This window comes from Xanthobacter albus, assembly GCF_043194895.2.
In the GTDB taxonomy this organism is placed as follows: Bacteria; Pseudomonadota; Alphaproteobacteria; order Rhizobiales; family Xanthobacteraceae; genus Xanthobacter.
Genome location: NZ_CM195532.1, coordinates 3064738 through 3121028, shown reverse-complemented (window position 1 = coordinate 3121028; position 56291 = coordinate 3064738). Strand labels below are relative to the sequence as shown.

At 68.8% G+C, this 56291-nt stretch carries 51 protein-coding genes, 1 tRNA gene and 1 pseudogene (1 of these 53 running past the window's edge); 15 read left to right on the top strand and 38 right to left on the bottom strand.

Going from position 1 to position 56291, the window contains the following annotated elements; all coding sequences use genetic code 11:
• Window positions 1-6 precede the first annotated feature (6 nt).
• Complete coding sequence (gene trpE, locus V5F75_RS13920; protein ID WP_394037431.1) at window positions 7-1518, bottom strand: anthranilate synthase component I; 1512 nt, start codon at window positions 1516-1518, stop codon at window positions 7-9.
• Window positions 1519-1531: 13 nt separating this feature from the next.
• The gene (locus V5F75_RS13915; protein ID WP_394037433.1) at window positions 1532-3424 is read right to left on the bottom strand and encodes a peptidylprolyl isomerase; all 1893 of its coding nucleotides are present in this window, start codon (window positions 3422-3424) and stop codon (window positions 1532-1534) included.
• 179 nt (window positions 3425-3603) lie between these two features.
• On the opposite strand from V5F75_RS13915, the gene tpiA reads away from it, so the two are divergent.
• Complete coding sequence (tpiA, locus tag V5F75_RS13910; protein WP_394037435.1) at window positions 3604-4359, top strand: triose-phosphate isomerase; 756 nt, start codon at window positions 3604-3606, stop codon at window positions 4357-4359.
• 212 nt (window positions 4360-4571) lie between these two features.
• Here tpiA and V5F75_RS13905 read toward each other — a convergent pair whose 3' ends face one another.
• On the bottom strand, window positions 4572-5087 hold the full coding sequence (locus V5F75_RS13905) for an outer membrane protein assembly factor BamE (protein ID WP_394037437.1): 516 nt from the start codon (window positions 5085-5087) through the stop codon (window positions 4572-4574).
• Between the two features lie 243 nt (window positions 5088-5330).
• On the opposite strand from V5F75_RS13905, the gene V5F75_RS13900 reads away from it, so the two are divergent.
• From V5F75_RS13900 to V5F75_RS13875, 6 genes and pseudogenes are all read left to right on the top strand, one after another.
• The gene (locus V5F75_RS13900; RefSeq protein ID WP_394037439.1) at window positions 5331-5876 is read left to right on the top strand and encodes a ubiquinol-cytochrome C chaperone family protein; all 546 of its coding nucleotides are present in this window, start codon (window positions 5331-5333) and stop codon (window positions 5874-5876) included.
• Between the two features lie 4 nt (window positions 5877-5880).
• Entirely contained in the window at window positions 5881-6414 is a 534-nt protein-coding gene (locus tag V5F75_RS13895; RefSeq protein WP_394037441.1) for a YceD family protein, read from the top strand.
• A 260-nt stretch (window positions 6415-6674) separates the two neighbouring features.
• Complete coding sequence (gene plsX, locus V5F75_RS13890; RefSeq protein ID WP_394037443.1) at window positions 6675-7739, top strand: phosphate acyltransferase PlsX; 1065 nt, start codon at window positions 6675-6677, stop codon at window positions 7737-7739.
• Entirely contained in the window at window positions 7736-8710 is a 975-nt protein-coding gene (locus V5F75_RS13885) for a beta-ketoacyl-ACP synthase III (RefSeq protein WP_394037445.1), read from the top strand. Before plsX ends, V5F75_RS13885 begins: the two co-directional genes overlap by 4 nt.
• Window positions 8711-8940: 230 nt before the next feature.
• Window positions 8941-9258, top strand: coding sequence for an integration host factor subunit alpha (locus tag V5F75_RS13880; RefSeq protein ID WP_394037447.1), 318 nt, complete (start codon window positions 8941-8943; stop codon window positions 9256-9258).
• 133 nt (window positions 9259-9391) lie between these two features.
• A pseudogene (locus tag V5F75_RS13875) lies at window positions 9392-9664 on the top strand (MerR family transcriptional regulator); the annotation flags it as partial.
• A gap of 1926 nt (window positions 9665-11590) precedes the next feature.
• Here the strand turns inward: V5F75_RS13875 and V5F75_RS13870 are convergent.
• Window positions 11591-11944 (bottom strand): septal ring lytic transglycosylase RlpA family protein, encoded by a 354-nt coding sequence (locus tag V5F75_RS13870; protein WP_394034420.1) that lies wholly within the window; start codon window positions 11942-11944, stop codon window positions 11591-11593.
• 237 nt (window positions 11945-12181) lie between these two features.
• Here V5F75_RS13870 and V5F75_RS13865 point away from each other — a divergent pair.
• A tRNA-Pro gene (locus tag V5F75_RS13865) sits at window positions 12182-12259 on the top strand.
• Between the two features lie 245 nt (window positions 12260-12504).
• Window positions 12505-13383 carry an MBL fold metallo-hydrolase gene (locus V5F75_RS13860; protein WP_394034421.1) on the top strand — a complete coding sequence of 293 codons (879 nt, stop codon included), beginning with the start codon at window positions 12505-12507 and terminating at the stop codon, window positions 13381-13383.
• Between the two features lie 349 nt (window positions 13384-13732).
• Here the strand turns inward: V5F75_RS13860 and V5F75_RS13855 are convergent, their stop codons facing one another.
• Complete coding sequence (locus V5F75_RS13855; RefSeq protein ID WP_509212077.1) at window positions 13733-14221, bottom strand: TrmO family methyltransferase domain-containing protein; 489 nt, start codon at window positions 14219-14221, stop codon at window positions 13733-13735.
• A gap of 88 nt (window positions 14222-14309) precedes the next feature.
• Here V5F75_RS13855 and mazG point away from each other — a divergent pair, with 88 nt between their 5' ends.
• On the top strand, window positions 14310-15161 hold the full coding sequence (mazG, locus tag V5F75_RS13850) for a nucleoside triphosphate pyrophosphohydrolase (RefSeq protein WP_394034423.1): 852 nt from the start codon (window positions 14310-14312) through the stop codon (window positions 15159-15161).
• 18 nt (window positions 15162-15179) lie between these two features.
• Here the strand turns inward: mazG and hflX are convergent, their stop codons facing one another.
• The 10 genes from hflX to dusB all read right to left on the bottom strand — a co-directional run bounded on the left by hflX (window position 15180) and on the right by dusB (window position 28535).
• On the bottom strand, window positions 15180-16589 hold the full coding sequence (gene hflX / locus V5F75_RS13845; RefSeq protein ID WP_394034424.1) for a GTPase HflX: 1410 nt from the start codon (window positions 16587-16589) through the stop codon (window positions 15180-15182).
• 61 nt (window positions 16590-16650) lie between these two features.
• A complete protein-coding gene (hfq, locus tag V5F75_RS13840; RefSeq protein WP_393988250.1) occupies window positions 16651-16905 on the bottom strand; it encodes an RNA chaperone Hfq in 255 nt (84 codons plus the stop codon).
• A gap of 149 nt (window positions 16906-17054) precedes the next feature.
• A complete protein-coding gene (locus V5F75_RS13835) occupies window positions 17055-17915 on the bottom strand; it encodes a D-amino-acid transaminase (protein ID WP_394034425.1) in 861 nt (286 codons plus the stop codon).
• A gap of 51 nt (window positions 17916-17966) precedes the next feature.
• Window positions 17967-19379, bottom strand: a complete 1413-nt coding sequence (locus tag V5F75_RS13830; RefSeq protein WP_394034426.1) for a hypothetical protein — start codon at window positions 19377-19379, stop codon at window positions 17967-17969.
• A 13-nt stretch (window positions 19380-19392) separates the two neighbouring features.
• Window positions 19393-20769, bottom strand: coding sequence for a Trk system potassium transporter TrkA (trkA, locus tag V5F75_RS13825; protein ID WP_394034427.1), 1377 nt, complete (start codon window positions 20767-20769; stop codon window positions 19393-19395).
• Window positions 20770-20937: 168 nt separating this feature from the next.
• Window positions 20938-22305 (bottom strand): nitrogen assimilation response regulator NtrX, encoded by a 1368-nt coding sequence (ntrX, locus tag V5F75_RS13820; protein WP_394034428.1) that lies wholly within the window; start codon window positions 22303-22305, stop codon window positions 20938-20940.
• Between the two features lie 3 nt (window positions 22306-22308).
• Complete coding sequence (locus V5F75_RS13815; protein WP_394034429.1) at window positions 22309-24489, bottom strand: sensor histidine kinase NtrY-like; 2181 nt, start codon at window positions 24487-24489, stop codon at window positions 22309-22311.
• A gap of 452 nt (window positions 24490-24941) precedes the next feature.
• Window positions 24942-26384 carry a nitrogen regulation protein NR(I) gene (ntrC, locus tag V5F75_RS13810; RefSeq protein ID WP_393988256.1) on the bottom strand — a complete coding sequence of 481 codons (1443 nt, stop codon included), beginning with the start codon at window positions 26382-26384 and terminating at the stop codon, window positions 24942-24944.
• Window positions 26385-26391: 7 nt separating this feature from the next.
• On the bottom strand, window positions 26392-27519 hold the full coding sequence (locus V5F75_RS13805; RefSeq protein WP_394034700.1) for a two-component system sensor histidine kinase NtrB: 1128 nt from the start codon (window positions 27517-27519) through the stop codon (window positions 26392-26394).
• Window positions 27520-27536: 17 nt separating this feature from the next.
• Window positions 27537-28535, bottom strand: coding sequence for a tRNA dihydrouridine synthase DusB (gene dusB, locus V5F75_RS13800; RefSeq protein ID WP_394034430.1), 999 nt, complete (start codon window positions 28533-28535; stop codon window positions 27537-27539).
• A 256-nt stretch (window positions 28536-28791) separates the two neighbouring features.
• Here dusB and V5F75_RS13795 point away from each other — a divergent pair, with 256 nt between their 5' ends.
• The 3 genes from V5F75_RS13795 (at window position 28792) to V5F75_RS13785 (ending at window position 30979) form a co-directional block, all read left to right on the top strand.
• Window positions 28792-29997 (top strand): bifunctional 2-C-methyl-D-erythritol 4-phosphate cytidylyltransferase/2-C-methyl-D-erythritol 2,4-cyclodiphosphate synthase, encoded by a 1206-nt coding sequence (locus tag V5F75_RS13795; RefSeq protein WP_394034431.1) that lies wholly within the window; start codon window positions 28792-28794, stop codon window positions 29995-29997.
• Window positions 29994-30485, top strand: a complete 492-nt coding sequence (locus V5F75_RS13790; RefSeq protein WP_394034432.1) for a CinA family protein — start codon at window positions 29994-29996, stop codon at window positions 30483-30485. The genes V5F75_RS13795 and V5F75_RS13790 overlap by 4 nt, the downstream gene beginning before the upstream one ends.
• A 98-nt stretch (window positions 30486-30583) precedes the next feature.
• The gene (locus V5F75_RS13785; protein ID WP_394034433.1) at window positions 30584-30979 is read left to right on the top strand and encodes a rhodanese-like domain-containing protein; all 396 of its coding nucleotides are present in this window, start codon (window positions 30584-30586) and stop codon (window positions 30977-30979) included.
• Between the two features lie 3 nt (window positions 30980-30982).
• Here the strand turns inward: V5F75_RS13785 and V5F75_RS13780 are convergent, their stop codons facing one another.
• From V5F75_RS13780 to V5F75_RS13735, 10 genes are all read right to left on the bottom strand, one after another.
• Window positions 30983-31438 (bottom strand): type II toxin-antitoxin system RatA family toxin, encoded by a 456-nt coding sequence (locus V5F75_RS13780; protein ID WP_394034434.1) that lies wholly within the window; start codon window positions 31436-31438, stop codon window positions 30983-30985.
• Window positions 31439-31444: 6 nt separating this feature from the next.
• Window positions 31445-32398, bottom strand: a complete 954-nt coding sequence (lipA, locus tag V5F75_RS13775) for a lipoyl synthase (RefSeq protein ID WP_394034701.1) — start codon at window positions 32396-32398, stop codon at window positions 31445-31447.
• A 126-nt stretch (window positions 32399-32524) separates the two neighbouring features.
• On the bottom strand, window positions 32525-32803 hold the full coding sequence (locus V5F75_RS13770; RefSeq protein WP_394034435.1) for a GlsB/YeaQ/YmgE family stress response membrane protein: 279 nt from the start codon (window positions 32801-32803) through the stop codon (window positions 32525-32527).
• 115 nt (window positions 32804-32918) lie between these two features.
• On the bottom strand, window positions 32919-34334 hold the full coding sequence (gene lpdA / locus V5F75_RS13765; protein ID WP_394034436.1) for a dihydrolipoyl dehydrogenase: 1416 nt from the start codon (window positions 34332-34334) through the stop codon (window positions 32919-32921).
• A gap of 53 nt (window positions 34335-34387) precedes the next feature.
• Complete coding sequence (locus tag V5F75_RS13760; RefSeq protein WP_394034437.1) at window positions 34388-34987, bottom strand: nucleoside 2-deoxyribosyltransferase; 600 nt, start codon at window positions 34985-34987, stop codon at window positions 34388-34390.
• 194 nt (window positions 34988-35181) lie between these two features.
• A complete protein-coding gene (locus V5F75_RS13755; RefSeq protein ID WP_394034438.1) occupies window positions 35182-35418 on the bottom strand; it encodes an HP1242/YdcH family protein in 237 nt (78 codons plus the stop codon).
• A 175-nt stretch (window positions 35419-35593) separates the two neighbouring features.
• Window positions 35594-36943, bottom strand: coding sequence for a pyruvate dehydrogenase complex dihydrolipoamide acetyltransferase (locus tag V5F75_RS13750; protein ID WP_394034439.1), 1350 nt, complete (start codon window positions 36941-36943; stop codon window positions 35594-35596).
• 11 nt (window positions 36944-36954) lie between these two features.
• Complete coding sequence (locus tag V5F75_RS13745; RefSeq protein ID WP_394034440.1) at window positions 36955-38322, bottom strand: pyruvate dehydrogenase complex E1 component subunit beta; 1368 nt, start codon at window positions 38320-38322, stop codon at window positions 36955-36957.
• Window positions 38323-38548: 226 nt separating this feature from the next.
• On the bottom strand, window positions 38549-39562 hold the full coding sequence (pdhA, locus tag V5F75_RS13740) for a pyruvate dehydrogenase (acetyl-transferring) E1 component subunit alpha (RefSeq protein WP_394034441.1): 1014 nt from the start codon (window positions 39560-39562) through the stop codon (window positions 38549-38551).
• Between the two features lie 162 nt (window positions 39563-39724).
• Window positions 39725-40039 carry an FtsB family cell division protein gene (locus V5F75_RS13735; protein ID WP_394034442.1) on the bottom strand — a complete coding sequence of 105 codons (315 nt, stop codon included), beginning with the start codon at window positions 40037-40039 and terminating at the stop codon, window positions 39725-39727.
• 155 nt (window positions 40040-40194) lie between these two features.
• Between V5F75_RS13735 and V5F75_RS13730 the strand changes: the two genes are divergently transcribed.
• Entirely contained in the window at window positions 40195-40773 is a 579-nt protein-coding gene (locus tag V5F75_RS13730; protein ID WP_394034443.1) for a flavodoxin family protein, read from the top strand.
• A 173-nt stretch (window positions 40774-40946) separates the two neighbouring features.
• Here V5F75_RS13730 and V5F75_RS13725 read toward each other — a convergent pair whose 3' ends face one another.
• From V5F75_RS13725 to V5F75_RS13670, 12 genes are all read right to left on the bottom strand, one after another.
• The gene (locus V5F75_RS13725; RefSeq protein WP_394034444.1) at window positions 40947-42743 is read right to left on the bottom strand and encodes a chloride channel protein; all 1797 of its coding nucleotides are present in this window, start codon (window positions 42741-42743) and stop codon (window positions 40947-40949) included.
• A gap of 13 nt (window positions 42744-42756) precedes the next feature.
• On the bottom strand, window positions 42757-45003 hold the full coding sequence (parC, locus tag V5F75_RS13720; RefSeq protein WP_394034445.1) for a DNA topoisomerase IV subunit A: 2247 nt from the start codon (window positions 45001-45003) through the stop codon (window positions 42757-42759).
• Window positions 45004-45526: 523 nt separating this feature from the next.
• Window positions 45527-46270 carry a DNA repair protein RecO gene (gene recO / locus V5F75_RS13715; RefSeq protein WP_394034446.1) on the bottom strand — a complete coding sequence of 248 codons (744 nt, stop codon included), beginning with the start codon at window positions 46268-46270 and terminating at the stop codon, window positions 45527-45529.
• 20 nt (window positions 46271-46290) lie between these two features.
• On the bottom strand, window positions 46291-47403 hold the full coding sequence (era, locus tag V5F75_RS13710) for a GTPase Era (protein WP_394034447.1): 1113 nt from the start codon (window positions 47401-47403) through the stop codon (window positions 46291-46293).
• Window positions 47400-48107, bottom strand: a complete 708-nt coding sequence (rnc, locus tag V5F75_RS13705; protein WP_394034448.1) for a ribonuclease III — start codon at window positions 48105-48107, stop codon at window positions 47400-47402. The genes era and rnc overlap by 4 nt, the downstream gene beginning before the upstream one ends.
• Before the next feature lie 5 nt (window positions 48108-48112).
• Window positions 48113-48865 (bottom strand): signal peptidase I, encoded by a 753-nt coding sequence (gene lepB / locus V5F75_RS13700; protein ID WP_393988275.1) that lies wholly within the window; start codon window positions 48863-48865, stop codon window positions 48113-48115.
• Between the two features lie 174 nt (window positions 48866-49039).
• Entirely contained in the window at window positions 49040-49417 is a 378-nt protein-coding gene (locus V5F75_RS13695; protein WP_394034449.1) for a DUF1622 domain-containing protein, read from the bottom strand.
• Window positions 49418-49444: 27 nt separating this feature from the next.
• Window positions 49445-49846: a holo-ACP synthase gene (gene acpS, locus V5F75_RS13690; RefSeq protein ID WP_394034702.1), complete on the bottom strand. Its 402-nt coding sequence runs from the start codon at window positions 49844-49846 to the stop codon at window positions 49445-49447.
• A complete protein-coding gene (locus V5F75_RS13685) occupies window positions 49846-50619 on the bottom strand; it encodes a pyridoxine 5'-phosphate synthase (protein ID WP_394034450.1) in 774 nt (257 codons plus the stop codon). The genes acpS and V5F75_RS13685 overlap by 1 nt, the downstream gene beginning before the upstream one ends.
• Before the next feature lie 30 nt (window positions 50620-50649).
• A complete protein-coding gene (locus tag V5F75_RS13680; RefSeq protein WP_394034451.1) occupies window positions 50650-52863 on the bottom strand; it encodes a RelA/SpoT family protein in 2214 nt (737 codons plus the stop codon).
• Window positions 52864-53042: 179 nt separating this feature from the next.
• Window positions 53043-54017, bottom strand: coding sequence for a quinone oxidoreductase family protein (locus V5F75_RS13675; protein WP_394034452.1), 975 nt, complete (start codon window positions 54015-54017; stop codon window positions 53043-53045).
• A gap of 87 nt (window positions 54018-54104) precedes the next feature.
• The gene (locus V5F75_RS13670; protein WP_394034453.1) at window positions 54105-54848 is read right to left on the bottom strand and encodes a TerC family protein; all 744 of its coding nucleotides are present in this window, start codon (window positions 54846-54848) and stop codon (window positions 54105-54107) included.
• Between the two features lie 191 nt (window positions 54849-55039).
• On the opposite strand from V5F75_RS13670, the gene V5F75_RS13665 reads away from it, so the two are divergent.
• A complete protein-coding gene (locus tag V5F75_RS13665) occupies window positions 55040-56257 on the top strand; it encodes a UbiH/UbiF family hydroxylase (protein ID WP_394034454.1) in 1218 nt (405 codons plus the stop codon).
• A 4-nt stretch (window positions 56258-56261) separates the two neighbouring features.
• Here the strand turns inward: V5F75_RS13665 and V5F75_RS13660 are convergent, their stop codons facing one another.
• Window positions 56262-56291, bottom strand: partial view of an AEC family transporter gene (locus V5F75_RS13660; protein ID WP_394034455.1) — the 3' end only. 954 nt of this gene lie beyond the right edge of the window; 30 of the gene's 984 nt are visible here — the last part of the coding sequence; its start codon lies off the right edge, out of view; the stop codon is at window positions 56262-56264.

Genomic DNA, 56291 nt, shown 5'->3' with positions numbered 1-56291 from the left:
CCGGCATCACTGGCCCTTGCTTGCGGTGGCCGCGAAGCGCACGGCCTCCTCGCCCGCGCGGAACAGGGCCTTGGCCTTGTTCACGCACTCCTGCTGCTCATTCTCCGGCACCGAATCGTAGACGATGCCTGCACCCGCCTGCACATACATGCGGCCGTCCTTCACCACCGCGGTGCGCAGGACGATGCAGGTATCCATCTCGCCGTTGGCGCCGAAATAGCCGATAGCGCCGGCGTAAATGCCCCGGCTGTCGCGCTCCAGCTCGTCGATGATCTGCATGGCCCGCACCTTCGGCGCGCCGGAGACGGTGCCCGCCGGGAAGCCTGCCGCGAGGGCGTCCAGCGCATCGCAACCGGGGGCAAGCTCGCCTTCCACGTTGGAGACGATGTGCATCACCTGGCTGTAGCGCTCGATGAAGAAGCTGTCGGTGACGCTGACGGTGCCGACCTTCGAGACGCGGCCCACGTCGTTGCGTCCGAGGTCGAGGAGCATGAGGTGCTCGGAGCGCTCCTTGGGATCGTCCAGCAACTCGCGCGCCAGTGCTTCGTCCTCGCCCGGCGTGGCGCCGCGGCGGCGGGTGCCGGCAATGGGGCGAATGGTCACCTTGCCCGCGCGCAGCCGCACCAGGATCTCGGGGCTGGAACAGACCAGCGAAAAGCCGGCGAAATTGAAATACACGAGGAAAGGCGCGGGATTGACCCGCCGCAGGGCCCGGTAGAGCGAAAAAGGCGGCAGGGTGAAGGGGCTCTCGAAGCGCTGGGAGAGCACCACCTGGAAGATGTCGCCCGCGCGGATATATTCCTTCGCCTTCTCCACCATGGCGCGATATTCCGCCGGGGTGGTGTTGGAGGAGGCTTCCACGGCGCCGTGGAAGGGCTCCGGCGCCGGATGGGCCACGGCGCCTTCGAGCGCCCGCACCACGGCATCGATCCGGTCGAGCGCCGCTTCATAGGCGGCCCGGGGCGAAACGCCGGCGTTGGGGCGAACGGGAGTGACGGCGGTCAGCTCGTCCTTCACCGAATCGAACACCACCATGATGGTGGGGCGGATCAGCAGGGCATCCGGCACGCCCATGACGCTGGGCTTGGCGGCGGGCAGCCGCTCCATCTGGCGCACCATGTCGTAGCCGAGGTAGCCGAACACGCCGGCGGCCATGGGCGGGGCGCCTTCCGGCAGGTCGATGGCGGATTCGGCCAGCAGCGCGCGCAGCGCCTTCAGCGGCGCCTCGGCGCACGGCGCAAACGCCTCCTCGTCCGCCTCTGGCGCGCGGTTGATCTCGGCGAGATCGCCGCGCACGCGGAAGAGAAGGTCGGGCTTCAGCCCGATCATGGAGTAGCGGCCGCGGGCCTGGCCGCCTTCCACCGATTCCAGCAGGAAGGCGTTCGGCAGCTCGCCGGCGAGCTTCAGGAAAGCGGAAACAGGTGTCTCCAGATCCGCCACCAGGGTGGTGGAAACCACCTGCGCCTCGCCCTTGAGGTAGCGGGCAGCGAAAAGCTCGAAGTCGGAGGGTGCGTTCATCTCTCCCTCCGCCTCAGTTGGCCTGCGCGCCGACGGACTGGGCATAGGCGCGCTGGTTGATCCGCACGCCGATCTGCTTTTGCAGCCCGCCGAGATACTGCATCAGCACGTCATTCTGGATCTGCCGGGTAAGATCCTGCGCCATGCGCGCATCCACCTCGGTGGGCGGCGGCACCATGACCTTGGTGACCTGGAACACGATGCGCTCCGGCGCCTTGGAGGCAGCCGCCTCGCCGAAGCCGCCATCCTTGGCGTCGAACACCGTATCAAGGCTCTCGGCCGAGAAGCTGCCGTCCGCGCGGCCGCGGCGCAGCCCGTCGGCCATCTGGATCGGCAGGTCGGCCTCGCCGGCCACCTGGGCGAGGGGCGTTCCGGCCTCGGCCTTGGCGAGCAGGGCCTTGGCCTTGGCCGCTACCGCCTTGGCGGTTTCATCCTCGGTCCAGCGGGCGGTCACCGCCGCCTTGGCCTCCTCGAAGGTGCGATCGCGGGAGGGGGTGATGGCATTGGTCTCATACCAGATGAAGCCGCCGTTCTGCGGAAGCTGCACCGTGTCGGTCTCCACGCCCGGCGCGGACGCGAAGGCGCCGGCGATGACCTCCTGGCCGCCGGGCACGTCCACGGGATTGCCCTGCGCATCGCGGCCGGAACGGTCCACGGCGTCGAACACCTGGAGCTTGAGGCCGAGCTTCTGCGCGGTCTCCGCGAGGGTGGCACCGGAGGCGCGCTCGTCCTCCACCGCGTCGTGCTTGTCGAGCAGTTCGCGCCGCGCCTTGGCCAGCGCCAGCTCCTGCGTCAGCTCGCCCTTCACCTCGTCGAAGGGGCGGGTAGTGCCCGGCTCGATCCTGGCGACATGCACCAGGGCCGCGCCGAATCGGCCCGCGACCGGCTCGCTGGTTGCCCCGTCGGCCAGGGCGAAGGCCGCGTCGGCGATCTTGGGATCGATGATGCCGGACTTGGCCACGAGGCCGAGATCCGTGTCCTTCGCGGTGAGTCCCTCGGCGGCGGCGATCTCAGCGAAGCTCGCGCCGGCCTTGATCTTCGCAACCGCTGCGGCCGCGTCCTCGGGCTTGGTGAAGACGATCTGCTGCACCTCGCGCCGCTCGGGCGTGCCGAAACGGGCGATGTCGCGGTCATAGGCGGCGCGCGCCTCCGCATCGGTGACGGTGAGGGCGCCCGCCAGAGCCTGGGGCGTCAGCGCCAGCACCGAGACCTTGCGGTATTCCGGCGCGCGGAAAGCCACCTTGTGGGCACCGAAAAAGGCCTGGAGCGCGGCATCCGTGGGGGCGGGCAGGTCGCCGGCCGCCGCCGGCGTCACCAGGATGTAGGAGACGTTCCGCAGCTCGCCCTCGTAGCGGTGCAGGGCGTCGAGCAGCACCTTCGGCGCAGCGATTCCGTCGCCGAGCCCATCGATGACCTGCTCGCGCAGGGCGCGTTTCTTCTCGCTGGCCACGAAGCGCTGCTCGGTGAGGCCGTTGGCCCGCAGCAGCTGGTCGAAATAGGCCGGGTCGAAGCTATCGGCGCCGGGGCGGCGGTAGTTGGGATTGTCCTGAATGGCCTTGGCGATCTGCGCGTCGCCCACCGCAAGGCCCAGGCGCCGGGCCTCCTCGTCGAGGGTGGCGTCGGCGATCATCTGGTTCAGCACCTGCCGGTCGAGGCCGAACGCGCGCGCCTGCTCGGTGGTCAGGCCCTTGCCCGTGCTGCGGCCGATGCGCTGCACCTGCTCCATGAACGCGTTGCGGTAATCGGCCGCGGGAATGTCCGTGCCCCCGACGGTGGCCACGGTGCTGGCACCGAAGCCGCGAAACACGTCGGCGATGCCCCAGACCACGAAGCTGAGCGTGAGCAGGATAAGGAAGATCTTGGCGATCCAGCCGGAAGCACCCTTGCGGAGAGTCTGAAGTACCATCGTCCATTCGTTCGATAGGCGCGGGCGGGGCCGGCGCGGAAGCGGCGCATCATAGGGAGGGGCAGGGGGCCCCGCAACGGCGCTTCACCACGCAATTGCGCCCGTTTGCGGGCTCTTGCGCGCTCTGCTACGTGACGGGCGGACGACAACGACCCAACGACACGCCCTCGGAGATGCCCATGCCCGCCGCCCGCCGTATCCTCATCGCCGGCAATTGGAAGATGAACGGATTGCGCGCCGCCAAGAGCGAGCTGCGGGGCATCGTGGCGGGGCTCGATGCCGCCCTTCAGGCCAAGGCCGACATTCTGGTGTGCCTGCCGGCCACCCTGCTGGCGGGCTTCGCCGCCGATGTCGCCGGCAGCCCGATCATGCTGGGCGGGCAGGATTGCCACTTCAACGCCGCCGGTGCCCACACCGGCGACATCTCCGCCGAGATGCTGAAGGACGCGGGCGCCGTGGCCGTCATCGTCGGCCATTCCGAGCGGCGCGCGGACCATGGCGAGGGCGATGCCATCGTCAATGCCAAGGTGAAGGCGGCGTGGCGCGCCGGCCTGCTGCCGGTGGTGTGCGTGGGCGAGACGCTGGCGGAGCGCGAGGCCGGGGAGGCCGCCGCCGTGGTGACGCGGCAGGTGCGCCAGTCGATTCCCGAGGGCGCGGGCGCTGCGAATCTCGTGGTCGCCTATGAGCCCATCTGGGCCATCGGCTCCGGCCGCACGCCCACGCCCGCGGATGTGGCCGAGGTGCATGCGACCATCCGCAGGGTGCTCACTGAGCGATTCGGTGCCGAGGCCGCCGGCGTCCGCATCCTCTACGGCGGCTCGGTGAAGCCGGACAATGCCGCGACCCTGCTGGCGGTGCCCGATGTGGATGGCGCCCTGGTGGGCGGGGCGAGCCTGAAGGCGGCCGATTTCCTCTCCATCGCGCGGGCGATCTGAGGCGCGCGCCGGAGGCGTTTCAAGACTCCGGCGCCGCATTCCGGCGAAGCTGCGCCTCCGCATGGACAGAGCTATGTCAAATCATCAGGTAAAGAGTCCGGCCGCGATCGCGCCGCGGCCGTGATTTCGCTCCTGCGGAGCGAATGCACCGGAAACCCATCCTTGAAGACCGTGCGCGGAGCCAGCCCGAGAGCGGACTCCGCGCAGGCGCGTCAGAAGCTGACGAGGCCGATGAGCTGCTGCACCAGGCTCAGGTCTTCGCCACTCGTGGGCGTGGTCTGCGACACGAAGTCGAACACCTTGCCGTCCTTCAGCCCGTACTGGGCGATGCGGCTCACGCGGTTGTTCTTGTCGAAATAGATGGCGAGCACCTTCTGCTCGGTGATCTCCGGCTTCAGGAAGGCCACCTTCTGGGCGGTCTGGGAGATGTAGTAGAAGACCTGCCCGTTCACGGTGGCGACCGTGGAGGGCGTGCCAAGCACGAGCAGCACCTGTTCCTGGCTCGATCCCACCGGCACCTGGTCCAGCGCGCCCTCGCTCAGCACGTAGCCGCGCTGGTAGGTGCGGGTGACGCCGGAGAGCGAGGTGCCGCTGCCGCCGACGATGTTGGCGCAGGCGGAGAGGGTGGTGGCGGCCAGGAGCAGGGCGAGCGCCGCGCCCGCCCGCCCGACGCGCCGGTCACGGATCGCCTCGGCTTCACCTTGCGCTGCCTGCCGCGAATGTCCCATGTGCCGTGTCACCACACGCATCCCCATCTTTTGATGTCCCCAGCCTGTGGCCGGAGGCCCCGCCCGGTTGACATACCACACGAGCGACGGCGCCCGTGCTATGCTTCCTCGACTGTTCGGCCGATGACCGCGACGCGGAGTCTTGCGCCACGGCCGGCGCCGCGCTACCCCGCTCGCGACACTTCCCTCGCCCGAGCACCGGATCGCGCTTTGGCGCATTCCGGCCGATCCTTCAAGGATGCGATGTTCAAACTGTTCCGCCCCTCAAAGAGCCGCGAGACCATTGAGCGCCTGTATGGCGCGATCGTGGCGCTCTCGCGGCGAGAGGCGTTCTATACCGACTTCGGCGTGCCGGACACGCTGGAGGGCCGCTTCGAGATGGTGCTTCTGCACACGATTCTCGTCTGCCATCGCCTGAAGGGCGGAAGCGAAGGGGAGCGCGCGCTCTCGCAGGAGCTGTTCGACACCTTCGCCTCCGACATGGACGGCACCCTGCGCGAAATGGGGGTGGGTGACCTCTCGGTGCCCAAGAAGATGAAGAAGATCGGCGCCGCCTTCTACGGCCGCGCCGCGGCCTATGACGCCGCGCTGGCCGCGCAGGAGAACACGCTGCTCGAGACCGCCCTCGCGCGCAACATCCTGGAGGCGGACACCGGCGCCGCCGCCGATCATTCCCGCGCGCTCGCCGCCTATGTCCGCGCTGCCGTGCGCGCCTTGGCCGCGGCGCCCTTCGAGACCCTGGCGCGCGGCGCGCTCGACCTGCCGGCGCCCGAGGCGATGCGAGGCTGAAGCCATGACCCAACCGCCCCTCACCGATCTTCCGCTCCGCCACGTTCTCAGTGTCGCGGAGGTGCCGCCGCACGGCGTCGACGTGCGCATAGAGACCAGCGAGGCTGAACGCGCCAGCCTCGCGCGGCACATGGGCGTCATCGCCGTGCCCGCGTTCGCCGCCATGCTCCACGTGGCGCCGGAGGGGGCTGACGGCCTGCGTGTGACAGGCCGGCTCGAGGCTGCGGTGGTGCAGGCCTGCGGCGTCACGCTGGAGCCGTTCGAGGCGCCGGTGCGGGAGGAGATCGAGGTGCACTTCGTGCCGGCCGGCACCGCTGTGCCGCCCGGGGCCGAGGAAGACGAAAGCTACGATCCCCCCGATGAGATCGAGAACGGCGCCATCGACCTCGGAGCCCTCGCGAGCGAATTCCTCGCGCTGGGGATAGATCCTTATCCGCGCAAGCCGGGCGTCGTGTTCGAGGCACCGGCGGAGGACGCCGCGGCGATCTCGCCATTTTCCGCCCTTTCGCGGCTGAAGGGCCCGAACGACAGGGATTGACGCGAGGGCCCTGCGCGCGCGGCCGTGGGGGCAAAGCGCCCTTGCCATGCGCCCGTGAGCCGCTATTGTCCGCCCGCCTTGACGCGGCGGCGCGTCGCGGCATCCCGGACCTCGCCACGACCGTCGTCATCCGCCCTGCATAAAGGTATGAAGGTGCTGAGACTCGGACCGAACCGCTCCGGTGCACCGCTTCGGCGGCTGTCGTCCGGTCCGGCCCCCGGCCACCCGGCATGTGTGAAACAATGGGACTCGCTTTCTAAATGACCGCAGCCGTCCGCATCGCTCTCGACGCCATGGGAGGAGACCATGGTCCGGAGACGGTTCTTTCCGGTGCGGAGATCGCCCTCGGCCGCCATCCCGACGCGACCTTCATCCTCTATGGGGACGAGGCCCGGCTGAAGGGCCTGCTGGCGGCGCACCCCAAGCTCGCGGCCGCCTCCCGCGTCGTCCACACCGAGGTGGTGGTGGGCATGGACGACAAGCCCAGCCAGGCGCTGCGGCGCGGGCGCTACAAATCCTCCATGTGGCGGGCCATCGATGCCGTGAAGCTACGGGAGGCCGATGCCGCCGTCTCCGCCGGCAACACCGGCGCGCTCATGGCCATGGCCAATTTCAACCTGCGCACCATGCCGGGCATCAGCCGACCGGCCATCGCGGGCATCTGGCCCACGCTGCGCGGCGAGAGCGTGGTGCTCGACGTGGGCGCCTCCATCGGCGCCACCTCCAAGAGCCTCGTGGAAATGGCGGTGATGGGCTCCGCCATGGCGCGCGTGCTGTTCGACATCGAGAATCCCTCCGTCGGCCTGCTCAATGTCGGCGTCGAGGAGATCAAGGGCGTCGAGGAGGTGAAGGAAGCCGCGCGCATCCTGCGCGAAGAGAACTGGGGCGTGAACTACCACGGCTTCGTGGAGGGCAACGACATCGGCGCCGGCACCGTGGACGTGGTGGTGACCGAGGGATTCGCCGGCAACATCGCGCTCAAGACCGCCGAGGGAACAGCCAAGCAGCTCGCCTCCTACCTGCGCGCCGCCATGGGGCGCTCGCTGCGGGCGCGCATCGGCTATCTGTTCGCACGTGACGCCTTCCAGGCGCTCCGCGAAAAGATGGACCCGCGCCGGTCCAACGGCGGCGTGTTCCTCGGCCTCAACGGCATCGTCATCAAGAGCCACGGCGGCACCGATGCGGAAGGCTTCGCCTCCGCGGTGGATGTCGCCTACGACATGGTGCGCTACGAGATTCTGGCGCGCATCGAAAAAAGTCTCGTCGGTCATGCGGCATCGGTGGCGCCGGTGGCCCAGCCTGTTGGGGTGGAAGGTCAATCGTGAGCGGGATCAGGTCTGTCGCGCGGGGCATCGGCTCCTATCTCCCCGAGCGGGTCGTCACCAACGCCGAGCTGTCGGAGCGCCTCGACACCTCCGACGAGTGGATCGTGCAGCGCACGGGCATCCGCCAGCGGCACATCGCGGCAGAGGGCGAGTGCACCTCCGCCCTCGCCCTGGTGGCCGCCCGCCGCGCTCTGACCGATGCGGGCCTGGAGCCCGGCGATATCGATCTGATCGTGCTCGCCACCGCCACGCCCGACCAGACCTTTCCGGCTACGGCCGTGACCGTGCAGGCAGAGCTCGGCATCACCCATGGCGCGGCCTTCGATGTCCAGGCGGTTTGCTCCGGCTTCGTCTTCGCGCTCGCCACCGCCGATGCGCACCTGAAGACGGGCGCCTTCAAGCGCGCGCTGGTGATCGGCGCGGAGACCTTCTCCCGCATCCTCGACTGGGAGGACAGGGGCACCTGCGTTCTGTTCGGAGACGGCGCCGGCGCCATGGTCCTGGAGGCCCAGCCGCAGGAGAGCGCGGGGGCCACGGGGCTGCTCACCACGCACCTGCGCTCCGACGGGCGCCATCGCAACAAGCTCTATGTGGACGGCGGCCCGTCCTCCACCGGCACGGTCGGCCATCTGCGGATGGAAGGGCGCGAGGTGTTCAAGCACGCGGTGGGCATGATCACCGACGTGATCACCGATGCCTTCGCCGCCACGGGCGAGAGCGCGGATAGTATCGACTGGTTCGTGCCGCACCAGGCGAACCGCCGGATCATCGATGCCAGCGCGCAGAAGCTGGCTATCGCGCCGGAGAAGGTGGTGACCACCGTCGATCTCCATGGTAATACCTCCGCCGCTTCCATTCCCCTGGCGCTGGACGTCGCTTGGCGGGACGGGCGCGTGCGGCGGGGCCATCTCGTGCTGCTCGAGGCCATGGGCGGCGGCTTCACCTGGGGGTCGGCGCTGCTGCGCTGGTAGGATTTCCAGGCTTTTGGCCCTTGCCGCATTGGTGAATTGCGTTGACCGGGCCGATGGCCGGCGGCTAGGCTTCTTTTCGCAGCCGCGCTCCCTCCTTGAGCGGAGCGATGGACGGTGCACCGTCATCATGGTGAAGCCTTACCGGGTTGAAATCGTGAGGATTGAGAGCCGGAGCTGTCGAGCATCGCCCCTGGCTTCCGCGGCGGGCTCTCTAGGGGTCGGGGAAACAAATGGCTGGTCGGACTGTGACGCGGGCGGATCTGTGTGAGGCCGTCTATCAGCAGGTGGGGCTCTCGCGCACCGAATCCGCCGCTCTGGTGGAGCAGGTGCTGAAGGAGATCGCCGATTGCCTCGCGCGGGGCGAGACGGTGAAGCTCTCCTCGTTCGGCTCCTTCGTGGTCCGCGAGAAGGGCGAGCGCATCGGCCGCAATCCCAAGACCGGTCAGGAAGTTCCCATCGAGCCGCGCCGTGTGATGGTGTTCAAGCCGTCCAGCATCCTCAAGCACCGCATCAACGGCACCCTGCCCGACGGTGCGGATGAGGATTGATAACGTTACATTTTACCTTACCTTTTCGCGCTATGCCAATGCCGGTATGATTCCTGTGTTCCGTATTCGGAATGGCACGATTCGGCGGAATCGTCGCCGCTGAGCGGGCCGGGCAGGCAGAGGACGAGGCAAGGTGGGCGACGCGCGCGAGACCGAAAAGGATCCGGACGCCTTCCGGACCATCAGCGAGGTCGCCGAAGACCTCAATCTGCCGCAACACGTGCTGCGCTTCTGGGAAACGCGCTTTCCCCAGATTAAGCCGGTGAAGCGCGCCGGCGGCCGGCGCTTCTATCGTCCCGAGGACGTGGACCTGCTGCGCGGTATCCAGCAGCTCCTCTACCGTGAAGGCTACACCATAAAAGGCGTGCAGAAGATCCTGAAGGAACAGGGGATTCGGCACGTCCAGGATGTCGGCGTCGAACGTGATGTCGCTGTCATGCGCTCGGCCCCAGCCGAGCGCCCGGCCAGCGCGCAGGATGGCGACATTCTCGGCGGGCTGCTCGGCCTGCTGCCCCGCCGCCGCGGCAAGGGCAATGACGATCCCGCGCTCGACCCCCTGCCGCGCGATGTGGAACTGCCGCTTCCGTTTCCGGATGCCGACGCCGATCGTGACCTCGCCGCCGACCGTGGTGAGCCGGTGGCGCCGCTGCCGCCGCGCACGCGTGAACGCCGCCTGGCGGAACGCCGCTATGACGATGGGGTTTTCGAGGAGCGCATCTACGAGGAGCGCGACTATGTGGCCGAGCCCCGGCATCGCGAGCCGCGCCTGACCGATGCGCCGCGCGCGCGCCGTGCCCCTGTCGATGACGTCGAGGAGCTTGAGGACGAGCCGACGGCCTTCGCGCCGCGTGTGGAGAGCCGCGCTCCGGAGGCCGGTCGCCGTCGCGCCGTCGCCCCCGAGGATCCGGCGCCGGACGACAGGGTGGCTGCGAATGCGGCTCCCTCCTTCGCGCCGCCGCGGGTGGCGCATCCCGCGCCCGTCGTGCAGCGCCGCCCCACGCGGGGGCCGGCGGCGCGGGTGGCGACGGCGCCAGTTGACGAGGAGTTTTCCGATCCGCTCCTGCCCTTCATGGAGCCCGAGGCGCCCGCTGCGCCCGCGCCACTGGAGGAACGTATCCGGCGGTTGAAAGAGCGCGAGGCCGGGCCGCCGGAAGAGTATCTTCCCCCGAAGCTGCGACGCCGTCACGCCGATGCGCCGGCCGAAGAGCCGCCCGCCCCTGTGATGACCCGGCATGAGCCGCCGCTTCCGCGTGCCTCGACCACGGCATGGCCGGAACTCGCGCGGGCGTCCGCCGCCGTCGAGCACGATCTTGCGGTTTGGCATGAGCACCTCAGCCCCGCCGACGAGGCCCGCGCCGCGCCGGAGGCCAATGCCTCTGGTGCCTGGGGGGACGAGGAGGACATTTCGGCTGACGATGCCGAGAGCGGCTATGCGGCCGAGGAGGAGAGCGCGGGCTGGTACGATGATGATGGCGCCGCCCTCGACAACGCGAGCGATGACGAATCCGCGCCCTGGTCGGAGGACGACGCTGGCACCTGGGAGGATGAGCCGCCCAGGGAGGCGCCTGCGCATCGTTTCCAGCCGCAGGCGGCTGCCGCGCCGTTCCAGGTCAAGGCGCCCGTCTCCGCCCGTCTCGGAATGGGGACGCTGGCCGGCGCATCGAGCTTCGCGAGCGCCGTGCGCCTGCCTCCTTCGATGGATCACGAGGACATCATGCCCGCACCGCTCGCTGCCGCCCGCAAGGCACCCGCGATGACCGAAGAGGCCGCCACCAGGCCGGCACCCGCCGCGCAGCAGCGGCCGGCGCCGGCCGCTGCTGCGCGGGTTGCGGGGCCGGTTGCCCCGGAAGCCCCCGTGCGGCGCGTCGGGCCGCTGACGGGCCCCTTGGAGGATGATTTTCCTGCCGATCCGCCGGCACCATTCGCCGGCCCGGCAAATCCGCCACCGCACGCTCCTGTTGCGGGCATGGGGCCGTGGAGCCGTCCTGCGCCGCAGGCGAGCCGGGAGCATCATGCTCAGCAGCCGGCCGGTGCGTTCTGGCAGGGCCGCGAGCCGTTCGAGGCACCCGTGGCGCAGGGCGCGCCCATTGATCCTTACCTGCCGCCGCACCTGCGCGCGGAGCCGCAACGGCCAGTGGGGCAGGGCGGTGTGCAGCCCGTTCTCTCGCGGGACGATGTGCACCGCCTGCAGGCGACCCTCTACGAATTGGGGGAATGCCGTCGATTGCTGCGGGACGTGACGGAGCCGCAAGCCGAATCCGGGCAGGTGTGAAAAGGTCGGGAAGGGACTTTTCCCTTCCCGACCCTTGTAGAACGCTTGACGACGCCTATTTCAGTTCGTGACGGCGAGGCTGACACGGGTGACCCCGTGTCCGGTAAAGCCGAGATGGCTTGCCGCGGCCCGGGAGACGTCGATGATGCGTCCCCGGATGTATGGCCCACGGTCGTTGATACGCACGACGACGCTTTTGCCATTCCGCAGGTTAGTGACGCGCACCTTCGTTCCGAAGGGGAGGGAGCGGTGGGCGGCTGTCATCTCGCCCGGGTTGAACCGTTCTCCGCTCGCAGTGCGCTGGCCTTGCCAATAGTAAGAGGCGATGCCGGTGGAGGTGTCTGCCCGACTCGATCCAGGCGCGAACGCCATCAGGCTCAGAGCCGCACAGGACAGGACCACGCGTTTCTTCATGCGTCCGTTCTTCCTGTTGTTGAGGACAGTCCCAATTGCCGGCGAAATGTGTTCACAATGTCCCGATCAGGGGTCCCGGATGGGGCAGGGCGTCACATTTCAGACGTAATTGACGAGCCTCGCTCTGAGTCCATCCAAGATATCAACAGGTTGAGGTCATGATTGGGGATGGCCGAGGCGTCATTCGGAAATGGGCTTGTCGAGGGCGGAGGGATGGTCTAAGCACTCGCCTCAAGTCGGAGCGTAGCGCAGCCCGGTTAGCGCACTAGTCTGGGGGACTAGGGGTCGGAGGTTCAAATCCTCTCGCTCCGACCATTTATCAGCCTTCTTCCTTCATTGCCGGTTCCAGCCTCCTTCCATTCCCGCGATGTCCCGCATTGTGGATGCTGGGGCAGGAGAATGTGCGAACTGGCCTAACGCCGCGCCAAGGCGGTGACGAGGGGAGGGCGGGGCACCTATGGATTTGAGCGGGCGACCGAAGGCGGGTTAGATGCCGATCCGGCAGAATCCTCCGCTGAGCTCGCTCTCAGCCGCCTGCCGCTTCGCCAGCGAGGTTGTCCATGCCCCACCCGACGTCGCCCCACCACGCATCCCTTCATGTCACGATCCTGGGATGCGGTTCGTCGGGCGGTGTGCCACGCGTGGGGCAGGGCTGGGGCGCCTGCGATCCTGACGAGCCCCGCAACCGGCGTCGGCGCTGCTCCATCCTGGTGGCCCGGCGAGGGCCTCACGGCACCACCCAGGTACTGGTGGACACCTCTCCCGATCTGCGCGAGCAGCTTCTGGGTGCCGATGTGCGCACCCTAGACGCGGTTCTGTTTACCCACGCCCATGCCGACCATACCCATGGCATCGACGATCTGCGGCCGCTCGCCATCGAGCATCGTCGCCGGATCGACATTCATGCCGATGACGACACGCTACGGGCTCTGCGCAAGCGCTTCGGCTATTGCTTCGAAACCCCGCCCGGCAGCGCATATCCACCCATCCTCAACGCGCATCGCTTCCAGGATGGGGATGAGATCGTCATCGAGGGGCCGGGAGGGCCTATCGTGGCGCTGGCCTTCCGTCAGCACCACGGGGATATCGATTCCTTCGGTTTCCGCTTTGGCGGCATGGCCTATTCCAGCGACGTGAATGGCATTCCCGCAGGCTCTCTGGCGCGCCTGCACGGCCTCGACACATGGATTGTCGACGCGCTGAGGGAGGCGCCGCATCCATCCCACTTCACGGTCTCGGACGCGCTCGATCACATCGCCGTCCTGAGGCCGCGCCGCGCCATCCTGACCGACCTTCACACCGATCTCGACTATGCGACATTGAAGCGCCGGTTGCCGCCCACTGTGGAGCCAGCGTTCGATGGCCTGTCGTTCACCGTGCCAACGGAGGCGGTGGGCGAGGCATGGCAGCCGGCTCATAAATCGCCGTTTACCATATGAGAGCGGCGCAGCCGGCAGGCAGTCCGCTTGCCGCGCCACTTGCGGTGTCCGACCCATCACATTGTTTATTAATAACTTTATTGTAAATCTCAAGCATCGATGCGATGGCGCGCACGGCGCCATAGAGCTCGCCACCATAAATGACAGCATGCTGTCATACTATCGCGAAACAGCGCGTCGTAGTTCCATAATATCTCTTCTGCGAATCATTTTGGCGACGCCTAAATGGTATCTAGATGCCGCCATCTAAATGGCTTTGGTCGGGCAGGTAGGCATCCCGGCGCTCATGTTTCGGACGCGCTGGCCACCGGGATGCCTCGTCTGCTCCGCGGTGGCCTGCCCTGCCCCTTCAGGCCGGCGTTTGCGGGGCATGCTCCGGCTTCAGGTCGACCAGCGCCGTGCCGTCGATGCAGTCCAGGCCCCGAACGGAAATGGTCAGGCCGTCGACCCCGAGCAGAGTGACGATGGAGGATGCGATAGGATTGGGCCGCGCCGGTGAGCGCAGGGCAAAGGTGCCCGCAGGCTGCTGTCCGCGCGGGATCTGGAGCACCAGGTCGCGCCGGGCCTGATCCATCCAGTACAGCACCTGGAGCCGTGCATGACCGGCTATTCCGGTGAGCGCCTCGGCCCAACGCGGCTCGATCTCCAGAGTGCAGACGGGACCGGAAATCGCGTCGCCCTGCCTGGGGCATTCCGCCCGGATGCGCCACGGCGTGCGCACCCGCCCGATGAAATAGATATGAGCATCATAACGGTCCGGCAGGTCGATCCCGTGCTCGCCGGGGCGCACGCCTCCGGTCATGGCGGGGTCGGATCGGGGATCGTTCTCTGGTGTCATGGAGAGGCCGGCCTCAGGGAGGGAAACCACATCGCTTCCGCGTCGCGGGGGGCGTAGAGTGCGGCGTTCCAGCCGAAAGGAGAAGCCCATGGAAGCCTCCCGCGACATCGCGCGCCTCATCGAGATCATGGCCGCGCTGCGCGCACCGGATACGGGCTGCCCCTGGGATCTGGAGCAATCCTTCGCCACCGTCGCCCCCTACACGATCGAGGAGGCCTACGAGGTGGTGGACGCCATCGCGCGCGAGGATCTGGGCGACCTTCGGGAGGAACTGGGCGACCTGCTGCTGCAGGTGGTCTTTCACGCCCAAATGGCGCAGGAGCGTGGAGTGTTCGATTTCGGCGGCGTGGTGGAGGCCATAACCACCAAGCTCATCCGTCGCCATCCGCACGTGTTCGGCGATGCGCGCGCCCTCGAGCCGGACCGCGTGAAGGCGCTTTGGGCTGAGATCAAGGCCGAGGAGAAGGCGGAAAAGGCGGCGCGACGGGCGACGGCAGGGCAGGCGCCGGAGGACGACGGGGGCGTGCTCGGCGGCGTGCCCCTGCCCCTCCCTGCCCTCACCCGGGCCTTGAAGCTGCAGGAGAAAGCCGCGCGCGTGGGCTTCGACTGGGACGACGCCCGGCAAGTCCTGGCCAAGATCCGGGAAGAGGCGGACGAGGTCGAGGAAGCGCTGAATCACCAGGGTATCGCCGCGGTCCGGGACGAGATCGGCGATCTCCTGTTCGCCGTGGCGAACCTCGCCCGTCATGCCGGTGTCGATCCGGAGGCGGCGCTGCGGGGAACGAATGACAAGTTCGTTCGCCGTTTCGGGCATATCGAGCGCAGCCTTGCGCAGGAAGGCACGCCCCCACACGCGGCCGGGCTCGCCCGCATGGAGGCGCTCTGGGAAGAGGCGAAGCGGGCGGAAAAGGCGCCCATCCCCGAGAAAGGCGCGGCCTGAACAAAGGGTGGGCGTCCCTCAGGTGCCGTGGACCCTGCGCGTGCCGAAGCGGCGCTTCACCAGCGCAGCCTTTTCGGGCGCCACGCGGATCGTCACCTGCATGGCGCCATCCGGCTCCAGGGTTCGTTCCAGCACCTCGCCATGGCGGTAGAGCCAGCCCATGCCCTCGCCATCCTCGGCCGCCAGGGTGACGGCAAGGGTGGAGCGCCCGGCCGTGATGCGCCGCTCCACCACATCCAGCAGATCGGCGCTCCCCTCCCCGGTCAGCGCGGAAACGACCACCGGCGCCTGCGCCCCCGCCACGCGGCGGGCGCTGTTGAGCACCGCTTCCCGTGCCTCATCCGCAAGGCGGTCGATCTTGTTCCAGACCTCCACCACGCGCCCGCCCGGCTCCACCTCCACGCCCAGTTCCGCGAGCACATCCGCCACGTCGGCGGCCTGGGCTTCGGTATCCGGGTGGGAAATGTCGCGAACATGGAGGATGAGGTCCGCCTCCAGCACCTCTTCCAGCGTGGCGCGGAAGGCGGCCACGAGCTGGGTCGGCAGGTCGGAGATGAAGCCCACCGTGTCGGACAGGATGATGCGCGTGCCATGGGGCAGGTCCACGGCGCGCAGGGTTGGGTCGAGGGTGGCGAACAGGAGATCCTGCGCGGTCACGTCCGCCTGGGTCAGCCTGTTGAACAGAGTGGATTTTCCGGCGTTGGTATAGCCCACCAGTGCCACCACCGGATAGGGCACGCGCTTGCGGCTGGCGCGGTGGAGGCCGCGCGTGCGCTTGACCTGCTGCAGTTCCTTCTCGATCCGCACGATGCGTTCGCCGATGAGCCGGCGATCCGCCTCGATCTGCGTTTCGCCGGGGCCGCCGAGGAAGCCGAAGCCGCCGCGCTGGCGCTCGAGATGGGTCCAGGAGCGCACAAGGCGCGAGCGCTGGTAGTTCAGGTGGGCAAGCTCCACCTGCAGCGCGCCCTCCTTGGTGCGGGCGCGCTGGCCGAAGATTTCGAGAATCAGCGCGGTCCGGTCCACCACCTTGGTGGACCATGCCTTTTCCAGGTTGCGCTGCTGCACCGGGCTCAGGGCCGAATCGAAGAAGACGAGGTCCACCGCCTCGGCCGTCACCACCCCGGCGATCTCCTCCACCTTTCCCGCGCCCAGGTAGGTCGCCGGACGGATGTCGGAAAGCGGCACGAGGCCGGAATAGACCACGTCGAGATTGTCGATGGCGGCGGCGAGGCCCACGGCCTCATCCAGCCGCGCCTGGGGCTCACGCCGCTCGGTGGCACCGCGCAGGGCCCGCTTGGTGAGATAGGGCGTGATGACCGCGCACCGCGTCGGCGGCGCGCGGCGATCGACGCCGGCTCCGGAGGAGCTCTCCCGCGAAGCAGAGGCGGGAAGGCCGCCCCGCTTCTTCTGCTCATGAACGCCCGTCATGAACGCCTTTCACGAAAATGCCCATCGCGGGCACCCGCGGCTGAAGCCATCATAACGCCGATCAGGCCTTTTCCGTTCCTTCGTCGGTCGGATCGAACAACTGCACCGGGTGGCCGGGCATGATGGTGGAAATGGCGTGCTTGTAGACGAGCTGAGAATGGCCATCGCGCCGCAGCAGCACGCAGAAATTATCAAACCAGGTAACGACGCCCTGCAATTTCACCCCGTTCACCAGGAAAATCGTGAGGGGAGTCTTATTCTTGCGGACGTGATTGAGAAAAGTGTCTTGAAGATTCTGTGTCCGTTCCGCCGCCATTTTCGTGTCCATTTGTTTCGGCGTTGAACCCATGGTCGATGCAATTATGCGTCGCTCGATGCTCCATGGGAGTTATGGGCTTACAATGGCATACGTGAACGGCAGTGCAATATCATTTTGCCATGCCGGACCGGCGCATGCCGCCACGATCAATCGGAAAACTCCGTGAAATCATGGAATTTCCGCCGCAGTGCGGTCGCCACCGGCCCGGGCCTGCCCTCGCCTACCGGTTGGCCGTCGATGGCCACCACCGGCATCACCAGCGTGGAGGCCGCGGTGATGAAGGCTTCCGCCGCGCCGTGCGCCTCCGCCAGGGTGAAGGGCCGCTCCGCGACGCTGTAACCCAGCGCGTGCGCCTCTTCGAGCACCACCGTGCGGGTGATGCCCCGCAGGATCCCCTCCTCCGCCGGCCGGGTCACGATGGTTCGGTCTGGGGTGACGATCCAGGCGTTGGTGGAGGCACCCTCGGTGACATGGCCGTGCGCATCCACGAACCATGCCTCGCGCGCGCCGGCCTCCTTGGCGGCCTGCTTGGCCAGCACGTTGGGCAGAAGGCCCACGGTCTTGATGTCCACCCGCGGCCAGCGATTCTCCGGGACGCTGATGACCTTGACGCCGGCAGCGGCGGCCGCCTCCTGCGCCGCGACATCGGAGCGGCGGGCGGTGACCACCACGCTCGGCGGCGTCTCCGGCGGCGGAAAGGGATGGTCGCGGCGGGCGACGCCGCGTGTCACCTGCACATAGACCATGCCGTTCATCACCCGGTTCCGCGCCACGGTCTCGCGCAGCACCAGGGTGAGGGCGGCGCGGCTCATGGGCGCCGCGATCCTCAGCTCGCGCAGGGAGCGATCCAGCCGGTCGAGATGGCGCCGCACGTCCACGAGGCGGCCGCCGCGCACCTCGCACACCTCATAGACGCCATCGGCAAATTGATAGCCGCGGTCCTCCACGTGGATGGAGGCGTCGCGGTGCGGCACGTAGCTGCCGTTCACATAGGCAATGCGGGACATGGAGATACCCGGACGATCATTTCGCGCGCCTTATAGCGGATTCCCCCGCCTTCAGGTGCGCCACATGGCGAGGTGAAGCATGACGAAAAAGCCGATCACCTCCAGCCGTCCGGCGATCATGCCGAAGCCGGCGGCCAGCACGGAGGCGACAGGCAGGCTGCCCAGGGCCGGCCAGGCGCCGCCCGCGTCATAGACAGGCCCGGTATTGCTGATGACGGCGGCACTGGCCGCGAGCGCCGCGTCGAAGCTCGGGAGACCCGGCGCGAGGGCCACGATGAGCGCGCCGAACACCGCGAAGAGCGTTGCCGCTCCCACCCACACGCCGCGCATGGCGGAGCCCACGCCCCCCTCCCCCAGCGATGCCGGCTGCACGAGATGGGGATAGACGAGCCGCAGCAGGTCACCCCGCATCCGCAGCAGCATGGCCCTGAGCCGCAGCATCTTGAGGCCCCCCGCCACAGAGAGCGCCCCGCCGCCGAGCAGCACCACCGCGATCACCAACCCGAGCGGCAGGTTGGCATAGGTGCCGTCGTGCGGGCCGATGCCGCTGGTGGAGATGAGCGAGGCAGCAGTGAACAGGCCATCCCGCAGCGCCGCCAGGGGTGGCACGTCCGAACCGCGGAACAGAAACGCCCCCAGCACCACACCGAGCACCGCCCAATAGGCGAGGATGACGAGGCTCTCCTTCTGCTCGGGCGCCGCATGGGTGCGCCGTGTCACCAGCGCGCGGTGCCAGCGGACGGAGGTGGCGCTCCACAGCAGAAAGGGCAGGAGCAGCCACTTCGGGCTCTCCTCCAGCGCCAGCGCAAGCTGCGCCTCGGGCGGCAGGTGGGCGCCGGCCGAGGCGACCGCCGTGGCGAGGGTGAAGGAGACATAGAGGCTGTGCCCGCCCAGCATCAGCACCAGCAGCGCCAGCAGCGTGAGCGCCAGATAGATCGGCGTCGTATCGAGGGCGACCCCCTTGAGGTCCACAGCATCGAGGGCGACGCCGCCCTTCGGCGTGCGATCCGGCAGGCCACCGAGGCCGGCCGGGGCGAGCACCGCCACCACGGACACCACCGTGAGGAGCCCGCCGCACCATTGCAGCAACGCGAGCCACACATAGAGGCTCGCCGGCGCGTGGCGCAGCGAGGTGATTCCGGTTGTGGTGAGCGCTGAGACCGCTTCGAGCCAGGAGGCGAGCGGCGACAGGCCGGAGGTGAGCGCCACCGCCGGGGTCGCGGCCAGCGGCAGCACCAGCCACAGCACCGTCAGCCCGGCGAGGCCGTGCGCCCGGCGGAAATGCAGGCCGCTGCCGTCGGTGATGAAGCGCACCATGAGCGCCAGGAACAGGCAGCAGCCGCTGGTGGCGAGGTAGACGGCCAGGAAGGGGCCGCCCTCGTGGGCTTCCACCACGGCCGGAATGAGCACCAGGAGGCCGAGGGCCGCCAGGGCCGCGGCGAGCGGGCGGGCCGCGTTGATCATGGCGCCCGCTCCCTCAGAAGAATTCGAGCGCGACGCGGAACAGCTGCTCCACGCGCTTGATCCGGTCCGCGAGGGCGAACAGCACCACCCGGTCGTGGGCGCGCACCACGAAATCGCCGCGCGGCTGCATCACCTGCCCGCCCCGCACGATGGCCCCGATGCGCAGGCCGTCCAGAAGGTCGAGGTCGCGCAGCGTCTTGCCCACCAGCGGCGAGGTCTCCAGCGCCTCGGCCTCGATCATCTCGCCGGTGCCGTCGAGCAGGGCGTGAACACCGCGGATGCGGCCGCGCCGCACATGCTGAAGCACCTTGGAGACGGTGATCTGGCGCGGGTTCACGTGGGCGTCGATGCCGAGCCCGCGGGCGAAGGTGGCATAGCCCTGCTCGTTCAGCAGCGCCAGGATGCGCTTGGCGCCGATCTGCTTGGAGAGCAGGCAGGAGAGGATGTTGATGCGGTCGTCATTGGTGAGGGCGATCATGGTGTCGGCCTCGCCGACCCCCGCCTCATCCAGTATGGCGCGCTCCAGGGCATCGCCATTGAGCACGACCGTGCGCGACAGCAGCTCGGCGATGGCCTGCGCGCGGTCCTTGCTGCGCTCGATGACCTTGATGCGGGCGGCGGGATTTCGCCGCTCGAGCTCGCTCGCCACGTAGAAGCCGATATTGCCGCCGCCGGCCACCACGATGCGCTGGCCCGGCACCTCGTCATGGCCGAACAGCGCCAGCGCCCGCTGCACCTGGTCCGCCTTGGCGACGAAATAGGCGACGTCGCCCACCTCGATCCGGTCCGTGGAGCGCGGCACCATCGTGCGGCCCTTGCGCCCCAGGGCGACGATGGTCGCCTGCACGTCGGGGAACAGCTGGGTGAGCTGGCTGAGCGGCGTGTCCAGGATGGGACACTCCTCGCCGCACAGCACGCCGACCGCCACGATGGCCCCGTCCGCGAAGGAGACCGTATCCATGGCGCCGGGCAGGGAGAGGCGCCGCAGCACCATCTCGCCCACCTCGATCTCGGGCGAGATGACCACGTCGATGGGCAGGTGATCGCGCGAGAGAAGGTCGCGCCATTCGGGCTGGAGATAGGTCTGCGCGCGGATGCGGGCGACCTTGGTGGGCACGTTGAACAGCGCGTGGCCCACCTGGCAGGCCACCATGTTCACCTCGTCGTGCAGGGTGACCGCGATGAGCATGTCCGCCTGCTCGACGCCGGCGCGGGCCAGGATGTCCGGGTGCGAGCCCCAGCCCACCACCCCGCGCACGTCGAGCTGCTCTGTGACGGCCTGGATGCGGCGGGCGTCGGAATCGATGATCGACACATCGTTCTGCTCACCGGCGAGGCGCTCGGCGATGCCGAAACCCACCTGCCCCGCCCCGCAGATCACGACCCTCATGGAGCCCCCCTTGCCTGCCGGAACCCGCCGGTTCCGGCTCCCCCGCGTCCCGTCCGCCGCGCATGTCCGGCCATCCGCCGGCAAAGCCCCCGCGCGGCGGCCCGATTCCGCCCGAAGCTAGGCGCTTCGGAAGCCGATGACGAGTCCGCTCGCGGACCGTCATCCCCCTTAGCCCACGCCGAGCGCCTTCAGCTTGCGGTGCAGGGCCGAGCGCTCCATGCCCACGAACTCGGCCGTGCGCGAGATGTTGCCGCCGAAGCGGTTGATCTGCGCCGCGAGATATTCACGCTCGAACACCTCGCGCGCCTCGCGCAGCGGCAGGCCCATGAGGTGCTCGCCGCCGTTGCCGTTGGGCAGGCTCGGCACCAGGGCGCCCACGTCCTGCGGCAGCATGGCGGCGGTGATGGTGGCTTCGGGATCGCCGCCGGCCAGAATCAGCAGCCGCTCCACATTGTTGCGGAGCTGGCGCACGTTGCCCGGCCAGTCGTGGCTCTGCAGCACCGCCATGGCGTCGTCGCCGATGGGGCGGCGCGGCATGCCGGTGGTCTGGGAGATGGTGTCCATGAAGAATTCCACGAGGTCGGGAATGTCCTCGCGCCGCTCGGCCAGGGGCGGCACGCGGATCGGCACCACCGAGAGGCGGTGGTAGAGATCCTCGCGGAAGAGCCCCCTGGCGATCTCGTCTTCCAGGTTGCGGGCGGTGGACGAGATGATGCGCACATCCACGCTCACCTTCTCGCTGGAGCCGATGCGCGTGAAGATCTGCTCCACCAGCACCCGCAGCACGCGGTTCTGGGTCTCGCGCGACATGTCGGCGATCTCGTCCAGGAACAGGGTGCCGCCATGCGCCTCTTCCAGCGCGCCGCGCTTGGCCTCGCGGCCGTCGCCGTCGGCGACGCCGAACAGCTCGTATTCCAGCCGCTCCGGGGTGATGGCCGCGGAATTGAGCACCACGAACGGCCCCTGGGCGCGGCCGGATGCGGCGTGGATCATCCGCGCGGCGAGCTCCTTGCCGGAACCGGAGGGGCCGACGATGAGAATGCGGCTGTTGGTGGGCCCCACCCGCTCGATGGTGGACTTCAGCTGCTGGATAGCACTGGAGCGGCCGATCAGCGCCCGGGCATGGGGCGCGAGCTGCTTCAGCTCCTTCAGCTCGCGCTTGAGGCGGAGGGTCTCAAGGGCGCGCTCGGCCACCATCACCAGCCGATCGGCGTTGAAGGGCTTCTCGATGAAGTCATAAGCGCCGCGCTTGATGGCGGCGACCGCGGTCTCGATGTTGCCGTGGCCGGAGATCATCACCACCGGAACATCCGGATACTGTGCCTTGATCTCGTTCAGCAATTCCAGGCCGTCCAGCCGGCTGCCCTGCAGCCAGATGTCCAGGAAGATGAGGTTGGGCCGGCGCGCGGCGATGGAGGCAAGCGCGCCGTCGGCGTCGCGCGCGGTGCGGGCGGAATAGCCCTCGTCCTCCAATATGCCGGCCACCAGTTCGCCGATATCGGCCTCGTCGTCGACGATGAGGATGTCCATGGCCATGTCTCAGGCTCTCCCGGAGGCAGGTGCGGAAGGCGGCGTCTGTGCCGCCGGGGCGCTGCCGCCCGGCTGGCCGTCGACCCGCAGGCGCAGGCGGATCCATGCGCCGCGCCCTTCCGGTGAATCGTTGAGTTCGATGGAGCCGCCGTGCTCCTCCATGATCTTGCCCACGATGGCGAGGCCGAGGCCGGTGCCCTTCTCGCGGGTGGTCACGTAGGGCTCCAGCAGCCGGTTGCGCTTGTCCTGGGGCAGGCCCATGCCGTTGTCGATCACGTCGACGACAAGGTCCTCGCCCACCTGCTCCGCCTTCACCTTGATGCGCGGCGCGGCGCGCTCGTTTTCTGGAACACCATCAATGGCTTCTGCGGCATTCTTGAGAATGTTGGTGAGCGCCTGCGAGACCAATCTGCGGTCGTAGCGGGCCGGCAGGGCGGTGGGAAGCTCGGTCTCGAAGGTGATGGCGGGATGCCCCACCCGCATCAGGAACACCGTCTGGCGGATGGTCTCGGCGAGGTCCTGCGCATCCACCACGGGCTTCGGCATGCGGGCGAACGACGAGAATTCGTCCACCATGCGGCCGATGTCTCCCACTTGGCGGATGATGGTATCCGTGCACTGGTCAAACACGTCGCGATCCTGGGTGATGTGACGCCCGTACTTGCGCTTCAGCCGCTCGGCGGAAAGCTGGATGGGCGTGAGCGGATTCTTGATCTCGTGGGCGATGCGCCGCGCCACGTCGGCCCAGGCCGAGGTGCGCTGGGCGGTGATGAGGGCGGTGATGTCATCGAGGGTGACCACCCAGCCGTGGTCTGCCTCGGAAGACTGCTCGGTGGTGACGCGCATGGCGAACACCCGCTCGCGCCCCTCGCGCTGGAGGGTGATGTTGCCCTGCACGATCCGTTGGCCGGCATGCTCGGCTTCCGCGATCAGGGCCGCTGTCTCGGGCACCACCTCCGCGAGCTTGCGGCCAAGGGCCTCCGCCTCGCTGAGGCCGAGCAGGCGCTCGGCGGAGCGGTTGAGGATGGTCACGCGCTCTTCGGCGTCGAGGCCGATGACCCCCGCGCCGACACCGGCCAGCACCGCCTCCGTGAAGCGGCGGCGGCTGTCCATCTGGTCGCGCGCGCGCACGATGTCGTTGCGCTGGGTCTTCAGCTCCGAGGTCATGGTGTTGAAGGTTTCCGCGAGGCTCGCGAGGTCGCCCTCCGATTTATGGACTGGCACCTGCACGTCGAGATTGCCGCCGGCCACGCGCTCCGCCGCCCACATCAGCCGCCGGATGGGCGCCACCAGCCACCGGGCGAAGTTGATGGCCAGCCACACCGCCGACAGCAGCACGATGAGCGTGACGAGCGCATACATCAGCCCGAAGGCGAGCTGCACGTTGAAGCGCCGCTCCTCCAGCGCCCGGTAGTCCATCAGCGTCTCGTGGGTGACCTTCAGGTAGCCGATGACGCGCGGATCGATGGGGCGGGCCACATAGAGGAACATGTCGTCGAAATTGCCGAGCGGCACCACCGCGCCCACGAAGTCCGCATCCGAGGGCAGGTAGATGATGGGCTGCTCGGAATTGGCATCGTTGACGGCGATGTTCTCGGGCACCAGATACTCGCGCTCGGTGCGCAGGTTGGCCCGCTCCACCGTGGTCAGGTCGCGCCGGATGATCTGCGCGCCGGGCACGTTCCGCAGCGCCGCCTGGGCGGTGAAAATCTGCAGGAACTTCTCCTTGTCGCTGTCATAGAGCGGCCGCAGGCGGGAGATGTCATTGGCCATGGCCAGGACATCGCCGCGGATGGAAAGCGCATGCTCGCGCAGATAGTTCTGCGCCACGGAGCCTGCGGTGGCGACGATGTTCTGGGTGCGCGTGGAGAAGTAGCGGTCGAGGGTACGGTCGAGCGTGAGGCTCGCCACGATGGCCACCATCACCGCGGGCACCGTGGCGATGACCGCAAACAGCCCGACGATGCGGATCAGCAGCCGCGCCGCCGCCCGCCCGCGCGCCCGCTCCCGGAAGATGCCCCACAGCTCGCGGCCGATGATGGCGAGCAGTGCCAGCCCGGCGACGCCGCACCCGGTCAGCACTCCCACCACCACCTGCGGCGAGGGCACGATCCGCGTCAGGCCCATGAGAATAAGGAAGGCCGCGATCGCCAGCGCCAGGGAGAGGGTGACCACGGCGGGAGCGAACATGCGCGCCAACATCCTGCGGCGGGGCCTGAGCAACCCCTTGGCGTCGTCGGCCGGCGCTTCGATCATGTGTCGGTCGTCCCTCGGATTCGGTTTGGCCCCACGCCACGCGACTCATCGCCCCGGCATGACATGCAGCCGGTGATGCAGTGGAACGACACTGGTGCAAAAATGTGACATTCGCCAGCGACGCGGCAACTTGTACCCAGCCGCACAGAAAGCGAACGGTAGCCGGCGGCATCGCATGGGTGTTGCACGCCGGTGACGCCAACGTGTCGGCGAAGACCGGACCCGCGCTCCATCAAGGCTTGGCGCGATGCATCACAGGCGACACACCTCAGGCCAGCCGCGCTTGGGACGCGGCCAGATTTCGGCACCCGGGCGGGGTCGTCTCGATCACAGGTGAGGAAAAGCGCAGAGGCCGGCCGGGCGCCCTCGCGGCGCCCGGCAGCTTTTCACCGGCTGGTGCGGATGACCTGGATGTCGAGGTCGCGGATCTTCTTGCGCAGGGTGTTGCGATTGAGCCCGAGCAGCTCCGCCGCCTTGATCTGGTTGCCTCGCGTAGCCGCCAGCGCCGCGGAAAGAAGGGGATATTCCACGTCCTTCAGGATGCGGTGGTAGAGGCCGGGCGGCGGCAGATCCTCTCCAAAGCCGGCAAAATAATTATTCAGGTGCCGCTCCACGGAAGCTGAGAGGGTGGCGTCCACCGGCCCCTCCTCCGTCAGCGCGCTGGGCATCGGCTCGGAAAGCTCCGCGTCGATGATGGCGGTGGTGATGACCTCCTGCGGGTACAGCGCCGCCAGGCGCCGCACCAGGTTTTCCAGCTCGCGCACGTTGCCCGGCCAACGGTAGCGCTTCAGCCGGTCGAGCGCGGCGGCATCGATCTGCTTCGCCGGCAAACCTTCACGTTCCGCCTGCAGGAAGAAGTGGCGCACGAGGTCGGGCACGTCCTCCGAGCGTTCGCGCAGTGGTGGAAGACGCAGCGGCACCACATTGAGGCGGAAGAACAAATCCTCGCGGAACAGCCCCTGCTGGATGAGCGTGCGCAGATCCTTGTTGGTCGCGGCGATGATGCGTACGTCGGTCTTGATGGGCGTGCGCCCGCCCACCGTCGTGTATTCGCCCTGCTGGAGCACGCGCAGGAGGCGGGTCTGTGCCTCCATGGGCATGTCGCCGATCTCGTCGAGGAACAGGGTGCCCCCCTCGGCCTGCTCGAACCGGCCGGGATTGCGGGTGGTGGCGCCCGTGAACGAGCCCTTCTCGTGGCCGAACAGCTCCGATTCGATGAGATCGCGCGGAATGGCGGCCATGTTGATGGCCACGAACGGACCGGTGCGCCGCTTGCCGTAATCGTGGAGCGCGCGGGCCACCAGTTCCTTGCCGGTGCCGCTCTCGCCCACGATCATCACGGTCAGGTCGGTCTGCATCAGCCGCGCGAGCAGCCGGTAGATCTCCTGCATGGCCGGCGAGCGGCCCACCAGCGGAATGTTGTCCTGCTCCTCCGGCAGGAGCACGGCGCTGTCGCCCTTCTTCGGCTCCGCGAGGGCGCGGCCGACGATGGAGATGAGCTCCTTCAGGTCGAACGGCTTGGGCAGATACTCATAGGCCCCGCGCTCGGACGCGCGAATGGCGGTCATGAAGGTGTTCTGCGCGCTCATGACGATGACCGGCAGGTCCGGCCGCGCCTTCTTGATGCGCGGCAGCAGGTCGAAGGCGTTCTCGTCGGGCATCACCACGTCGGTGATGACGAGGTCGCCGTCGCCCTGGCTCACCCATCGCCAGAGGGTCGCAGCGTTGCCGCAGGAGCGCACTTCATATCCGGCCCGCGACAGGGCCTGATTGAGCACGGTGCGGATCGCGGCGTCGTCATCGGCGACCAGGATGCTTCCGGTGGGCATGGACACCTCAGTTGGCCTCTCGGGCGGCGCTCTTGCCGCGATACATGGGCAGGAGCACGCGGAATGTGGTGCGGCGCGGCTGGCTCTCGCATTCGACGATGCCGCCGTGGTCGCCGATGATCTTCGCGACCAAAGCAAGTCCGAGGCCACTGCCGGTAGGCTTGGTGGTCACGAACGGATCGAACAGGTGGGGCACGAGATCCTCCGGCACGCCCTTGCCGTTGTCGCGCACGCAGAACTCGAGCGGCAGGCTCACCCTGGAGGAGGCGCCGGGGACGGTGAGCCGCACGCCGGGCCGGAAGGCCGTGGTGAGCTGGATCTCGCCGTCCGGATCGCCGTCGATGGCCTCCGCCGCGTTCTTCACCAGATTGAGGAAGACCTGGATCAGCTGGTCGCGGTTGGCGAACACCGGCGGCAGGGAGGGGTCGTATTCCTCCACGAAGCGGATGTTGCGGCCGAAGCCGCTCATGGCCAGCGTGCGCACATGCTCCAGCACCGCATGGATGTTCACCGGCTCGCGCTCCACCGGGCGCTCGTCGGAGAACACCTCCATGCGGTCCACCAGCTTCACGATGCGGTCGGCCTCGTCGCAGATGAGACGGGTCAGCGCCCGGTCCTCGTCGCCGGCGGACTGCTCCAGGAGCTGGGCGGCGCCTCGGATGCCTGAAAGCGGGTTCTTGATCTCGTGCGCCAGCATGGAGGCCAGCGCGCTCACCGAGCGGGCGGCGCCGCGATGGGTGAGCTGGCGGTCCATCTTGTCGGCGATGGTGCGCTCCTGGAGCATCACCACCACATGGTCCGGCCGCTCCGAGACGGGCGCCACATGGATGTCCACGATGCGCTCGCCGCCGTTGCGGGGGGTGCCGAGGTCCACGCGATACTCGTTCACCGGCGCGCCGCGCTGGCGCACCTGCTCGATGAGGCCGAGCAGCGGCGTGCCGAACGGCACGAACTCCGTGAACGGGCGGCGCCGCAGCAGCGGCGCGCTCACCTCGAAGAAGGCTTCCGCCGCCGTGTTGGCATCCACCACGTGGCCGGTGTCGGAAATAGTGAACAGCGGATGGGGCACGGCATCCAGGATGGCCCGTGTCAGGCACGATTCCTGGTCCTGCTGCGACTTGTTCTTGTTGGTCATCTTCCTGGCTTCGGCCGTCATGCCGCAGCCCTCCACATGAGTTCGTCATAGGCGGCGGCGATGCCCGCCCTTACGGCAACCGGATCTTCGGACGTGAGCAGCCGCCCGCGCCAGCGCCGGGTCCACTCCGCGCCCTGCCCGCCGGCGTCATCGAGCGCCCAGCCCACATGCTTGCGCGCCTGGCGCAGGCCGAGGCCGACGCCGTAGAGCGCGAGCCACGCCTCGTAGAGTTCCAGCAGGATATCGCGCTGCACGGCGAGCGGCGGGTCCTGCGGGACATGCCCATCCGTGAGCGCGCGGACCACCTGGCCGGGAAACCACGGGCGCCCCTGCGCGCCACGGCCGATCATCACCCCGTCGGCGCCAGAGGCGGCAAGCATGGGCGCGGCATCCTCCGCGCGCGCCAGATCGCCGTTGGCGATCACCGGGATGCTCACCGCCGCCTTCACCGCGCGGATGGCCGCCCAATCGGCCCGGCCGGTATAGAACTGGCAACGGGTGCGCCCATGCACCGTCACCATGGCGAGGCCGGCCGCTTCGGCCATGCGGGCGAGGGCCACGGCGGTGGGGCCCGCCTCGTCCCAGCCAAGACGGGTCTTGACCGTTACAGGCACGCTCACCGCCGCGCGCACCGCATCGAGAATGCGGCTGGCGAGCGGCAGGTCCCGCAGCAGAGCGGCGCCGGCCGCGCCGGTGGTGACGCGCTTCGCCGGGCAGCCCATGTTGATGTCGATGAGGGCGGCACCGGCGGCCTCGGCCATGCGCGCCGCCTCGCCCATCCAGTAGGGGTCATTGCCGGCGATCTGCACGGCATGCAGCGCCACGCCCTCCCCTTCGGCGCGCAGCACCATCTCGGGGTGGCCCTCCAGCAGGGCATTGCTCGCCACCATCTCGGAAACCGCGAGCCCCGCGCCAAGGCGCAGCGCCATGCGCCGCACGGGCGCATCGGTGATGCCCGCCATGGGGGCGAGGATGACCGCATTCGGCAGGACGTGCGGACCGATCCGCAGCGTCATGCACGGCGATATCATGGGTGAAGAGGTGTCGTTTTGATGCACAGAAAATGGGCCGGATGAGTGTTGCCTATATCTTAGACATTTGTAGCGACCGTGCAAGTGCACTGTGCGCAGATGTGCGGCGCGGCACGAAATGCGGCCACCGGGCGCATGCTTTCCGCCCGCCCTTGCGCACGCGCGGCGGGCGCGCTTGAAAGGCGCCGGGACGACGCGGCGCAAGACGCCTCGACGCACAGACCGCCGGAAAGACACGCCCATGAACAATTCCAGGCGCTGCATCGCCATCGTGGTCGCGGCCGGGCGCGGCACCCGCGCCGGCGGGCCCCTGCCCAAGCAATACCGCATGCTGGGCGGCGAATCCGTCCTGCGGCGCACGCTGCGGCGGTTCGCGGAGCATCCGGACGTCACCGCGGTGCTCGCGGTCATTCATAAGGATGATTCGGACCTCTTTGCGGAAGCCGCGCGGGATTTGCCCAAGATGCTGGCACCCGTGGCGGGCGGCGCCACCCGCCAGGATTCGGTGCGTGCGGGGCTCCGGGCCATCGCCGCCCAATCCCCGTGCAGCGTCCTCGTGCATGATGCCGCCCGCCCCTTCGTCTCACCGGCGCTGATCTCGCGTGCCATCGCGGCCGCCGGGCGATATGATGCCTCCATTCCCGTGCTGGCCGTGACCGACACCATCAAGGCGGTGGGCGACACGGGCCTCGTCGCCGCCACGCTGGACCGGGCCGCGCTGCGCACGGTGCAGACGCCGCAGGCGTTCGATCTCGACGCCCTGTCCATCGCCCACGAGGCAGCGGCGGCCGCGGGCATCACCCACCTCACCGACGACGCGGCGGTGATGGAATGGGCCGGCCACTCGGTGGCGACCTTCGAGGGGGAGAGCGCAAACGTGAAGCTCACATCCGCGGAAGACCTCGCACAAGCCGGGCGCGCGGCCCTCGCCGGTTCCCTCGCGGACCTGCCGGACGTGCGCATGGGCACCGGATTCGACGTGCATGCCTTCGCCCCCGGCGACCACGTGATGCTGGGCGGCGTCGCCATTCCCCACGGCTTCGCCCTTGCCGGCCACTCGGACGCGGACGTGGGCCTCCACGCCCTCACCGATGCGATTCTGGGCGCCCTGGGCGATGGCGACATCGGCTCCCATTTTCCCCCTTCCGATCCGCAATGGAAGGGCGCCTCCTCCGACCGCTTCCTCGCTCATGCGGCTGGCCTGGTGGCGGCGCGCGGCGGGCGCATCGCGCATCTCGACCTCACCATCATCTGCGAGGCGCCGAAGGTGGGCCCGCACCGCGAGGCCATCCGCGCGGCGGTGGCGCGCATCGCCGGCGTGCCCGCGGGCCGGGTGAGCGTGAAGGCCACCACTACCGAGAAGCTCGGCTTCACCGGCCGGCGGGAAGGCATCGCCGCCATGGCCGGCGCCACCGTCCGCCTGCCCTTCACGGAGGACGACGCATGATCGATGCCGAGACCTACGCCGCAGCCGAGGCGGTGCTGGATGCGTTTCGCGAGAGGGGCTGGACGATCGCGACCGCCGAATCGTGCACCGGGGGCCTCGTGGCCGGCGCGCTCACCGCCGTTCCGGGCTCCTCCGACGTGGTGGACCGGGGCTTCGTGACCTATTCCAACGCGGCCAAGACGGCCATGCTGGGCGTGCGGGAGACGATACTCGCCGCCCATGGCGCGGTGAGCCGCGAAACCGCCTGCGCCATGGCGGAAGGCGCCCGCGCCGCGGCGGGCGTGAGCGCCTCCGTTTCCACCACCGGGGTCGCGGGGCCAGGTGGGGGCTCCGCGGAGAAGCCGGTGGGGCTGGTGCATTTCGCCTGCGTCCGCCCCGATGGCACGATCCGCCATTGCGAGATGCGCTTCGGCGAACTCGGCCGCGCCGAGATCCGCCGCCGCGCGGTGCTGGTGGCGCTGAGCCTGCTGGCTGAGGCAGCCCGGTAAGCGTACGGCCCCGGCGCGTTCTGGCGCGCCCGGCACCTTGACAGCGCCGAGGGCGCGGCTTCTCCTCGCCGCAAATCACAGAACAAGGGAGGAGAATCATGCCCCAGACCATCACCCGTGGCTACAAGGCGCTGCTGGCCGAGGCGAATGCTCGTGTCGAGGCGCTGAAGCCCCAGGAGGCGGCGCAGCTCATGGCCGAGGGCGAAAGCGTGCTGGTGGATGTGCGCGACCCGCGGGAATTGGAGCGCGAGGGGCGCATTCCCGGTGCCTTCCACTGCCCGCGCGGCATGCTGGAATTCTGGATCGACCCGGAAAGCCCCTATTTCAAGCCCGTGTTCGCCGAGGACAAGACCTTCATCTTCCTGTGCGCGGGCGGCTGGCGTTCGGCGCTGAGCGCCGCCACCGCCATGGACATGGGGCTGAAGCCGGTGAAGCACGTGGAAGGCGGCTTCAAGGCGTGGAGGGAAGCCGGGGCGCCGGTGGAGCCGAAATAGCTTTCAAGCCTTCCCGAACACCTCGTCCGCCCGCGCCTCGAACGCATCGGCGAAGCGGCGGAAGGCGGCATCGAACATGGCGCCCATGAGCAGGCCCAGCGCGCGGGAGCGGAATTCGTAGGAGATGAAGAACTTCACCTCGGATTCCCTCTCGCCGCGCGGCAGGAACTCCCAGCGGTTGTCGAGCCGGCTGAAGGGGCCGTCGAGATATTCCACATGGATGGCGAGGCGCGGGCGGTCGAGCATGACCCGTGACGCGAAGGTCTCGCGGATCATCTTGTAGGCGACCGTCATATCCGCCACCAGGATCTCCACCCCGTCCTCGGAGCGGGTGCGCCGCTTCACGCGCAGCGCGGCGCACAGGGGCACGAACTCGGGGTAGTGCTCCACGTCGGCCACGAGGTCGAACATGTCGGTGGCGGCGTGCTTCACACGCCGCGCATTGGAAAAGGAAGGCACGGTCGCTCAGGCCCGCCGCAGCTTGGCGGCGCGGGCCTCGCGCAGCTTGGCGAAATCCTCGCCCGCATGGTGGGACGAACGGGTGAGCGGGCTCGACGACACCATCAGGAAGCCCTTGGCGAAGGCCACCGTCTCATAGGCCTTGAACTCGTCCGGCGTCACGAACTTCTCGACCTTGTGGTGCTGGCGCGTGGGCTGGAGATACTGGCCGATGGTGATGAAATCCACCTCCGCCGAGCGCAGGTCGTCCATGAGCTGGAGCACCTCGTTCCGCTCCTCGCCCAGGCCCACCATGATGCCGGACTTGGTGAAGATGGAGGGGTCGAGCTCCTTCACCTTCTGCAGCAGGCGCAGGGAGTGGAAGTAACGCGCGCCCGGCCGCACCGTCAGATACTTAGAGGGCACGGTTTCCAGATTGTGGTTGAACACGTCCGGCCTGGCCGCCACCACCACCTCCAGCGCCCCGTCCTTGCGCAGGAAGTCTGGGGTGAGGATCTCGATGGTGGTCTTCGGGCTCGCGACGCGGATGGCGGCGATGGTGCGGGCGAAATGCTCGGCCCCGCCATCCGCCAGGTCGTCCCGGTCCACGGAGGTGATGACCACGTGGGACAGCCCCAGGCGCCCCACCGCATCGGCCACCTTTTCGGGCTCATCCTGGTCGAGCGGGCCCGGCAGGCCGGTGCGCACGTTGCAGAAGGCGCAGGCGCGGGTGCACGTGTCGCCCATGATCATCATGGTCGCGTGCTTCTTTTCCCAGCATTCGCCGATGTTGGGGCAGCCGGCCTCCTCGCACACGGTGTGCAGGCCGTTCGCGCGCACGATGCCGGCCGTCTCCGACCAGCCGGCCGAGCCGGGCGCCTTCACGCGGATCCATTCCGGCTTGCGCTGCACCTCGGTCAGGGGCCGGTGGGCCTTCTCCGGGTGGCGGGGACGGTTCAGCGTGTTGATCACATTGACCATGGCGTTGTCCAACTTCATGCGGTTGCCGCCGCGCGGACAACCGATCTCCCGGCATGTGGGGGAAGCTTTTCCATATAGGCGAGCGCCCTCCCCCGCGCCACCCGCCTGTTCGGCCCAAGCCTCCCGCTAGCGGGAGCGGATGGCGCGCCAGCCCCAGAGCAGGATGATCGCGCCCACGATGGCCGCCACCAGCGTGCGGAAGAAGCCGAACACCGGAATGGCGAGCTGGGCCGCCAGCCACCCGCCGAAGAACGCCCCCAGGATGCCCACCACCAGATTGGTGAGAAGCCCGTGGTTGCTCTCCGTCACCCGCTCTGCCACCCAGCCGGCGATGACGCCGATGAGCAGCATGGAGAAAAAGCCGACGCCCGGCTGGTTCAGGAATGCGTAGGTTTCGGTGTCCATCCTCGCCCCCGCGTCACCAATTGCCGCCCCACATGGCGCGACCTTACCTTCTTATCCGAAAATCCGCGCGGGTGCAGCGGCGGGCGGAAGCCTAGCCGCCATGCCCGTCCGGACGTCAGATGTGGATGGCGCGCCCGTATGCGGCCATGACGCTCTCGTGCATCATCTCCGACAGGGTCGGGTGCGGGAACACCGTGTGGATCAGCTCCTCCTCGGTGGTCTCCAGGTTCATCGCCACCACGAAGCCCTGGATCAGCTCGGTCACCTCCGCCCCCACCATGTGGGCGCCCAGGAGCTCGCCGGTCTTGGCGTCGAAGATGGTCTTGACCAGCCCGTCCGGCTCCCCGAGCGCGATGGCCTTGCCGTTGCCGATGAAGGGGAAGCGACCCACCTTGATCTGCCGGCCGGCCTCCTTCGCCTTCTTCTCGGTGAGGCCCACGGAGGCGATCTGCGGCATGCAATAGGTGCAGCCGGGGATCTTGCCCTTGTCCATGGGGTGGGTGTGGAGGCCCTTGATGGTTTCCACGCAGATGACGCCCTCGTGCTCCGCCTTGTGGGCCAGCATGGGGGCGCCGGCGATATCGCCGATGGCGTAGACGCCGGGCACGTTGGTGCGGCCATAGCCATCGGTGGCGATGATGCCGCGCTCGTGCTGCACGCCGATGGCTTCCAGCCCCAGGCCCTCGACGTTGCCCACCACACCCACGGCGGAGATCATGCGCTCCACGGTGATGTCGTGCCTGGCGCCCTTCTCATCCACCACATGGACGGTGAGGCTGTCCGCCTGCTTGGTGACGCCGGCGACCTTGGCGCCGGACATGATCTTCATGCCCTGCTTCTCGAAGCGCTTTCGGGCGATGGCGGCGATTTCCTCGTCCTCCACCGGCAGGATCTGCGGCAGCACCTCCACCACCGTTACCTCCGCGCCCATGGTGCGGTAGAAGGAAGCGAACTCGATGCCGATGGCGCCGGAGCCCATCACCAGCAGACTCTTGGGGGTCTTCTCCGGCACCAGGGCGTCGAAATAGGTCCAGATCAGCTTCTTGTCCGGCTCCAGGCCCGGCAGGGCGCGGGGGCGGGCGCCGGTGGCGACGATGATGTGCTTCGCCTCATAGTCGCCGCCGCCCTTGGCGCCCTTGGGCGGGTTGGCGGCGGCCTCCACCTTCAGCTTGCCGGGGGCGGCGAAGGTGGCCTTGCCCCAGATCACGTCCACCTTGTTCTTGTTCAGCAGGAAGCCGACGCCGGTGGCGAGCTGGGAGGAAACCCCGCGCGAGCGCTTCACCACGGCCGCGATATCGAAGGAGGGTTTCTCCACCGACAGCCCGTAATCCTTCGCATGCTCCATGTAGTGGTAGATCTCGGCCGAGCGCAGCAGCGCCTTGGTGGGGATGCAGCCCCAGTTGAGGCAGATGCCGCCCAGATGGCTCTTTTCCACCACGGCGGTCTTGAAGCCGAGCTGCGCGGCGCGGATGGCGGCCACATAGCCGCCGGGCCCGCCGCCGATGACGATGATGTCGTAGGTGTCCGCCATGGAAGCCTCCTCGCAATGCCGCCGCGCCGCGCGCCTTCGGCAGGGTCAGGGATCTAGGGTGCAGGGATCTGGGGTGAAGACGTGGAAAGCCGGCCCGCCGCGCGGGCCTCGGCCAAGGCGGCGAGCGCCCGCTCGAACAGGGTGAGATCGCGGAACGGCTCCGCGGCCGGGGTTTCGGCCTGGATCACCGGCAGGCGGCTCGCCTCGAGCGCCTCGGCCAGCATGAGATTGTCGAAATGGCCGAAGTCCTCCACATGGAGCCCGTCGGCCAGAAAGGTATGCGCCCCGCCCTCCTCCGCGCGCCCGACCGCCGCATGAGCGCGGTGCAGAAGCTCCCCTGGCGCGTTGCTGTAGGCGGCCACCGGCTTGCCCAGGGCGAAGGCGAAGCCCACCTCGAACGCGGTGCCGGGATCGGCGCTGATACCCCGAAACGGCGTGAGATTGGCGAGCACCGCATCGGCGGCGCGCATCAGGGAGAGATTGTTGGCGAAGATGGTGCGGGAGAGCGTGCCCCCCTCGTCCACCAGCAGCGGCTCGCCGTCGATGGGAAAGAGGCCGGTGAAGCCGAATCGGGCACACAGCTCCAGCTTGCGCCGGCCGATCTCGCGCGCATCATCGAGGAAGACTTCGGGGCCGGCGAGATAGAGCTTCATCAAGGTCGCCCTTCAAGGTCGCCCTGCTGCCGGCGCCTTCGTTTGCGCAGGGCCTCGGGCCCGCGCCGCCGTCCCTTTCGGGGGTAGGCGGCAGCAGCGAAAGTGGAGGCGGGCGACGCCCGCCTCACGGTAACACGCGGCGCTCACCACAACCCGGCGCGCGCGAAGCTCACGCGGGGAGACTCAGGAGAGACTCACTTGGAGAGGATGGCGTAGAGCTCGTCCTTGAGCTGCATGCGCGCGCGGCGCATGGCCTCCACCTCATCGTCGCCGGTGGGCTCCACGTCGGTCTCGGCGCGGTGCACCTTGCCGTTCACCTCGTGATAGGCGTCATAGAGCTTGGCGAAATGCGCGTTGCTCGCCTTCAGGGACTGGATCTTCTCGGCATATTCCGGGAAGTCGGAGGCGAGTTCGTGGGGCGTGTTGCTCATTTTCGTTCACCTGTTGTCTTGGGCGCCACCCACGGGTTGGCGGCACCGGTCCTCGCGAAGCGCCTGATGGGCACGCGGCACGCGGGGAGCGCGCCGCGCCTGCCTTATATTATCAGCCCGGCGAGGGCGAGATCCGCCCCACCTCGCCCCTCAGGCGCGCACTCACGCCGCATCGTCACACCAGCATGGACATGGGCTTTTCGATGAAGCCCTTGAACGCCGCCAGCAGCTCGGCGCCCAGGGCACCGTCCATCACGCGGTGGTCGCAGGTCATGGTGACGGTCATCTGCGTCACCACCTTCATCTCCCCGCCGCGCGCCACCACACGCTGCTCGGAGGCGCCGATGGCGAAGATGGACGCCTGCGGCGCATTGATGATGGCCGTGAAATTGCGGATGCCCATCATCCCCAGGTTCGACACCGAGGACGAGCCGCCGGAATATTCCTCCGGCTTCAGCTTCTTGGCGCGGGCGCGGGTGGCGAGATCGCGCATCTCGTTGGAGATGACGGAGATGGTCTTCTGCTCCGCCTTCTTCACCACCGGTGCATAGAGGCCGCCATCGATGGCCACCGCCACGCCGACGTCCGAGTGCTTCATGCGCAGGATGCGGTCTTCGGCCCACACCGCGTTGCAGGCCGGCACCTTCTGGAGCCCGAGGGCCAGCGCCTTGATGATGAAGTCGTTCACCGAGACGCGGTAGGCGGGCTTGCCGTCCTTGTCCTTGGGGGCATTGGCGTTCACCTGCTCGCGCAGGGCCGTGAGGTCGTCGAGGTCGCAATCCACCGTGAGGAAGAAGGTGGGGGTCACCTGCTCGCTCTCCACCAGGCGGCGGGCGATGGTCTTGCGCATGCCGTCGAGCTGGACTTCCTCATAGGAGCCGGGCTCGAACATGGCCTTGACCTGCTCCACGCCCGGCGCAGCGGCAAGGGCCGCCTTGGGCGCGGCCGGCGCCTGGGCGGCAGGAGCCGGAGCGGCGGCTGGCGCGGGGGCCGCCTTGGCGCCCGGCTGGGCCGCCTCGATATCGCGGGCGATGATGCGCCCGTGGGGCCCGGAGCCAGCGACCGCCGCGAGATCGACGCCCTTGTCCTTCGCGAGGCGGCGCGCCAGCGGCGAGGCGAACACGCGCCCGGTCGCGGGGGAGGCCGCAGGCACGGCGACAGGCGCCGGAGCCGCCGCGGGAGCGCTCGGAGCCGGAACGCTCGGGGCGGAGGGGGCGGGCGCCGCGGGGGCGGTGGGCGCCCCGCCCTGCCCCGCCGAGGCCGCGACCGCCTTCGGGTCCTCCCCCTCGGCCGCCAGCACCGCGATGAGCTGATTCACCGGCACATCCTGCGCGCCTTCCGGCACCAGAATCTTAGCCAGCACGCCCTCGTCCACGGCCTCCACTTCCATGGTGGCCTTGTCGGTCTCGATCTCGGCGATCACGTCGCCGGACTTCACCGTATCGCCTTCCTTCTTGACCCACTTGGCGAGGTTGCCCTTCTCCATGGTGGGGGAAAGGGCGGGCATCAGGATATCGATGGGCATCGCAAAACCCCTCAGCGATAGGTCACGGCGCGGACGGCCTCGATCACCTCGGCGACCGACGGCAGGGCGAGCTTCTCGAGATTGGCGGCGTAGGGCATGGGCACATCCTTGCCCGTCACGCGCAGCACCGGGGCGTCGAGATAATCGAACGCCTTGTCCATGAGCTGGGCGGCGATCTCGGCGCCGATGCCGGACTGCGGCCAGCCCTCCTCCACGGTGACGCAGCGGCCGGTCTTCTTCACCGACGCCACGATGGTCTCGACATCCATGGGGCGGATGGTGCGCAGGTCCACCACTTCCACCTCGATGCCCTGCTTGGCCAGCTCGTCGGCCGCCTTCAGCGCATAGGTCATGCCGATGGAGAAGGAAACGAGGGTGGCATCCTTGCCCGCCCGCGCGATGCGCGCCTTGCCGATGGGCAGCACGAAGTCATCCAGCTTCGGCACCTCGAAGGAGTGGCCGTAGAGGATCTCGTTCTCCAGGAAGATTACCGGGTTGGGATCGCGGATGGCGGCCTTCAGCAGGCCCTTGGCGTCGGCCGCCGAATAGGGGGCGATCACCTTGAGGCCCGGCACGTTGGAATACCAGGCGGTGTAATCCTGGCTGTGCTGGGCGGCGACGCGGGCGGCCGCGCCGTTGGGGCCGCGGAACACGATGGAGGAACTGACCTGCCCGCCAGACATGTAGTGGGTCTTGGCCGCCGAGTTGATGATCTGGTCGATGGCCTGCATGGCGAAGTTGAAGGTCATGAACTCCACGATGGGCTTCAGCCCCGCGAACGCCGCGCCCACGCCCACGCCGGCAAAGCCGTGCTCGGTGATGGGCGTGTCGATGACGCGCCGCTCGCCGAACTCTTGCAGCAGCCCCTGGGTGATCTTGTAGGCGCCCTGGTATTCGGCGACTTCTTCGCCCATCACGAACACATCGCCGTCGCGGCGCATCTCCTCGGCCATGGCATCGCGCAGGGCCTCGCGCACGGTCATGGTGACGTATTCGGTGCCGGCCGGCACCTCCGGGTCGCTCGCCGCCACGGCCACCGGTTCGGCCACAGCAGCAGCGACGGCGGGCGCAGCCACCGGCGCGGGAGCCTGCGCCACGGCGGCAGGGTTGACCACGGGCGCGGCGCTCACGTCCTCGCCCTCGGCGGCGATGATGGCGATGGGCGTGTTCACCGCCACGTCCTGCGTGCCCTCCGGCACCAGGATCCTGGCCAGCACGCCCTCGTCCACGGCCTCCACCTCCATGGTGGCCTTGTCGGTCTCGATCTCGGCGAGCACGTCGCCGGATTTCACCGTTTCGCCTTCCTTCTTCACCCACTTGGTCAGGTTGCCCTTCTCCATGGTGGGAGACAGGGCCGGCATGAGGACGTCGATGGCCATGGCTGTCAGCTCTTGCTCGGCGGCGCTCCGGGCACGGGGGCCTCGCCCCCCGCGGACGCGCGCGAATGTTTCGGAAGAAAGGCTGGGACCGTCGCGGCATCCGCCGCAGGCGGCCAAAGGAAAGCGCGGTGCGGGCCGCGGGCCCGGCCGCCCACCTTCACCGCGACATGCCCTGCAGCCAAGGCGGCGCGCGGGGGGAGCGGGAAGGCGGCGGCCACGGGCGCGCTCAGCGCATCACGTCGGTGTAGAGCTCGGCGGGGTCGGGCTCCGGATCGTGAGTCGCGAAGTCGGCGGAGGCGGCGACGATGTCGCGCACTTCGGCGTCGATCTTCTTCAGCTCGTCCTCGGTGGCACCGTGCTCGTTCAGCAGGCGGGCGCGCACCTGCTCGATGGGATCGTGCTCGGTCCGCATCTTCTGCACCTCCTCCTTCGACCGGTACTTGGCCGGATCGGACATGGAGTGGCCGCGATAGCGGTAGGTCTGCATCTCCAGGATGTAGGGGCCGTTACCCTCGCGGGCGAAGGCCAGCGCCCGCTCGCCGGCGGCGTGCACGGCACGCACGTCCATGCCGTCCACCTGCTCGCCGGGAATGTTGAAGGAGACGCCGCGCTTGGAGAAGTCCGGCTGGGCGGAGGAGCGGGTCACGGAGGTGCCCATGGCGTACTTGTTGTTCTCGATCACGTACACGACGGGCAGCTTCCAAAGCTCCGCCATGTTGAAGCTCTCGTAGACCTGCCCCTGGTTGGCCGCGCCGTCACCGAAATAGGTGACGGAAACCGCGCCATTGCCCTTGTAGCGGTCGGCGAAGGCGAGGCCGGTGCCGAGCGAGACCTGCGCGCCCACGATGCCGTGGCCGCCGAAGAACTGCTTCTCGATGCTGAACATGTGCATCGAGCCGCCCTTGCCCTTGGAATAGCCGCCGCGACGGCCGGTGAGCTCGGCCATCACGCCGTTGGGGCTCATGCCTGCGGCCAGCATGTGGCCATGGTCGCGGTAGCCGGTAATGACCTGGTCGCCATCCTTCATGGCCATCTGCATGCCCACCACCACGGCCTCCTGGCCGATGTAGAGGTGGCAGAAGCCGCCGATGAGGCCCATGCCATACATCTGGCCCGCCTTCTCCTCGAAGCGGCGGATCAGCAGCATCTCGCGGTAGGCGGAGAGCTCGTCTTCCCTCGTGAAGGTTGCAGTCCCGCCCGCGGCTGTGGCGGCGCGTGCGGCGGATTTCCTGGGAGCCATCGGCGACCTCTGGATGCGCTGAAATCGCCGCACTCTCTAGCGCACCTTCCACCACCCGCAAAGCGCGAATTGTGGTTATTGCACCGCAACACGTTGTAAACTCTTGATTTTGAACGATTGAACCAAATTGTGGTTCAACTGTGTAATAAACTCAAACTCAGTTCATTTGCTGCGCAGCAGCACCAGATCCTTGGGGTGAATGAAGTTGAGCTGGCGCCGCCCTTCCTCATCCAGCATGTCCGGATCGAGCCGGGTCGCGGCGAGCAGCGACACCTTGTTCTCGATCGCCTGGCGCTGCGCCTTCAGCGTGGCGAGCTCCGCCTCCAGGTGCTGCGCCTCCTGCTCGTAGTTGCGCTGCGCGACGATGCCATGGTCGCCCGTGTAGGCGTTGTAGGCAAAGTAGGCGATGAGCGCCGCCGCCCCGATGTGCAGGGCCAGGGTCGCGAGCGCGGATTGGAGGCGGGAGCGGCTTTGCATGGCGCCATCATCGCCGCTGCCGGTTTCCATGCCCTTAAGGATGACGCGACGAACGCGAGCATTGCATCAGCGCATACACTGATTGCGCATTAGCGTCTGGAAAGCGTCAGATTTGCACGGCAGAAAGGGGCCACCGAATTTCAGGGGAGACTCAGATGTCCAAGCCCGTTGTCGCCATCGTCTATCATTCCGGCTACGGCCACACGAAGGTCCAGGCCGAAGCCGTGCTCGCCGGCATCAAGGACGTGGAGGCCGTGGACGGCGTCCTCATCTCCGTCGACGAGGTGGATTCCAAGTGGGAGGTGCTGGACGGCGCCGCCGCCATCATCTTCGGCTCGCCCATCTACATGGGCAACGTTTCCGCCGGCTTCCAGGCGTTCGCCGAGAAGAGCTCCAAGCGCTGGATGTCCCTGGCGTGGAAGGACAAGCTCGCCGCCGGCTTCGTGAACTCCGGCAGCCAGAGCGGCGACAAGGCGCAGGGCCTGAATGCCCTCATCACCCTGTCCCAGCAGCACGGCATGGTCTGGGTGGGCCTGGGCCTGCACCCCGGCAACAACTCCTCCACCGCCTCCATCAACGACCTGAACCGCCTCGGCGGCTTCGGCGGCGCCTTCGCCCAGTCGAACGTGGACCAGGGCGCCGACGTGGTGCCCCCGGAGGCCGACCGCAAGACCGCCGCCCACCTCGGCAAGCGCGTGGCCGAGGCCGCCGTGCGCTGGACCCGCGGCGCCTGAACGACATTCTCGCAACCGTCGTGTTGTGATGCCGAAGCCCGGGCTCTGCCCGGGCTTTTGCGTTTTCGCGTCCCCCCATCGGCCCCGGCCTTCGCGCGGAACCGTTCAGGTCCACTCAAACGCCGCCCGTGTTGAACCAACATCCAGGGTATCGAGCACGAGGGCCATTGGTCTCAGTCTTCCGCGCCCAGGCCACGGCGGGCCATGTCGAGGCGCTCCGCATAGCTGCGCAGCACATGGGACTCGCTGAGCAGGCCCACCAGCCGGCGCGAGCCAGGGTCGCCCACCACCGGCAGCTCCTCGGCGCCAGCCCTCTCGAAGGCGAGCGCGGCCTCCTTCACGTTCATGCCCGGCAGCAGCATGGCATCGCCATGGCGGGCCACCTCCCGCGCCGGCGCATCCGGGACGAAACGGGGGGCGTGGGCCTCCGAGAGGCGGACGATGCCGGCGTATCCGCCCGCCGCATCCACCAGCACCACCACCCGCGCCGTGCCCAGGGGGAACGCCGCGCGGAGCGCGCCCATGGTGCCGTCCTCCGGAAAGGTCCGCATGTCCGTGCGCATCATGGCGGCGACCGTGAGGTCGCGCACCCAGCCCACATCCTGCGCCCCGCGGATGCTCTCGCCGCGCAGGTGCAGGCGCCATGTGGAGAAGGAATAGCCGAAGGTTTCCCGCACTGTCAGCGAGGTCACCGCCGCCGCGCTTACCACGAGGCCGGTGAGGGTGAGGTCCCCCGTCATCTCCAGCACCAGGAAGCTCATGGTGAGCGGCCCGCCGATGACCCCCACCGCCAGCGCCCCCATGCCCGCCACCGCCGCGAGCTGCGGCGCAAGCCCGAGCCCGGGCAGGAGAAGTTCGGCCGCCGCCGCGTAGAGCTTGCCCATCACCGCCCCCAGGAACAGGGAGGCGAAGAACAGCCCGCCGCGGAAGCCGGACCCGACCGAGAGCGCCGACGCCAGCACCTTGAGCGCGAAGATGGCCGCGACCGACCATGTCACCGCGCTGTCCACCTGCGCATGCAATGCGCCGTGGCCATCGGAGAGCACCTGCGGCGAATAGAGCGCGAGGCCGCCGACCGCGAGCCCCGCGAGGCCGGTGCGCAGGGGCGCCGGCAGGCGGCTGCGCGCCACCGTCCACTCCACCGCCGTCACGAGCCGCATGATGGCGATGGCCACTCCGGCCGCCACCAGCCCCAGCACCGCGAAGGGCACGAACTGGGAAGGCTCGGCCACCGGCAGGTGGGTGATGGCGAGCGAATCGGCATGCAGCCCCAGGCCCCGCGCCGTGAGCACGCCGCACATGGTGGCGGTGAGCACCGGCACGGCGGCCGGGATGGAATAAACCCCGATGATGAGCTCGAAACCGTAGAAGGCGCCCATCAAGGGGGCATCGAACGCGGCGCCGAGCCCGGCTGCGGCCCCCGCCCCCACCAGGATGCGCATGTCGTTGCGCCGGAGGCCGAACACGCGGCCGAAGCGCGAGCCGATGCCGCCGCCGATCTGGCTGTAGCCCGCCTCCAGGCCAAGCGAGGCGCCGAAGCCATTGGAAACCATGGTCTGCAGCGACAGGATGATGCTGTCGGTCAGCGACATGCGCCCGCCGTGCAGCGCATTGGCCTCGATGGGATCGACGATGGCGTGGGGCCGCCATCGCTTCAGCGCCAGGGTGCCGAAGCCCATCAGCAGGCCACCCGCCGCCGGCACCAGAACCAGCCAGGGCGAGACGAGCGCCGCCGAGGCGCTGAGCCGTTCGCCGGGCGAGAGGCGGAACAGCACCTCATGCATCAGCTGCGTCCCGAGGCTCATGGCCGTGGCGGCAGCGCCCGCGCACACGCCGATGAACGCCGCGAGCACCACCACCAGCACCGCGCGGGACCGCACCTGCGCGCGCAGGTGCTCCCACAGGCGGAGCCAAAGGCCGGGTCCGCCCTCACGTGGCCGCCGGCCGGCGTCCTGGGGCGGCGCGGCCATGGTGGGCCCGCCCCTAGGAGAACTTGTTCGTGCGCGGGAAGCCCTTCGGCGGCAGGCGGCCGGAGCTTGCCCGCTCGCCCTGCCAGTCGAGAAGCTCCGTCACGGTCCAGGTGCGGCCGGAGGTGTCCTCCCAGGTGAGGCCGCCGGCCATGGGGAACACCTTGATGTCCGAGAGGCCGCCCTCACGATAGCGCTGCAGGCGCACGCCGCGGCCGCGCGTCATCTCGACCACCTGAGTGAGGGGGAACAGCAGCAGCTTGCGATTGTCGCCGATCACCGCCACCCAGTCGCCCTCCACGAAGCGCACGGCCAGCGCCGCGTCCGGCGGATCGGTGACGAGCACCTGCTTGCCCTTGCGGGTGTTGGCGATGCAATCGTCCTCGCCCACCACGAAGCCCCGCCCCTCCCGCGAGGCCACCAGCAGCTTGCGGCCCGGCTGGTGGGTGAAGACGGAGACGATCTCCGTTTCCTGGTCGAGCTCGATCATGAGGCGGATGGGTTCGCCATGGCCGCGCCCGCCCGGCAGCTTGGCGGCATCGAGCGTGAAGAAGCGCCCGTTGCTGGCAAATACCATGAGCTTGGAGGTGGTCTCGGCGAAGAAGGCGTGGCCGAGCGCGTCGTTGGTCTTGAACTGAAGGTTGGAGATGTCCTGCTGGTGGCCCTTCAGGGCGCGGATCCAGCCCTTCTGCGAGACCACGACGGTGATGGGCTCGCGCTCCACCAGCGCCTCGGTGAAGGCCTCCTCGCCCAGCTCGGGAGTGGCGGCGAAGGTGGTGCGGCGCTTGCCGAGGGCGGTTTCGGGCCCGTAGGTCTTGCGGGTCTCGCGGATCTCCCTGGCGATGGACTTCCACTGCGCGCCCTCGGAGCCCACCAGCTTGTTGAGCGCGTCCTGCTCCTTGGAGAGGGCGTCGTGCTCCTTGCGGATCTCCATCTCCTCCAGGCGGCGCAGGGATCGCAGGCGCATGTTGAGGATGGATTCGGCCTGCACGTCGCTCAGCTCGAAGGTCCGCATCAGCTCCTGCTTGGGCTCGTCCTCCTCGCGGATGATGCGGATGACCTCATCGAGGTTGAGATAGGCGATGAGGTAGCCGCCCAGCACCTCCAGCCGGTGGGCGATCTGCTCCAGCCGATAGCGGGAGCGGCGCAGCAGCACCTCGCGCCGGTGGTCCAGCCACTCGCGCAGCGCCTCGGCCAGGGAGAGCACCTTGGGCACCTGCCCGCGCACCAGCACGTTCATGTTGAGCGGCACGCGCGCTTCAAGCTCGGTGAGCTTGAACAGGCTCTCCATGAGAACCTCGGCATCCACCGTGCGGGCGCGGGGCTCCAGCACCAGGCGGATGTCCTCCGCGCTCTCGTCGCGCACGTCGGCGAGCAGCGGCAGCTTCTTGTCCGTCAGCAGCTCGGCGATCTTCTCCACGAGGCGGGATTTCGCGACGCCGTAGGGGATCTCGGTGACCACCACCAGATAGGTGCCCCGGCCCGTCTCCTCCTTGTGCCAGCGCGCACGCACGCGGAACGAGCCGCGCCCGGTGGCATAGGCCTCGGCCACGCCCACCGGATCGTCCACCAGCACGCCGCCGGTGGGGAAGTCCGGCCCCGGCACATACTTCAGCAGGTCCACGGCGAGGGCGTTCGGATGCTCCACGAGGTGGAGCGCCGCATCCAGCAGCTCGGCCGCATTGTGGGGCGGAATGGAGGTGGCCATGCCCACGGCGATGCCCTGGGAGCCGTTCGCGAGCAGGTTCGGGAAGGCCGCCGGCAGCACCACCGGCTCCTCCTCGGAGCCGTCATAGGTGGGGCGGAAGTCCACCGCGTCCTCGTCGATGCCATCGAGCAGCAGGCGGGCGGTCTCGGTGAGGCGGGCCTCGGTGTATCGCATGGCGGCGGCGTTATCGCCGTCCACATTGCCGAAGTTGCCCTGCCCGTCCACCAGCGGATACCGCTGCGCGAAGTCCTGGGCGAGGCGCACCAAAGCGTCGTAGACTGACTGGTCACCGTGGGGATGGAACTTGCCGATGACGTCGCCCACCACGCGGGCGGACTTCTTGAACGCCTGCCCCGGATCGAGCCGCAATTGGCGCATGGCATGCAGGATGCGCCGGTGCACGGGCTTCAGGCCGTCGCGCGCATCGGGCAGCGCGCGATGCATGATGGTGGAGAGCGCGTAGGCGAGGTAGCGCTCCTCCAGCGCCGCCTTCAGCGCGACATTCTCGATGTTCCCGCCGGGAGGCGCGGGGGGCGGAAGAATACGGGTGGCCATGCTTTGGCAGTACCGCGCGGCGCCCGCCCCGACAAGGCGCTTGTGCGCCGCGCACGCGCCCCAGGGATCAATCGGGATTCACGAAAATGGCGCCACGCGGCCACCTCGGCCCGAAATCCGCATGCTTTTGCGCAAGGTTCGGTCCCACTGCTGCCGCCCTCCGCTCCTAGCCTTCGGATGCTGGACGCCGATCGGGACGGATCGGTCGCCCGGCTCAGACACAGGAGAGGGTGATGCGAAAGATCCTTTGGGCGGCTGGGGGCATCGTCGCGCTCGGCCTGCTCGGCGCGGCGGCGCCACCGGCATCGGCGGGAACGCTCGCCGGCGCCGCGCCCGCCCTGGCCGGGCCAGCCGATCTCCAGATCAGGCCCGAGAACGTCTATTGGACGAGACGCTGCTGGCAGGAGCGGCGCTGGTGGGGCGGCCGCTGGCACTGGGTCCGCCGTTGCGGCAGCGTCTGGGTCGGCGGGCCGCGTCCCGGTCCCTATTGGGGCCCCCCAGGGCCTCCGCCGCCCCGCGGGCCCTACGGGTGGTAATCGCCTGAGGCGGCATCACGCCGCCAGGCGGTGATAAAATGGCCGCGCGCCTCGGAGAAATCGAGGTTGCGCGGCTCCAGCACCCGGCGCTGCAGGAAAAAGCCCGTCAGGCGAAGCGCATCCTCCACCTCGCCGGAGGAAGGACGCGCGGCCGCCCCCACGAGGAAGGCCGGCAGCGCCAGAAGCCGCGGAGCATAGGGCGCGCCGGCCTCGCGGCACACCGCGCGCCCGCTCTTGGGCGAGACATAGATGAGGTCGTCACGCCGGCCTGTGGCGGCGCAGGTTTCCAGCTCCAGTCCGAAGCCCAGCTCCCCCAAAAGCGCCAGCTCGAAGCGCGCGAGCAGCATGCCGGCCGAGGGCGCGTCCTCGAACGCATCGAGGATGGCGCCGAGGGTGATGTAGAGCCCCTCCTGGGGGTCACGTTCCGGCAGCAGCCGCAGCAATTGGGTGAGATGGGTGATGCCATAGGCGGCATGCGGCGCCCGCATGAGGATCTCGGCCCGGATCACCACCGGCTCCAGGGTGAAGTTCCCCATGTGCTCGTCGAGCCGGGCGCGCCAGATGGCGCTGACCGTGTTGCCCGGCTGGAGCGTGGGCGCCTGCCGGCGCGAGGCACCGCCCCGCACCATGCCCAGATGGCGCCCGCGCCGGGCCGTGAGCAGCTCGACGATGGCATTGGCCTCGCCGTGGCGCCGCACACCCAGCACGATGCCCTCGTCCTTCCACTCCACGGCTCAGCCCTCGGCGGCGATCACCCGCCCCTGGGGAATTCGAGCCCCATCTCGCGATAGCGCTCGGGGTCATCAGCCCAATTCTCGCGCACCTTCACGAACAGGAACAGGTGCACCGGCACTTCCAGAATCTCCGCGAGCTCGGCCCGCGATTCCGAGGAAATGGTCTTGATGGCCTGCCCGTTCTTGCCGAGCGCGATCTTCCTCTGGCTCTCGCGCTCCACATAGATGGTCTGCTCGATGCGCACCGAGCCGTCGCGCAGCTCCTTCCAGCTCTCGGTTTCCACCGTGGAGCGGTAGGGCAGCTCGTCGTGGAGGCGCAGGAACATCTTTTCGCGCGTAATCTCCGCCGCCAGCATGCGCATGGGCGCGTCGGAGATCTGGTCTTCCGGGTAGAGCCAGGGGCCGGGCGGCACCGTCTCGGCGAACCAGCGGCGCACGTCCGCCACCCCGTCGCCGGTGTGCGCGGACACCATGAACACCCGGTCGAACGGCATGCGGGAATTGATCTCCGCCGACAGCGCCAGCAGCGTATCGCGGCGGATGAGATCGATCTTGTTGAGGATCAGCGCACGCGGCTTGCGGATCTCCGAAAGCGGGGCGACCAGCGCCTCGATCTCCTCGTCCACGCCGCGCTTGGCGTCCACCAGAAGGGCGATCACGTCCGCGTCGGCGGCGTGGGTCCAGGCACTCGCCACCATGGCCCGCTCCAGCCGCCGCTTGGGCGCGAAGATGCCGGGCGTGTCCACCAGGACGATCTGCGCGGCCCCCTCCAACGCGATGCCACGCACGATGGAGCGCGTGGTCTGCACCTTGTGGGAGACGATGGACACCTTGGTGCCCACCAGCGCGTTGGTCAGCGTGGACTTGCCGGCGTTCGGGGCGCCGAGAAGGGCGACGAAGCCGCAACGGGTCGGACCCGCAGCAGCAGGCGGCGTTTCGGCCTCCGACGCGTCGTCGTCCTCGAAATCGTCATCGATGTCATCATGATCGAGATCGTCGAAGCCCTCGTCCCCCGCGTCCTCGGGGGCCGCCTGCCGCAGCGCCTCTTCCTCGTTGATCTCCGCCCCGGCCGAAGCCGTGGTGGTGCCGGGCATGGCGGGCCCGGCCTTGCCGCGTCGCTTGTCGGTCATGCTCGGCTCGCATCCTTTTCCCACACGCCTTCCCGTACCAGGAAGGCGGCGGCAGCGGCCTTCTGCGCCGCCTGCTTGGAGTTTCCTTCCGCCTCCGCCGGGACGAGCCCCGGCAGGTCGACGGCAACTGTGAAGCGCGGGGCGTGGTCGGGTCCCGAACGCGCCACCTCGCGGTAGCTCGGCGGCGGCAGGCCGCGCGCCTGCGCCCATTCCTGAAGTACGGTCTTGGCGTCGCGCAAGGGCCGGCGGGGGGCCTCCAGGCGGGGGCGCCAGTAGCGCTCCACCAGCGCGTTCGCAGCGGGGTAGCCGCCGTCCAGGAACACCGCCGCCACAACGCTCTCGGTCACGTCGGCGAGGATGGCACGCCGCTTGTGGGTGCCCGACTGCGCCTCCCCCGGCCCGAGGCGGATGTGGGGGCCGAGGTTCATGTCGGCCGCGACCTCGGCGCAGGCCTCCTCCCGCACCAGCTCCGCGAGGCGGCGGGAAAGCTCGCCCTCCTCCGCCTCCGGAAAGGCGTCGTAGAGCATGTGCGAGACCACGGACCCGAGCACGTGGTCGCCCAGGAATTCGAGCCGCTGGTAGGAGCGCAGCCGCGGGGCCTCGCCCTTCACGGCGCTGATGTGGGACAAGGCCAGATCGAGCAGGGCCCGATCCTTGAAGCCATAGCCGATCCGCCTCTCGAGGGCGGAGAGATCTTCATGCACGCTGGTCAGTTCACCGTTTTGAACACGCGGTCCCATCGCACCGTCCAGGGCCATGTCCACACCTGCCAGGCCGACGCGCCCTCGTCGATGGAGAAGAAGATCATCTGCGCCTTGCCGATGAGGTTCTCGAACGGCACGTAGCCCACCTGGCTCAGGACGCGACTGTCCGCCGAATTGTCGCGATTGTCACCCATCATGAAATAGTGGCCGAGCGGCACTTCATAGACGGGGGTATTGTCGTAGAAGCCGTTGTCCACGAGATCGAGGGTCTCGTAGGAGACGCCGTTGGGCAGGGTTTCGCGCCAGCGCTTCACGGGCACGGCGCGGCCGGTGCCATCGTCCTCGGTCACGTCGGACAGGCGCTCGCGCTTCACGGGCACGCCGTTGATGTGCAGCCAGCCGTCGATCATCTGGATCTTGTCGCCCGGCAGGCCGATGACACGCTTGATGTAATCGGTCTCGTTGTCGCGCGGGAGCTTGAACACCACCACATCGCCGCGCGTGGGCTCCTGGCCGAAGATGCGGCCGGAGAACAGGTTGGGCGAGAACGGGATGGAGAAGCGCGAATAGCCGTAGCTGTACTTGGACACGAACAGATAGTCGCCGATCAGCAGCGTGTCCTTCATGGACCCCGAAGGAATGTTGAAGGGCTGGAACAGGAAGGTGCGGATCAGCAGCGCGATCAGCAGCGCCTGGACGATCACCTGGACGGTTTCGAGGAATCCGCCGTCCTTCTTCGAATCGCTGGTCGCGGTCATCGGGGGTCCGAGAAAATGAGAACGGAACGCAGCGTGCAGCAAACTACGCCGAAACTGAGGACGGCGCAGCCGGACACTGCTCCGGCCACGGGAGTGCGCCCCCTATAGAGGCTTCCCGCCCCCGCGGCAACGCACACCCCAGCGTCACCGCGCGATTTGGCGGTGCCGCGCCCTTCACGCCTTTGTGCCCTCGCGGTCGCGCCGCGGCGCCTGCCAGGGCCAGCGCCCCTCGATCTCCACCTCCAGCGAGAACGACAGGAAGGTGCGGATGAGCACGATGCCCGCGAGCACCGCGAGGCTCTGCAGCGTCGGCTCTATGGCGACGGTGGAGATGATGTCCGCCGCCACCAGCAGCTCCAGCCCCAGGAGGATCGCCATGCCGAGAGCGGAGCGGCAGGCGCGGAACGCCTCCTGCGCCGCGCGCCCGGCCAGGAGGTCGCGCACGAACCGCCAGAGGGCGACGAGAATGCCCAGCACGATGACGAACGTGCCCGCCACCTCGATGCCGCGGGTGGTCCAATGGAGGAGCCCGCCCAGGATGTGGTCCATCATGAGATCCCTGCGCCCGGTCCCGGCGGCTCAGCCGCGCGGCACGGCGGAGATGATGACGTAGGCGGCGCAGAGCGGCCCCTCGTCGGTGAGGGTGAGGTGGATGCGCGACTCGAAGCCATCCGGCACCATGGCGGAAAGGCGCGCGGCGGCGCCCCCCGTCAGCTCCAGGGTGGGCTGGCCGGAAGGCAGGTTCACCACCCCCATGTCGCGCCAGAACACCCCCTGGCTCAGGCCGGTGCCGAGGGCCTTGGAGCAGGCCTCCTTGGCGGCGAAGCGCTTGGCGTAGGTCTCGGCCCGCAGCTTGCGGGCATCGGCCTTCGCGCGCTCCAGGGGCGTGAAGACGCGCTCCAGGAAGCGCTCGCCATAGCGCTCGATGGACTTGGCGATGCGGCGGGCATCCGTGAAATCGGAGCCGATGCCGAGGATCATCATGCCGCAGCCCCGGCGCTCGCCTGCCGCCGGCCACGGGCGATGGCCTCCCGCATGGTGCGGAGGGCCTCGCCGAGGCCCACGAACACCGCCTCCCCCACCAGGAAGTGGCCGATGTTCAGCTCCGCGATCTCGGGGCAGGCGGCGAGGCGCTCGGCGGTGGCATAGTCGAGGCCGTGGCCGCCGTGAACCTCCAGCCCCAGCGACTCGGCAGCCTTGGCGCCGGCCTTGAGCCGCGCCAGCTCGGCCTCCGCCTCGGAGAAGCGGCCCTCGGCGATGGCATCGCACCACGCGCCGGTGTGCAGCTCAACGATGTCCGCCTCCAGGGCGCGCGCCGCGGCGATCTGCGCCGGCTCGGCGGCGATGAACAGCGACACCCGGATGCCCGCCTCCTTCAGCAACGCGATGCGCGGGCGCAGCTCATGTTCCTGGCCGGCGGCATCGAGCCCGCCCTCGGTGGTGCGCTCCTCGCGCTTCTCCGGCACGAGGCAGCAGGCGTTGGGGCCGATGCGGCGGGCGATCGCCACCATCTCGGCGGTGCACGCCATCTCGAAATTGAGCGGCAGGTCCACTTCCGCCTTCAGCCGCTCCATGTCCGCGTCGCGGATGTGGCGGCGGTCCTCCCTCAGATGGGCGGTGATGCCGTCCGCCCCCGCCGCCTTGGCGAGCTGAGCCGCGCGCACGGGATCGGGCAGGGCCCCGCCCCGCGCGTTGCGCAGGGTCGCCACGTGGTCCACGTTCACACCCAGCCGCACCGGCATTGCGCGTTCCATCGCTGCTGCTCCTTGAGACGGCGCGCGGCGTCAGTCGTTCACGCGCTCGACGCTCGATACCACGTCGCGGGCCTTGAGGTCAGAGATGATGCCGTTGAGGTGACGCAGGTCGAACACCTCGATGTCGACCACCATCTCGGTGAAGTCGGCCGAGCGCGAGCGCATGGTCAGGCCCTCGATGTTGCCGCCCCGGTCGCCGACCGCGCCCGCCACCTGGGCGAGCGAGCCTGGCTCGTTGCGCGCGGTCACGACGATGCGCGCGGGGAAACGCCCCTCGGAAAGCTCGTCCACGTCCCAGCGCACGTCGAGCCAGCGTTCCGGCGCATCCTCGAAGCTCTGCAGGGACTGCGACTGGATGGGATAGATGGTGATCCCTTCCCCCGGCGTCAGGATGCCGACGATCCGGTCGCCCGGCACGGCGCCGCCGTTGGGGGCGAAGCGCACCGGCAGCTCGCCGTTGATGCCGCGGATGGGGATGGCGTCGAGCCGCTCCAGCGATGCGCCCTCCGGGATCTTGAACTTCAGGTTGTGCCCGCGCTTCAGCTCGAACCAGCCCTCCGCCGTGGAGGCACCGCCGTTGGCGCGGTCCTCGGGGCGCGGCGGCACCCATTCGGGATAGGCGGCGCGGATGAGATCCTCGGTCTTGATCTCGCCCCGGCCCACGGCCGCGAACACGTCCTCCGCCACCGCGCGGGCGAGGCGGGGCACCGCCCGGCCGATCACCTCCTCCGAAAAGGACTTGCCCGCCTTGGCGAAGGCCCGCTCCGCGATCTTGCGTCCGAGGCCGGAATACTGTGCCCGCACGGCCGCGCGCGTGGCGCGGCGCACCGCTGCACGGGCCTTGCCGGTGACGGCGATGGTCTCCCATGCGCCGGGCGGGCTCTGCGCCTTGGAGGTGATGATCTCCACCTCGTCGCCGTTCTTCAGCTCCGACACCAGCGGCGCCACCGAGCCGTTGATCTTGCAGCCCACCGCCGTGTTGCCGACATCGGTGTGCACGGCATAGGCGAAGTCGATGGGCGTGGCCTTGCGCGGCAGCGCGATCAGGCGGCCCTTGGGCGTGAAGCAGAACACCTGGTCGTGGAACAGCTCCAGCTTGGTGTGCTCCAGGAACTCCTCCGGCGAGAGGCCCTGGGAGAGGTTCTCGATGGTCTTCCGCAGCCAGGCATAGGCCCGCGTCTCGCCGGAAAGCATGACGCCGGGCGCGCCCGAGGGGTCCTTGTAGAGGGCATGGGCGGCGATGCCGTATTCGGCGATCTCGTCCATGTCGCGGGTGCGGATCTGCAGCTCCACGCGCTGGCGGCGCGGCCCCACCACCGTGGTGTGCACGGAACGGTAGTCGTTGGGCTTGGGGGTGGAGATGTAATCCTTGAAGCGGCCGGGAACGATGGCCCACTTGGTGTGGACCACGCCCAGCGCGCGATAGCAGTCCTCCACGCTCGCCACCACGACACGGAAGCCGTAGAGGTCCGAGAGCTGCTCGAAGCCGATGGCCTTGCGCTCCATCTTGCCCCAGATGGAATAGGGCCGCTTCTCCCGGCCCTTCACCTCGGCCTCGATGCCGCGCTGCACCAGCGCCTCGCGCAGGTCGCGCTCGATCTCCTGCACCAGCGGCCCGTTGTGCTGCCGCAGCTCGGAAACGCGGGTGGTGATACTCTCGTAGGCCTCGGGGGAGAGCTGGCGGAAGGACAGGTCCTCCAGTTCCTCGCGCATGTCCTGCATGCCCATGCGGGCCGCGAGCGGCGCGTAGATGTCCAGCGTCTCCTGGGCGACGCGGTCGCGCTTCTCCGGCGGCACCCATTTCAGGGTGCGCATGTTGTGCAGCCGGTCGGCGAGCTTCACCAGGAGCACCCGCACATCGTCGGCGATGGCGAGCAGCAGCTTGCGCAGGTTTTCCGCCTGCTTGGCCTGCTTGGAAACGAGGTCCAGCTTCTTGATCTTGGTGAGGCCCTCCACCAGCGTCGCGATCTGCGCGCCGAACAGGCGCTCGATCTCGGCCTTGGTGGCGTCCGTGTCCTCGATGGTGTCGTGGAGCAGGGCCGCCACGATGGTGGCGTCGTCCAGCTTCAGATCCGTGAGGATGGCCGCGACTTCAAGCGGATGGGAGAAGTAGGGGTCGCCGGAGGCGCGCACCTGATTGCCGTGCGCGCGCATGGCGTACACGTAGGCGCGGTCGAGCAGCGCCTCGTCGGTGTTGGGATTATACCGTCGAACGCGCTCGACGAGTTCGTATTGGCGCATCATGGCCGGAACGATCCGTCGCAGCACGGGCAGGGTGGGTTTCCGCGCGATGCGGGCCACCCCATCCTCTTGTATGAGCTAGATATCGGCTGGAAGCGGGGCGGACGCAAGGTGCTGGTTCTGCTTCTCTTCAGGAAAACCGAGCCCGCGCGGCGAAGCGCGCGGGCACCCGAGGGGGCCGCTCAGGGCAGCAGCAGGGTCGAGCCCGTGGTCTTGCGCGATTCGAGGTCCTTGTGGGCCTTCTGCACATCCCTCAGGGCATAGGTCTGGTGGATGGGGATCTTCACCGCGCCGTCCAGCACCACCTCGAACAGGTCGTTCACGGTGGCGAGCAGGTCCGCCCGCTTCGACACGAAGGTGGCGAGGGTGGGCCGCGTGGCGAACAGCGAGCCCTTCTGCGACAGCAGCAGAAGGTCGAAATTCTTGATGGCGCCGGAAGCGTTGCCGAAGCTCACCCACAGGCCCAGCGGCCTCAGGCAGTCGAGCGAGGCGGGGTAGGTCGCCTGCCCCACGCCGTCATAGACCACGTCGCACATCCGCCCGCCGGTGATCTCCTTCACCTTGTGTACGAAATCCTCGTCCCGGTAGAGGATGACGTGGTCGCAGCCATGGGTGCGCGCCAGCTCCGCCTTCTCCTTGGAGCCCACGGTGCCGATGACTGTGGCGCCGAGATGCTTCGCCCACTGGCAGAGGATGAGCCCCACGCCGCCGGCGGCCGCCTGCACCAGGATCACGTCGCCCGGCTTCACCTGATGGGTGCGGCGCGCGAGATACTGGGCGGTCATGCCCTTCAGCATCATGGCCGCAGCGGTGCGGTCGTCGATGGAAGCCGGCAGGTGGACCACCAGCGCGGCCGGGATGTTGCGCACCTCCGCATAGGCGCCGATGGCCATGGCATAGGCCACCCGGTCGCCCTCGTGGAAGTCGTTCACGTCCGGCCCGACGGCGGCGACGACGCCCGCGCCCTCGTTGCCGGGAATGAAAGGCAGCGCCGCGGCCTTGTAGAGGCCGGTACGGAAATACACGTCGATGAAGTTGAGGCCGATGGCGGTCTGGCGAATCTGCACCTCGCCCGGCCCAGGCGGCGGCACGGTGATCTCCTCGTAGGTGAGCACCTCCGGCCCGCCCGTGCGATGCACCCGAACCCCGTGGACCATAACGCCTCCCCTTCCCCGCAGTGGACCGCTCAGGCCGGATCATAGGGGTAGGGACGCGGCCCGCAAGGGCCGACACTCACCCCCACCCTACGCAGCGCCGCCCTGCCGCCGGCGGCGACGGCGCGCGGCCGTCATGTTGAGCATCTCCACCAGCACCGAGAAGGCCATGGCGGCATAGACATACCCGCGCGGGATGTGCACCTCGAACCCGTCGGCAACCAGCATCACGCCCACCATCAGCAGGAAGGCGAGGGCGAGCATCTTCGCCGTGGGGTGGCTGGAAATGAAGCGGCTGAGCGCCCCTGAGGCCCAGAACATGATGCCCACGGCCACGATCACCGCAGCCACCATCACCTCGACATGCTCGGCCATGCCGATGGCGGTGAGAATCGAATCGATGGAAAAAATGAGATCGAGCATCGCCACCTGGGCGATGACGAGCCCGAAGGCGCGGCCCGCCACGGCGGAGGCGTCTTCTTCCGCCGGATCGTCCTCCCCCTCCATCGCGGCATGCATCTCCATCGTCGCTTTGGCCACCAGGAAGCCGCCGCCGCCGATGAGGATGAGGTCGCGCCAGGAGATGTCGATTCCGTAGGCGGTGAACAGGGACTGCTGCAGCCCGATCAGCCAGGACAGGGTGAGCAGCAGCCCGATGCGCAGCACGAGGGCGACCGAAAGGCCGATCTGCCGCGCCCGCAGCGCCTGCCGCGGTGGCAGCTTTTCCACCACCAGGGAAATGAAGACGACGTTGTCGATCCCCAGCACGATCTCCATGACCGTGAGCGTCACGAAGGCGGCCCACGCCTCCGGCGAGGTGATCAGCGCGAGCATTCGTCTCCCCCAAGGTGGCAGGCCGGTGCCAGGATACGCGTTTCGCGCTTGTCGCCCACGGGCGGCGGCGCTTCAAGGCGGAACGGCGCGCGCCTGCTATGATGGGGCAACAGACCGCGCTCCCGGCGCGCGCCGGCTGGGCTAGTTTCCCGCCGGCGCGGACGGATGGGCCCGCCACGGTGGAGGATCTCATGGAAGCGACCCCGGCAGCGATCACTGCATCGCAGAACACGCACGGCGCCGCCCTGCACGACGTCGCGGTGGTGGGCGCCGGCCCGGCGGGGCTCGTGATGGCGCTCAGCCTTGCCGCGCGTGGAGTGTCCACGGCCCTTATCACCGGGCCGGAGCGCGGGGTGGATCACCGCACCACCGCCCTGCTCGACGGCTCCGTGCGCATCCTGGAGGATTTCGGCCTGTGGGCGGCGCTCGCGCCCAAGGCGGCGCCCCTGCGCGACATGCGCATCGCCGACGCCACCCGCCGCCTGTTCCGCGCGCCGGAGGTCACCTTCCGCTCGGCCGAGATCGGCCTGGACGCCTTCGGCTACAACATCGAGAACGACCCGCTGCGTCTCACCTTGCAGGAGGCGGCGCTGGCGCAGCCGCGCCTGCACATCGCCCGCACCAGCCTCACCGGCCTGAAGGTGGAGGAGGACGCCGCCCGGCTGGAGCTGGCGGACGGCTCCGCGCTCCGCGCCCGGCTCGTGGTGGGGGCGGACGGGCGGGGCTCGCTGGTGCGGGCCTCGGCCGGCATCGGCATGCGCACGCGGGCCTACCCGCAGGTGGCCTTCACGGCCATCGTGCGCCACACCCGCCCGCACGAGGACATCTCCACCGAGTTCCACACGGAAAGCGGGCCCTTCACCCTCGTCCCCCTGCCGGGCGATCGCTCCAGCATCGTGTGCGTGGTGGGCGAGCGGGAGGCCCTGCGCCTCATCGGCCTTTCCGACGCGGCGCTCTCGCGCGAGCTCGAGGCGCGGGCCTCATCGATTCTCGGCCGATTCGAGGTGGAGCCCGGCCGCGGCGCCTTCCCGCTCTCGGCCGAAACCGCGGAACGGCTGAGCGCGCCCCGCATCGCCCTCATCGCCGAGGCGGCGCACATCATGCCTCCCATCGGCGCGCAGGGGCTCAACCTGGGCCTGCGCGACGTGGCGGAGCTGGCGACCCTGGTCGCGGAGGCCGCCGCGCGCGGGGAGGACGTGGGCGGCCCCGAGCTGCTGGAGCGCTACGCCCGCGCGCGGCGGCCGGACATCGACGGCCGCATGCGCGCCGTGGACGTGCTCAACCGCTCGCTGCTGTCGGATTTCGTGCCGATCCAGGGCGTGCGCGGCTTCGGCCTCTATTTGCTCGACCGGGTAGGCCCGCTGCGCCGCCGGCTGATGCGCCTGGGGGTGGGCGAGCGAGCGGCGTGAGGGTTCAGCGCAGCAGATCGAGCGGCACCAGCCC

What these genes read in the sequence shown, in the direction of transcription:
- V5F75_RS13745 (WP_394034440.1), bottom strand. Translation starts at nt 38,322, where the DNA reads ATGGCCATCGACGTCCTCATGCCGGCCCTGTCTCCCACCATGGAGAAG.
- V5F75_RS13895 (WP_394037441.1), top strand. Translation starts at nt 5,881, where the DNA reads ATGACCCAACCGCCCCTCACCGATCTTCCGCTCCGCCACGTTCTCAGT.
- V5F75_RS13695 (WP_394034449.1), bottom strand. Translation starts at nt 49,417, where the DNA reads ATGATGGACCACATCCTGGGCGGGCTCCTCCATTGGACCACCCGCGGC.
- V5F75_RS13805 (WP_394034700.1), bottom strand. Translation starts at nt 27,519, where the DNA reads ATGACCAACAAGAACAAGTCGCAGCAGGACCAGGAATCGTGCCTGACA.
- V5F75_RS13685 (WP_394034450.1), bottom strand. Translation starts at nt 50,619, where the DNA reads ATGGAACGCGCAATGCCGGTGCGGCTGGGTGTGAACGTGGACCACGTG.
- V5F75_RS13900 (WP_394037439.1), top strand. Translation starts at nt 5,331, where the DNA reads ATGTTCAAACTGTTCCGCCCCTCAAAGAGCCGCGAGACCATTGAGCGC.
- V5F75_RS13905 (WP_394037437.1), bottom strand. Translation starts at nt 5,087, where the DNA reads ATGGGACATTCGCGGCAGGCAGCGCAAGGTGAAGCCGAGGCGATCCGT.
- lepB (WP_393988275.1), bottom strand. Translation starts at nt 48,865, where the DNA reads ATGACCGCGACCAGCGATTCGAAGAAGGACGGCGGATTCCTCGAAACC.
- V5F75_RS13730 (WP_394034443.1), top strand. Translation starts at nt 40,195, where the DNA reads ATGTCCAAGCCCGTTGTCGCCATCGTCTATCATTCCGGCTACGGCCAC.
- V5F75_RS13735 (WP_394034442.1), bottom strand. Translation starts at nt 40,039, where the DNA reads ATGCAAAGCCGCTCCCGCCTCCAATCCGCGCTCGCGACCCTGGCCCTG.
- hfq (WP_393988250.1), bottom strand. Translation starts at nt 16,905, where the DNA reads ATGGCGGCGGAACGGACACAGAATCTTCAAGACACTTTTCTCAATCAC.
- V5F75_RS13860 (WP_394034421.1), top strand. Translation starts at nt 12,505, where the DNA reads ATGCCCCACCCGACGTCGCCCCACCACGCATCCCTTCATGTCACGATC.
- V5F75_RS13770 (WP_394034435.1), bottom strand. Translation starts at nt 32,803, where the DNA reads ATGGACACCGAAACCTACGCATTCCTGAACCAGCCGGGCGTCGGCTTT.
- lipA (WP_394034701.1), bottom strand. Translation starts at nt 32,398, where the DNA reads ATGGTCAATGTGATCAACACGCTGAACCGTCCCCGCCACCCGGAGAAG.
- V5F75_RS13675 (WP_394034452.1), bottom strand. Translation starts at nt 54,017, where the DNA reads ATGGTCCACGGGGTTCGGGTGCATCGCACGGGCGGGCCGGAGGTGCTC.
- dusB (WP_394034430.1), bottom strand. Translation starts at nt 28,535, where the DNA reads ATGACGCTGCGGATCGGTCCGCACGTCCTGCCGAATGCGGTCATCCTC.
- trkA (WP_394034427.1), bottom strand. Translation starts at nt 20,769, where the DNA reads ATGAGGGTCGTGATCTGCGGGGCGGGGCAGGTGGGTTTCGGCATCGCC.
- V5F75_RS13790 (WP_394034432.1), top strand. Translation starts at nt 29,994, where the DNA reads ATGATCGATGCCGAGACCTACGCCGCAGCCGAGGCGGTGCTGGATGCG.
- ntrC (WP_393988256.1), bottom strand. Translation starts at nt 26,384, where the DNA reads ATGCCCACCGGAAGCATCCTGGTCGCCGATGACGACGCCGCGATCCGC.
- acpS (WP_394034702.1), bottom strand. Translation starts at nt 49,846, where the DNA reads ATGATCCTCGGCATCGGCTCCGATTTCACGGATGCCCGCCGCATCGCC.
- V5F75_RS13835 (WP_394034425.1), bottom strand. Translation starts at nt 17,915, where the DNA reads ATGTCCCGCATTGCCTATGTGAACGGCAGCTACGTGCCGCACCGCGAC.
- lpdA (WP_394034436.1), bottom strand. Translation starts at nt 34,334, where the DNA reads ATGGCGGACACCTACGACATCATCGTCATCGGCGGCGGGCCCGGCGGC.
- V5F75_RS13795 (WP_394034431.1), top strand. Translation starts at nt 28,792, where the DNA reads ATGAACAATTCCAGGCGCTGCATCGCCATCGTGGTCGCGGCCGGGCGC.
- V5F75_RS13855 (WP_509212077.1), bottom strand. Translation starts at nt 14,221, where the DNA reads ATGACACCAGAGAACGATCCCCGATCCGACCCCGCCATGACCGGAGGC.
- V5F75_RS13665 (WP_394034454.1), top strand. Translation starts at nt 55,040, where the DNA reads ATGGAAGCGACCCCGGCAGCGATCACTGCATCGCAGAACACGCACGGC.
- plsX (WP_394037443.1), top strand. Translation starts at nt 6,675, where the DNA reads ATGACCGCAGCCGTCCGCATCGCTCTCGACGCCATGGGAGGAGACCAT.
- V5F75_RS13915 (WP_394037433.1), bottom strand. Translation starts at nt 3,424, where the DNA reads ATGGTACTTCAGACTCTCCGCAAGGGTGCTTCCGGCTGGATCGCCAAG.
- mazG (WP_394034423.1), top strand. Translation starts at nt 14,310, where the DNA reads ATGGAAGCCTCCCGCGACATCGCGCGCCTCATCGAGATCATGGCCGCG.
- V5F75_RS13725 (WP_394034444.1), bottom strand. Translation starts at nt 42,743, where the DNA reads ATGGCCGCGCCGCCCCAGGACGCCGGCCGGCGGCCACGTGAGGGCGGA.
- V5F75_RS13830 (WP_394034426.1), bottom strand. Translation starts at nt 19,379, where the DNA reads ATGATCAACGCGGCCCGCCCGCTCGCCGCGGCCCTGGCGGCCCTCGGC.
- V5F75_RS13670 (WP_394034453.1), bottom strand. Translation starts at nt 54,848, where the DNA reads ATGCTCGCGCTGATCACCTCGCCGGAGGCGTGGGCCGCCTTCGTGACG.
- V5F75_RS13880 (WP_394037447.1), top strand. Translation starts at nt 8,941, where the DNA reads ATGGCTGGTCGGACTGTGACGCGGGCGGATCTGTGTGAGGCCGTCTAT.
- hflX (WP_394034424.1), bottom strand. Translation starts at nt 16,589, where the DNA reads ATGACGGGCGTTCATGAGCAGAAGAAGCGGGGCGGCCTTCCCGCCTCT.
- pdhA (WP_394034441.1), bottom strand. Translation starts at nt 39,562, where the DNA reads ATGGCTCCCAGGAAATCCGCCGCACGCGCCGCCACAGCCGCGGGCGGG.
- V5F75_RS13755 (WP_394034438.1), bottom strand. Translation starts at nt 35,418, where the DNA reads ATGAGCAACACGCCCCACGAACTCGCCTCCGACTTCCCGGAATATGCC.
- V5F75_RS13680 (WP_394034451.1), bottom strand. Translation starts at nt 52,863, where the DNA reads ATGATGCGCCAATACGAACTCGTCGAGCGCGTTCGACGGTATAATCCC.
- V5F75_RS13815 (WP_394034429.1), bottom strand. Translation starts at nt 24,489, where the DNA reads ATGTTCGCTCCCGCCGTGGTCACCCTCTCCCTGGCGCTGGCGATCGCG.
- V5F75_RS13760 (WP_394034437.1), bottom strand. Translation starts at nt 34,987, where the DNA reads ATGAAGCTCTATCTCGCCGGCCCCGAAGTCTTCCTCGATGATGCGCGC.
- V5F75_RS13750 (WP_394034439.1), bottom strand. Translation starts at nt 36,943, where the DNA reads ATGCCCATCGATATCCTGATGCCCGCCCTTTCCCCCACCATGGAGAAG.
- tpiA (WP_394037435.1), top strand. Translation starts at nt 3,604, where the DNA reads ATGCCCGCCGCCCGCCGTATCCTCATCGCCGGCAATTGGAAGATGAAC.
- parC (WP_394034445.1), bottom strand. Translation starts at nt 45,003, where the DNA reads ATGGCCACCCGTATTCTTCCGCCCCCCGCGCCTCCCGGCGGGAACATC.
- V5F75_RS13785 (WP_394034433.1), top strand. Translation starts at nt 30,584, where the DNA reads ATGCCCCAGACCATCACCCGTGGCTACAAGGCGCTGCTGGCCGAGGCG.
- ntrX (WP_394034428.1), bottom strand. Translation starts at nt 22,305, where the DNA reads ATGGCCATGGACATCCTCATCGTCGACGACGAGGCCGATATCGGCGAA.
- era (WP_394034447.1), bottom strand. Translation starts at nt 47,403, where the DNA reads ATGACCGACAAGCGACGCGGCAAGGCCGGGCCCGCCATGCCCGGCACC.
- V5F75_RS13870 (WP_394034420.1), bottom strand. Translation starts at nt 11,944, where the DNA reads ATGAAGAAACGCGTGGTCCTGTCCTGTGCGGCTCTGAGCCTGATGGCG.
- trpE (WP_394037431.1), bottom strand. Translation starts at nt 1,518, where the DNA reads ATGAACGCACCCTCCGACTTCGAGCTTTTCGCTGCCCGCTACCTCAAG.